The following is a 54,518-nucleotide window of genomic DNA, read 5'->3' as shown; positions in this document are numbered from 1 at the left end:
GTCGAGGATGGCCATCGAAAAGTTGTACGAGCGGTCACCGTCCTCATCGTCGACATAGATGACGCCCAGGAATTCGTCGCCGATATAGACCTCTGCGGAATCATTCTTGCGCGGACGCGCCTTTACGACGATCTGCGGATTGAGCACGCGCTTGAAATAGGCATCGAGCTTCTTGATTTCGTCCGGTTTCACACTTCTCTCCGTCAGCGGTTCCAAGTTGGGGCGCTTTTGGCACGGGACAAAGGCGAAAGTAAAGCCGCCAGAATGCGACCCTGCCGCTCTTTCCTATGATGAAAGTGCGGCAGGAAAGCTCAGATGTCCGAACCCAGGAGCTGATCCATCAGCCGGGCCGGCTCGGAACACCCTGCTTCTCCGACCACTTTGGCCGGCACGCCAGCGACGGTCGATTTCGGCGGAACAGGCTTCAGGACGACTGAGCCGGCGGCAACGCGCGAGCAGGAGCCGACCTCGATATTGCCGAGGATCTTCGCCCCGGCGCCGATCAGCACGCCATGGCCGATCTTCGGATGCCGGTCGGCGCCTTCCTTGCCGGTGCCGCCGAGCGTCACGCCGTGGAGGATCGAGACATTGTCGCCGATCACCGCCGTCTCCCCGACGACAAGGCCGGTGGCGTGGTCGAGGAAAATGCCCTTGCCGATCCGGGCAGCCGGATTGATATCCGTCTGAAAGACACTGGAAGACCTGCTCTGCAGATAAAGCGCGAAGTCGCGGCGGCCGCGATTGAGCAGCCAATGCGCCAGCCGGTGCGTCTGGATCGCATGGAAACCCTTGAAATAAAGCACAGGCTCCAGGAAACGCAGGCAGGCGGGATCGCGGTCGTAGACAGCCTGGATGTCGACGCGCAGGATCGCGCCCCATTCCGGCCAATCATCCAGCATTTCCATGAAGGTCTGGCGCAGGAGCACAGCCTGGAGGTCGGGATGGTCGAGACGTTCGCAGATGCGATGCACGACGCATTCTTCAAGCGACCGATGGTTCAGCACCGTGGAATAGAGAAAAGCGGCAAGCAGCGGATCCTGCTGGATTGCCGCATGGGCTTCCTCACGCAACGTATCCCAGATGGGATCCACCGACGTGACCGGCTCCTTCTGGCGGACTTCATTTCTTGCGCCCATGGCCGTCTCCTCGTTTGCCGTGAGAGAGCTTATATAAAACAAGTTTACGGGAAGACCAACGGCTCGCAAATCGCATTCCGTTGATCGTTATGATCAGAGAACCTGTTCTCTTGCCGAAAGCTCTGCATAAAAATCCAGAACCGCCTTCCTGAATACCCGGTCGCCGACGGCCAGCATATGATCGCGGCCCGGGATATCGAGCGCGATCGCATGCGGCATCAACGCCGCGAGTTCCTGCGGTGAGCCGGCGATATCGTCCTTCGTCCCCACCCCGATCAGCGTCGGCGCCTCGATGCGGCCCATATCGGCGCGGGAAACAAGATCGCGCGAGCCGCGAATACAGGCCGCAAGCGCCTCTCTGTCGCTCTTCGTCTGGTCGGCAAAGGCGCGGAACGTCTTTCCGCGCGCATGAGTGACATCCTCGACGGACGGCGCAAGCAGCGCGTCGGCGATCGGATCCCAATCCCCTACCCCGTCCGTCATGCCGATCCCGAGGCCGCCGAGCACCAGCGAGCGCACGCGGTGAGGATGAGCAAGAGCCGCAAAAACCGAGATGCGGGCGCCCATGGAATAACCGAAGAGATGCGCTTCCGGAATGCGCAAATGATCGAGGAGAGCGATCGAATCCTCAGCCATTACCCAGGGCCGGTAGGCCTCCGGATCAAGCGGCTTGTCGCTTGCGCCATGGCCGCGATTGTCGATCGCGATCACCCGGTAGCCCGCATCGCCCAGCGTTTTCAGCCAGCCCGGATGGACCCAGTTGACGAGCGCACTCGAGGCAAAGCCGTGGATCAGCAACACCGGATCGCCGGAAGGATCGCCTTCGTCAAAATAAGCAAGCTTCAGACCATCGTGGGAAAATGAAGAGAAGGCGGGAGCATTGAGATTCATCAGTCGACCTTTGGCGGCATCTTTTTTATCGGACCATAGGTGATCCGCCGTCCGGTTTGAACCCATGCACGATACGAAATCGGGAGGCCCGCGGCGGTTTTCCCACTACACATTTTGAACGCACGGCGATAATGTCCGCCGCAAATCAGAAGCATGGAGACCATCATGGCCGGGCACAGCATTCCTCATTTCCAGAACGACGGCGGATATCGGATGATCCAGATCGGCGTGAAGGAATTCATGTGCACCGGCGCGTCCGTGCCGTTCGATCATCCGCATATATTCATCGACATGGGAGACGACGTCGAAAAGGTCTGCTCCTATTGTTCGACCCTTTATCGTTACAATCCGTCCCTGAAGTCCGAGCAGACCGATCCGCCGGGCTGTGTCTTCCACGTGCAGGCCGCGTGAATTCCCGCTGACCGGCCGATACCATGTCCATTGAGAGAGTAGCGATCATCGGCGCCGGCATGGCCGGGCTGACGGCTGCGCTTTCCTTCGCGCACCGCGGAATCGCCGCCGACATCTTCGAAGAAGCGGCAGCCCTTGTCGAGGTCGGCGCCGGCCTGCAGATATCACCGAACGCTTCCCGCGTGCTGTCCGAACTCGGCGTGCTTCCTGCGTTGGAAGCGGTCTGGACCGAGCCCGAGCGGATCGCTCTCGTCTCCGGCCTTTCACTCCGGCCGATCGCCCATGTCCCAGCCGGCCGCTTTGCCCGCGAACGATGGGGGGCTCCCTATGGTGTTCTTCACCGCGCCACGCTGCAGAATGCGCTGCTTTCGGCCGTCAAACAGAACCCGCTCTGCACGGTTCATCTCGGCACGCCCGTGCGCGAGAACGCACATGAGACGCTGACAAGGATCACCGGCAAGACCTATCCGCTGATCGTCGGCGCCGACGGCGTCTGGTCGAACCTGCGCACCGAGATTCCGCACGCTCCGAAGCCTGACTTTTCGCATAATGTCGCGTGGCGCTTCACGATCTCGAACGGCGCTATGCCTTCATGGCTGGTTCCCGATCAGGTCACCGCATTCCTCGGTCCTTCGACCCATCTTGTCGCCTATCCGCTGAAAGAGGTCGACGGCTTCAACATCGTCGCCATCGCCTCGGGCATCAGTCCCGGCGAGACCTGGGATGCGGAAGCAAGCGAAGCGCAGCGGCACATGCTGCTTTCGCAATTCCATCGCTGGGACCGGCGCATCGTCGATCTCCTCGAGAGGACCGAAAGACCGACATTCTGGCCGCTCTACCAGGTCAGCCCTGGACGCTGGCAGAACGGCCGGAACATGGCCCTGATCGGCGATGCAGCCCATGCGATGATGCCGTTCGCGGCCCAGGGCGCCGCGATGGCGATCGAAGATGCCTTCGTACTTGCCAATAGGGTGGCAGGTCCCCTGCCGCTTGCCCAAGCCTTGTCCTCGTTCGAGAGCGACCGCACCGCCCGAGCCGCCAAAGTTCGCGCTCGCGGCCTCTTCAACCGCTTTGCCTATCATGCCCGTGGACCAATCAGGCTCGGCCGCAACGTCGTGCTGTCGCTTCGCTCGCCGCAATCGCTCGCAGCGGACCTCGACTGGCTTTACGGCTTCAGGGCCGAGTAATCAGACCTCTGCCGCTGCCGCGAAACCCGCTTCCAGATCCTTCCTGAGATCGGCGACATCTTCGAGGCCGATCTGCAGGCGAATGACGGGGCCTTCCGGCGGCGCCTTGCGAATGGTGCGATCCGACAGGTTGACGTGCACGGCAAGGCTCTCGTAACCGCCCCAGGAATAACCGAGGCCGAAGAAGGAAAGCGCATCCAGGAAGGCGTGTGCCTTTGCCTTGGCGTTTTCGGCATCCGCCTTCAGAACGAAGGAGAAGACGCCGCTCGCGCCCTTGAAATCGCGCTTCCAGATTTCATGGCCCGGAAAACTCGGCAGCGCCGGATGCAGGACACGGGCCACGTCGTTACGGGTTTCCAGCCACCTGGCGATATCGAGCGCGCTCTTCTGGTGATGTTCGAGACGGATACCCATCGTGCGCAGGCCGCGCAGGATCTGATAGGAATCGTCCGGCGCACCGCAGATGCCGAGCGCGATACGGGATTCCTCGAGCCGCGGCCAGTGTCTGGCATTGGCGGAAACCGACCCCATGATGATGTCCGAGTGCCCGGACGGATATTTCGTCGTCGCATGGATCGATACGTCGACGCCGAAATCGAGCGGCCGAAAATAAAGCGGCGTCGCCCAGGTATTGTCCATGGTGACGACACAATCGTGCCTGTGCGCCACTTCCGCGATCGTCCGGATATCCTGCATTTCGAAGGTGTTGGAGCCCGGCGCTTCGGTATGGACGAGCTTCGTGTTCGGCTTGATCAGCGCCTCGATCCCGGCTCCGATTTCCGGATCGTAATAGTCGATCTCGACGCCGAGCCGCTTCAGCATCGTGTCGCAGAAATGGCGGCAGGGTGTGTAGACCGAATCCACGATCAGCGCGTGGTCGCCGGCCGAAAGATAGGCGAGAAACGGAACCGTGATCGCAGCAAGCCCCGACGGGACGAGAATGGTGCCGGCAGACCCTTCCAGTTCATCGAAAGCGGCGCAGAGCGCATCCGTGGTCGGCGTGGCGCGCGTGCCGTAGGTATATTTCTGAGCCCGCTTCTCCATCGTCGCGGTGTCTGGGAAAAGCACCGTCGAGGCGTGGACGACCGGAGGATTGACGAAGCCATTATAGCCGGACGGATCATGCCCCATATGAGCAAGGCGCGTGTTCGGACCAGCATCGGCGAGCAGGGACTCATTCTTAATCTTCATATCGGGGAAAACTTTCGTTAGCAGGGCATGAACTGGAGTTTTGCCGCTGGAACAAGATACGGTCAACCCCGATTGAAGCAGCCGATTAAAAACATCAGGGAACCTGCTATCTAGTGAGAATCGCTTCAGTTTTGATCACTGTCCGCCTAAACTTTAAGTAACTGATGATTTCCTGTGCCGTGACGAGGAATTTACCTTATTTCCGACGCAATTCGAAACGGCGACACTTGACCCTGCGTTGTTTTGCGAATGAGATAGCACGCACCCGCACCGGGAGGGTTGCCGGGCGACCGGCCGTATTCAAAGAGAATCAGGGGAGCGGCGCGGTGTCACAAAATCACACAAGACCAAGAGATAAGGTTGGGAAAAAATGAAAAAGACGCTTCTGTCGGCCGCTATTGGCGCAGCGGTCCTGGGCTTTGCCTCGGCCGCATCGGCTGCCACGCTGGATAACGTGAAGTCCAAGGGTTTCGTTCAATGCGGCGTCAATACCGGCCTTGCCGGCTTTGCCGCACCGGATTCGGCCGGCAACTGGACCGGTTTCGACGTCGATTATTGCAAGGCCGTCGCCGCGGCGATCTTCGGCGATGCGACCAAGGTCAAATATACGCCGACCACGGCGCAAAGCCGCTTCACGGCCCTGCAGTCCGGCGAAGTCGATCTCCTCGCCCGTAACACGACCTGGACGATCAGCCGCGATACCGCTCTCGGCCTGAACTTCCGCTACGTCAACTATTATGACGGCCAGGGTTTCATGGTTCCGAAGAGCCTCAACGTGAAGTCGGCCCTCGAGCTTTCCGGCGCCGCCGTCTGCGTCCAGTCCGGCACCACGACGGAACTTAACCTTGCCGACTATTTCAAGGCGAACAACCTGCAATACAACCCGGTCGTCTTCGAAAAGCTCGAGGAAGTGAATGCCGCCTACCAGGCCGGCCGCTGCGACGTCTACACGACCGACCAGTCGGGCCTCTATTCAATCCGTCTCGGACTCTCCAACCCGAACGACCATGTCGTCCTGCCAGAGATCATCTCCAAGGAGCCGCTCGGCCCGGCCGTCCGCCAGGGCGACGACCAGTGGTTCGACATCGTCATGTGGGCCGGCTACGCCTTGGTGCAGGCCGAGGAATTCGGCATCACACAGGCCAATGTCGACGAGATGAAGAATTCGACCAACCCGGACATCCGCCGCTTCCTGGGCGTGGAGCAGGACACCAAGATCGGCACCGACCTCGGCCTGACCAATGAATGGGCCTACAATATTGTCAAAGGCGTCGGCAATTACGGTGATGTCTTCGAGCGCAATATCGGCCAGAACACGCCGCTGAAAATCGAGCGCGGCCTGAACGCGCTCTGGACCAAGGGCGGTCTGCAATACGCTCCGCCGATCCGCTGATCGGCAAACGCTAAGGGACAAGACGGCTTTGCCGTCTTGTCCTTCACATAAGAAAAGACGCATAAAAAGAAAAAGACCTCCAAAGCGAGGTCGCCAGGGGAAAAGGCCAGCATGACAGATCACGCTGCAATTGCGCCTTCCGAGGCGCGGACCTTAAGGTCCTACGCGTATGACCCAAGATTTCGGGGTATTTTTTTCCAGGCGCTCACCCTCCTCATCATCATCGTTGCCGGCTGGTGGATCTTCGACAATACCGCTGAAAACCTCGCCAGATCCGGCACCGCCTCGGGCTATGGCTTCCTGAGGGGCCGCGCCGGTTTCGACATCGGCCAGGCTCTCATTCCTTATACCAGTGACTCCACCTATGGCCGCGCCATCTTCGTCGGTTTCCTCAACACGGTGCTGGTCGCCGTTTTTGGTATCATCACCGCCACGATCGTCGGCTTCATCATCGGTCTCGGCCGTCTTTCAAAGAACTGGCTGATCGCAAGGCTCTGCACCGTCTATGTGGAAGTCTTCCGCAACATCCCGGTGCTGCTCATCATCTTCTTCTGGTACAAGGGCGTGCTGGACTCCCTGCCCCAGGTCCGGGATTCGATCGCCCTTCCCTTCAGCATCTTCCTGAACAATCGTGGTCTTGCCTTTCCGCGGCCGATCTGGGGAGACGGGGCCTGGTTGATTCCGCTCGCCATCATCATCGGCATCGTCGCCACCATGGTGGTTGCCCGATGGGCAAGGCAGCGCCAGATCGCGACGGGCAAGCAATTCCATACGGTCTGGGCCGGCATCGGGCTGATCGCCGGCCTGCCGGTCCTCGCCTTCCTGGCTGCGGGTGCGCCGCTGACCTTCGATTATCCGATTGCCGGTCGCTTCAATCTGACAGGCGGCACGCGCATTCTGCCGGAATTCGTAGCGCTTTATCTCGCGCTATCGCTTTATACGGCATCCTTCATCGCCGAAGTCATCCGCGCCGGCATCCGCGGCGTTCCGAAGGGTCAAAGCGAGGCCTCTTTCGCGCTTGGCCTGCAGCCCTCGCATACGACGCGTCTCGTGATCGTACCGCAGGCCATGCGCATCATCATTCCGCCGCTTACAAGCCAATATCTCAACCTGACCAAGAACTCCTCGCTCGGCGTTGCGATCGGCTTTCCCGAACTCTTCTCCACGACCAGCACGACGCTGAACCAGACCGGTCAGGCCGTGGAAGCGATCTCCATCATGCTGACCGTTTACCTGGCGATCAGTATCGCGACCTCGATGTTCATGAACTGGTTCAACGCCAAGATGGCGCTGGTGGAAAGGTAAGGCCATGAATCCGAAAAACCTCGCCTACGTCCGCGCCGAAATGCTGGGGCCGGAACCCGCCCCGCTCAGCACCAAGACCATCTCAGGCTGGATCAGGACCAATCTGCTTGCAACGCCGAAGGATACCGCGCTGACGGTGATCGCCGCCGCCCTCCTGCTGTGGACCGTGCCCGGCATGCTCGAATGGCTGTTCTTCGATGCCGTCTGGTCGGGTTCCGACCGGAGCGTCTGCACGACGATCGTCCAGGGAGGCATCCAGCCGGACGGCTGGAAAGGCGCCTGCTGGGCCTTCGTGGGTGACCGCTTCCAGCAGTTCATGTTCGGCCGCTACCCGATGGACGAACGCTGGCGGCCGATGCTCGTCGCGATCCTGTTCGTGGCGCTGCTCGTGCCGATGCTGATCCCGAAAATGCCGCGCAAGGGTCTCAATGCCCTGCTCTTCTTCGTCGTCTTCCCGATCGTCGCCTTCTTCCTGCTGCATGGCAACATCTTCGGTCTCAGGGAAGTGGAAACACCGCTCTGGGGCGGATTGATGGTGACCCTTATCCTCTCCTTCGTGGGGATCGCGGTATCACTCCCGGTCGGCATCCTGCTTGCGCTTGGACGCCGCTCGAACATGCCGGTGATCCGCATGTTCTGCGTCGGCTTCATCGAGATCATCCGCGGCGTGCCGCTGATCAGCGTTCTCTTCATGGCGAACGTGATGCTGCCGCTCTTCCTGCCGACCGGCTGGACGATCGACAATTTTCTGCGCGCTCTCGTCGGTGTGGCGATCTTCGCGTCCGCCTATATGGCCGAAGTCATCCGCGGCGGTCTGCAGGCGATCCCGAAGGGCCAGTCGGAAGGGGCCGATTCGCTGGGCTTGAGCTATTGGCAGAAGATGCGGCTGGTCATCCTGCCGCAGGCGGTCAAGCTCGTCATTCCGGGCATCGTCAACACCTTCATCGGCCTGTTCAAGGATACTTCGCTCGTATCGATCATCGGCATGTTCGACCTGCTCGGCATCGTGCGGCTCAACTTCACCGACACGACCTGGATCACGCCGGTCACGCCGATCACCGGCCTCATTTTCGCAGGCTTCATCTTCTGGCTATTTTGTTTCGGAATGTCGCGCTATTCCGCCTTCATGGAACGGCATCTCGATACGAGCCACACGCGGTAATCGCCGCGAAGGAAACACAAGGGGATAAAAATGGCTGAAGCCCAACTCAAGAAACTGACTGTCTCCACCACCGACGTCGCCGTCGAAATCATCAAGATGAACAAGTGGTACGGCGACTTCCACGTGCTGCGCGACATCAATCTCAAGGTCATGGGCGGCGAGCGCATCGTCATCGCCGGCCCGTCCGGCTCCGGCAAGTCGACGATGATCCGCTGCATCAACCGGCTGGAGGAGCACCAGTCCGGCTCGATCATCGTCGACGGCATCGAACTTACCAACGATCTGAAGAAAATCGACGAAGTGCGCCGCGAAGTCGGCATGGTATTCCAGCACTTCAACCTCTTCCCGCATCTGACGATTCTTGAGAACTGCACGCTCGCGCCGATCTGGGTCCGCAAGATGCCGAAGAAGGAGGCCGAGGAGATCGCGATGCATTATCTGCGGCGCGTCAAGATCCCGGAACAGGCCAACAAATATCCGGGCCAGCTCTCCGGCGGCCAGCAGCAGCGCGTGGCGATTGCCCGCTCGCTCTGCATGAAGCCGAAGATCATGCTGTTCGACGAACCGACGTCGGCGCTCGATCCGGAAATGGTCAAGGAAGTTCTCGATACGATGGTGGGCCTCGCCGAAGAGGGCATGACCATGCTCTGCGTCACCCATGAAATGGGCTTCGCGCGCCAGGTGGCGAACCGCGTCATCTTCATGGACCAGGGGCAGATCGTCGAACAGAACTCTCCGGCGGAGTTCTTTGACAATCCGCAGCACGAGCGCACAAAGCTTTTCCTCAGCCAGATCCTGCACTGAGCATTCCATCCGGCCTTGGCGATACGGGGCGTGTCAGCGCCCCGTTTTTTTCACCATTTGAATGAATAGCGGGCGTTGACGCTGGCAACGGGATCGGGCGCATCCGACGTCCGATCGAGCGCGCCGCTGATCGTCATATGCCTGCCGAAATTCTTTTCAACGCCGATGCCGGCGCCGACGACCTTGAAACCATTGGTGCCGGACGCTCGACCAATGACCGCCATACCACTTGGCCCGTGCGACAGCCGCACGGACTGGCTGGCATCGACGCCACACCATTCGCCGGACGCGCCGTCATAACGCATGCCGTAACTGCTCCGCCTCTCGATATCGATCGTCGGCGTTACAATCTCCTTCTCATAATAATTCATGGTGATCGCCGCGCTGCCACTGCTGCCATCGAGATTGACGCCGACGCCGCGGTTCATCTGATAGGCAGGCATCTCAATCTTCTCGGCCGTGAAATTACTCCAGAACTTGATGGGCGTATCGACAGGTGCGCCGCTTTTCGTGGTGTTCACTCCCATCGAGACGCCAGCCTCCGGCTCAAGCCGCGACGGCAACTTCAGGCCCAGCTTGACGGAATAGCTGGTATCGGACGTCTTGGAAGGTTTCCAAATCAGTGGCTTGTCGTCCGCAGATGCGGAACCGGCGCCCCAAAAGGCCGCACTCATCAGTGCCGCCAAACCGGCAGCAAGAGTCTTAACGTTCATGAATAACAATCCCTACTTCGAAGGCCCATAAAACATCTGGTACGCTGGGATTGCAGCCTTCATCGCTGCCACACGCAATTTCGAATATGAGGGGCAGTTTTCACCCCGATCGGCTGTGCGAATCATCGCTTCGACTTTCGCCTCGAAGCGAACATGAACAGTATATGAATAAATGCGACGCATCGGAAGCCATAATGCGGCAAGAATGCGATTTTGGGCAGTGCAGCAGGCATCTCGGCCTTGCTGTAGGTGCTTGTGTCCGAACCGCAACAGAGTTCCAGAGATGGCGTCTTTCATTCCAGGAACAAATTCTGGCATCCCCTTCCTTGGCCGGCGCATCGTGCTTTTTTGACAATTGATTTCGATTTTCGGGCCGATGCGCCAGTTGACGATCAACTGTCATCGAACTGACGCATGACAATGCTGTCCTCGGTGCCAAAGCCCGCCGAATCGACATCACTACACATTACCTTCGAGTGATTGCACGAAGCCGCATTGGAGTGATCGTGAATGGAATACTACCTTGCCATCGCTGCGATAGCCTTCCTGCTCGTCAATCTCGTCAGCATAATCATCGCAGCACGGCGGCTCTCGCCGAGCGGTTCTGCGGCTCCACCCCTTCCCAAACAACCTCCCGCATCGATCGTCATCCCTGCCTGCGGGATCGAGAATTTTACCTCCTTGACGCTCGCGCATGCCTTCGCGCTCGACTGGCCACATTATGAGCTGATCTTTTGCGTTGCGGACGAACGGGATCCGGTTGTCTCCAAGATTCAGGATGCGATTGCGGCCCATCCCGCGGTTCCTGCACGCATCCTCATCGGCGACGACCGCATAAGCGCCAATCCGAAGCTGAACAACTGTGTCAAAGGATGGCGCGCAGCGACAAACGACTGGGTCATATTGGCCGACTCGAACGTACTCATGCCGCCCGACTACGTGCAGCACCTCATGGCCGGCTGGCGAAAAGACACCGGCGTTGTCTGTTCGACACCTCTCGGTTCGCGGCCGGACGGTTTCTGGGCCAAGGTCGAATGCGTGTTTCTCAATACGCATCAGGCCAGGTGGCAATATGCCGGGGAGGCCGTCGGGTTTGGTTTCGCCCAGGGCAAGAGCATGCTTTGGTACAAGCCGATGCTCAATGCCGAGGGCGGCATTGAAGCACTGGCGGCGGAGATAGCGGAAGATGCTGCCGCCACGAAGCTGGTCCACGGGATCGGACGAAAGGTCCATCTTGTTGCTTCGCCTTTCGAGCAGCCGCTCGGTCGACGCAACCTCGCCGAAATCTGGGGCCGCCAGAGCCGATGGGCGAGGCTCCGCCGTGTCACATTTCCCGCCTATTTTGCACCCGAAATCCTGCTCGGCAGCCTGCCGCCGCTCCTTTTTGGAATTGCCGCCGCTCTGATAGCCGATGTCAGCGCGACCGCCGTCGCAGTCGCAGTTCTCCTCGCCACCTATCTCCCGGAATTTGGCCTCGCTCTGGCGAAGAACTGGCCTGTTTCGCTTGCATCCTTCGCCGCAATGATGGTGCGCGACATCATGATGCCCGCGATCTGGCTTAGGAGCTGGATCGGCGGCTCGTTCGAGTGGCGCGGCAGTACGATGACAATCGGCACTGAAGGGTCAGAACTGAACACGCCTTCGGCGGCGTGACGTTCGGCATGTTCGGCATCTTGGGAATGTCACCGAAGGACACCTATCCTTCAGGAATGGACAAGTGAAAGATGGCGACCCCTGCAGGACTCGAACCTGCGACCTGCTGCTTAGAAGGCAGCTGCTCTATCCAGTTGAGCTAAGGGGCCGATCCCGACAGCGCCCGGCATCACAATGCCTGTGACCGGACCGCGAAATCAGTGTGTCCAGGGTTGGACGCGGTTGAAGCGAAAATTGTCGGTGTACGAAACGACCTGACGGGCCGGATCCTTCGGCTGGATCACCCGGTATTCGATACCTTCACGCTTGGCATAGGCTTCCGCCTGTTCCAGGGTCTCAAAAGTCAACCGCAACTGCTGTTTCATATCGCCGGAAGACGTATAACCGAGAATCGGATCAATGCGGCGCGGCTGTTCCTGATCGAACTCCAGGACCCAGAGATGGGTCTTGGCCTTGCCGGACTGCATAGCGGTTTTTGCGGGACGATAGATCTTCGCGGGCATTCCTGTGACGCTCCATGGACTGGACCGGCGCAAGCCTCGCCTGAAAGCGTGGTCGGAGTGGAGAGATTCGAACTCCCGACCCTCTGGTCCCAAACCAGATGCGCTACCAGACTGCGCTACACTCCGTTCCTACGTTGACTGCGAGATACACGGTTCCTTTTTGTGTCGCAACATCAAAATAAGGCCTTAGCCCATCAAAGGAAAAGTTAAGTGGGGATCACCACTGATTGCCGATGCGCTTGCCGACCGCCTTGTCGCCCACCTTTATGCCAAGCGCCTTCGCCCGGCCGGCATTGATCTCCAGCACGAATTTCACCGGTCCCTGCGAATCGATGATATCCCGCGAGAAGGGCACGGCGTTCTCCTTGATATGGGAAATCGTGCCGTCCCCCTGGATGAACAGCATGTCGAGGGCGAGAACGGTGTTCTCCATCCACATGGAAACCCGCCGAGCCTGGCCAAAGTCGAACAGCATGCCGTGATCCGGCGCCATTTCCTTGCGATACATCAGGCCATGCTGCCGCTGCGCGTCGGTGACCGCCAACTCGATCGAAAGCCTGTGAGTCTCGCCAGCCGCCGTCCTGATCGAAAGCTCGTCGCGCGGGAACGTCATCTCCTGCGCGATCGCTGCCCCCGCCAGGAGCAGAAAAAGCGCCGCAAGGGCGCTTTTGATAACTTTCAACGAAATACGCATCAGTGTGACCGACTCACAGGATTGGGATTGTCGGGATGAATTTCGGCGGCCATCAGGCCTTTGTCGCCAGGCCCGTAGCGGACCAGGACCACCTGGCCGGGGCGCAATTCGGTGAGGCCGAAGCGCCGTAGCGTCTCCATATGCACGAAAATATCTTCTGTCCCCTCGCCGCGCGTCAGGAAGCCGAAACCCTTGGTGCGGTTGAACCATTTAACCAAGGCGCGTTCGAGCCCGCTGGTAGCAGTCACTTGTACGTGCGTGCGAACCGGCGGAAGCTGCGAGGGATGCACGGCAGTCGACTGATCCATGGAGAGGATACGGAAGGCCTGGTAGCCACGATCCCGCTTCTGGATCATCGCCACGATGCGGGTCCCCTCAAGGATCGTCTGGTAACCGTCGCGCCTGAGGCAGGTCACGTGCAGGAGAACATCCTGCATGCCGTTATCGGGAACGATGAAGCCGAATCCCTTGGCCACGTCGAACCACTTTACGACGCCGGTGATCTCGATCAGCTCAACCGGCTCACCCGAGAGCTCCTCGAAACCGGCAACGCCCTTCGATGACATCCTGTCTGCCATATCCTGTCGGCCCCTCGATTACGCGTTACGACGTGACGGTTTAACTGATTCCCGAAGGATAGATTAACATCCCGCTAACCGTCCAGCGCAAGTCCCCGTCTTGGCTTTATCCACCTTCATCTCTATTCAGGGTGGCTTGCTCCAGGCTGACGTCTGCGCCATATCCGTACGGCATTCATCGGAGGGAGACATCATAATGCGTTATCTTCATACCATGGTCCGGGTGAAAGACCTGGATGCTTCGCTTCATTTCTATACAACTGTTTTCGGGTTGAAGGAGATTCGGCGCAGCGAAAACGAAAAAGGCCGTTTCACTCTGGTTTTCCTCGCCGCGTCCGACGACCTCCAGGCTGCCGAGAAAAATCTCGCGCCTTGCATCGAGCTTACCTATAACTGGGACACCGAAGACTATACGGGCGGGCGCAATTTCGGTCACCTCGCCTATGAAGTCGACAACATCTACGACTTCTGCAAGCACCTGCAGGACAACGGCATCACTATCAACCGCCCGCCGCGCGAGGGCCGCATGGCCTTCGTCAAGTCTCCCGACGGCATTTCCATCGAACTCCTCCAGAAGGGCGAGAACCTGCCGGTCGCCGAGCCCTGGGCGTCGATGCCAAATATCGGCACATGGTAATTCCCTCCGGCGCGGCGCTCCTCAAATCGCCGCGCCGGCCCTCATCCAACCTTGCCTCAAGCTGACCCGGCACTCGCGTGCCGGTCTCAGGCGGCTTGTCCATCCGGCACTTCCGGGAGATGCTCCAAATCACGATTCGACGCGAGCTGACGGGGCTTCCCTTGCCAAAAATGCCTTTCTCTTCTTCGAGCATCCGCATGGCGCTGGCTGCTGCATCCGTTTCCGCCTTGTTGCTGAGCGGCTGCACCACGACGAGGGAAACCGCCGAAGCAGGCTTATCGCAGCCTGAGACGACAAAGCCGGCAAGCGCCAAGGGGATTCTCGCCAAAGGTGGCACCACCGCTTCGAGCCGCTATGTCGATCCGATGATCTCCAAGGCCTCAGGAAAGCAACGAGCCCAGACGCAAACTCCTCCTGCATCGACAGTGTTGCCGAACGAGAGCGGTTTTCCGGTCGCTCCCACCGCTCCGCAGCCCTCCTCTATCGCCGGCCTCGCGACCCAGCCGACAGCCATCCGTGCCGGCAGCAGCACGATCTTCTCGTCCAATCCGCCCGCTTCCGCGCCTTCCACCTCCCCGTCCGCCAGCGGTCCGGTTCCGGCCGAACTGCCAAGGCGTAATTTCAACGCCACAACCGCAAGCCTCTTCGGTCTTCAGCAGGCCGTTCCTGCCGCGACATGCGGCACCGATCCGCAGGGCAATCCGTTAACTTGCTGATTCGACGCTATTTTTGCCCCTAAATTCGACCGCACGACACCTGTCATTTTTTTGCAAAAAAGATGGTTTTGGCGCTTGCGGGAAAGAAATCACCTCTCTATAAGATCGCTCACCGCACGCGCCCTTCGTCTATCGGTTAGGACGCCAGATTTTCATTCTGGAAAGAGGGGTTCGACTCCCCTAGGGCGTGCCACTTCCTTCTCCCAAGTTTTTGTTTTTGCTTCTCTATCTGCTGATCGCCGGCGGCATTTGCGCGCGCCATTTTTTTGCGGCCGCCAAGTGGAAAAAGTGCATTTTTGCGCTTGCGGGAAGTCAGCACCCTCACTATAAGGGCGCTCACCGCACGCGCCCTTCGTCTATCGGTTAGGACGCCAGATTTTCATTCTGGAAAGAGGGGTTCGACTCCCCTAGGGCGTGCCATCCGGCATTTTTTTGCATTCCATCTTTTTCATAGTATGGTGCTGATCTTCAGTAGCAGGCGCCCATCGTCTAGCGGTCAGGACGCCGCCCTCTCACGGCGGTAACACGGGTTCGAGTCCCGTTGGGCGTACCACTTCCCTCTTCAAAATGAACTGATCGCGTTTATACCGCTTTTGCCGCGTCGAGCAGGCGGAGTTGGATCCGGCGGTTGCCCTGCCAGTGGTCGGCGCTCAGGCAACCGGCGGCGTGGATCTGGCTTCCTCGCGAATTGAGCAGCATGTTTCCGAGCGGCGTCTCGGCGGCGCGGAAAGCGATTCCTTCAATCCGCGAGCCGTCCACCGCCTCCAGCGTCACCTTGATATGCGCCGTGCCGACCAACCGCGCATCCTTCAGCCGATGGGCGGGGATCGCAAAGACCGGCTGGGCATGGCCGGAGCCGTAGGGGCCAGCCTGTTCGAGCATATCGAAAAGCTCCAGCGTCGCACCGGAAGCCGACAGAGCGCCATCGATCTTCAGCACATGGTTGGCGACGAGGCCCGGCACGCTTTCGCCCGCCATTTCCTCGAAGAAGGCGCGCAGACGCCCGAGATTGGCCCGATCGACCGTCAGGCCCGCCGCCATGGCATGGCCACCGCCCTTGACGAGCAGGCCAGCGTCGACGGCGGCCCGAACCATACGACCCATGTCAAAACCGTTGATCGAGCGGCCGGATCCCATCCCCTTGCCGGACGGATCGAAAGCGATCGCAAAGGCCGGACGCCTGAACTTCTCCTTCAGTCGCGCGGCGATCAGTCCGACGATGCCGGGGTGCCATTTCTCGCTTGCCGTCACCAGCACTGACGCGCCCTCGCCCGTTCCGTATTCGGCAAGCACTTCGGCTTCCGCTTCAGCGAGCATGGCCGCCTCCATCGCCTGCCGCTCGCGGTTGAGCTCATCCAGCCGACCGGCGATCTCTTCGGCCTCGACCGCGTCGTCCAGCGTCAGCAGACGACTGCCCAGCGCCGCATCGCCGATGCGGCCACCGGCATTGATACGCGGACCGACGAGGAAACCCATGTGATAGGGCGTCACCGGCCCGCCAAGCCCAGCCTTGCGAAAAAGTGCTGCGAGGCCTGCATTGCCCATATGGCGCGCGGCAAGCAGCCCCTTGACCACATAGGCGCGATTGAGGCCCTTGAGCGGCACCACGTCGCAGACGGTCGCGAGCGCCACGATGTCCAGCCAGGCGAGCAGGTCGAGCGACTTTGCGCGCGGATCGCCACGCTCACGCAGAAGGCGCGCGGCGGCTACGAGCACCATGAAAACCACACCGGCGGCGCAGAGGTGGCCCTGGCCGGAAAGATCATCCTCGCGGTTGGGATTAACGAGCGCCAGGCATGGGGGCAGTTCGTGGCCGAGCTGGTGGTGGTCGATGACCACGACGTCGCAGCCTTCGTCGCGGGCGGCAGCGAGCGCATCATGGCTGGTGGAGCCGCAATCGACGGTGACGATGAGTCCTGCACCGTTGGCGATCAACTGGCGGATCGCCGTCGGATTGGGGCCGTAGCCCTCGAAGATGCGATCTGGAATGTAGATTTCCGCCTCGACGCCGAAATGCCGGAGGAAGCGATAGAGGAGCGCAGAAGAGGCGGCGCCATCGACGTCGTAATCACCGAAGATCGCTACCTTCTCGCGCCTTGCGATGGCATCGGCCAGACGGTTCACCGCTTTTTCGCAATCCGTCAGGGTGAAGGGCTCCGGCATCAGCGAACGGATGGTCGGATCAAGGAAGGCCAGAGCATCGTCGAGCGTAACACCGCGCCCTGCCAGAACGCGGGCGACAAGATCGGGGATGCCATGGATCTGGGCAATCGCGAGCGCCCTGTTTTGCGCCGCCTGGTCGAGACGCGATACCCAGCGCTGATCGCTTGCAGAGCGTTCAACACCCAGGAATGCGCGCGGGACGGGATCAACCGTTTCCGCCGCCGACGAAAGCGCGGAGATAAGTCTGGTCATCGATCGCTTTTAGCGCATTCAAGGAGAAACAGTAATCCACCCCACCGAACCATCGTGTGGATTGCGTCCTCTCCTGAATTTATTGTGAGCTCTCAGAGCGAAAACCAGATTATCGCACACGCGGCCAAGCCTATCAGGGCCGCAAAGAAGACGAGCATGAAGCTCCAATTCCCGCGCCCTTCGAAATCGTCACTCGCTTGATCGTTTGCATGGACCAGATGCAAGGTCCGCGAACCCATCGACTTGTCGACGGCTCCACCAATTCCCAGCCGGTAGGCCTTTTTCCCAGTGTTCATGGTGATCACGCAAGCGCCTCCTCGCGATGGTGATTACACCTGACAATCTACGCCCGGGAACCTCGCCCGGCTAGTCTTGAAATCTTCATAAGGCCTGCTTTTTTGACGGCTGTTTCAGGAGCATACCGTCCCTTCCGCGAATAAAAAGGCCGGCAAGGAAACCGGCCATTTTCCTGAAATCCTAGAAGGCTTTAGGCCGCTCGATGCGGATCACCTGAGGCTCCCCGACGAGATAGCTTTCCGTCTTGATCGCATCAACCGCCTTGCGGATCGAAGCCTCGGTCGTCGCATGGGTGACGAGGATGATCGTCTTGGGGCTGTCGTCGCCGGCTTCCGGTGTTGCGCGCTGTACGATCGATTCGAGCGAGATCGCATTTTCCGCCATGCGCGTCGCGATCGAGGCAAAGACGCCGGTGCGGTCGGCCACCGTCAGGCGGATGAAATAGCCGCCCTCGTGGCTGCGCATGCGCGCGCGCTTGTAGGGAGCGAGCGATGCAGCCGGCGTGCCCAGCACCGGCACGCGTTGCTCTCCCGGACGGCTCTTGGCGATATCGGCGATATCACCCAATACGGCGGATGCCGTCGCATTGCCGCCGGCACCGGGGCCAACCATCAGCAATTCGCCAAGGATATCGGATTCGATCGCCACCGCATTGGTGACGCCGTCAACCTGCGCAATCACCGTGTCGTGCGGCACCATGGTCGGGTGCACCCGCTGCTCGATACCGCTCTCGGTCTTTTGCGCAACGCCGAGCAGCTTGATGCGATAACCGAGATCGGACGCGGCACGGATGTCCTCGATCGAGATATTGGTGATGCCTTCCAGATAGATCTCGTCGGCGGCGATTTCGGAGCCGAAGGCCAGCGTCGTGAGGATGGCAAGCTTGTGGGCCGTGTCGTTGCCCTCGATGTCGAAGGCCGGATCGGCTTCGGCGTAGCCCAGACGCTGTGCTTCCCTGAGGCAGTCGGCAAAGGACAGGCCCTCCTTCTCCATCCGGGTCAGGATGTAGTTGCAGGTGCCGTTCATGATGCCGTAGACGCGCGAGACGGTATTGCCCGTCAGGGATTCGCGCAGCGCCTTGATGACCGGAATGCCGCCGGCGACCGCCGCCTCGAAATTGAGGAGCGCGCCCTTTTCCTCGGCGATCTTCGCGAGTTCCACGCCGGAGGCGGCGAGCAGCGCCTTGTTGGCGGTCACCACATGGAGACCCCGCTCCAGCGCCGCCCGGACGGAGTTCGCGGCCGGTCCATTGGCGCCGCCCATCAGTTCCACGAAGACGTCGATATCGGCTTCTGCTGCCAGTTTCTCCGGTGTATCGAACCAGGCGATGCCGGAAATATCGATGCCGCGATCGCGATTGCGGTCGCGGGCCGTCACGGCCGTGATCTCGATCGCACGGCCGCACGTGACGGTGAGTTCGTTCGCGCGATTCTGGATGATCCGGACGAGCGAGGCACCAACGGTGCCGAGACCCGCAATCCCGACTTTGAGGGCATCTGACATGCTATTCTTCCTGGTTCCTGGGGAGGAGGAGGCGGACCACGGGGACCCGCCTCATGCTAAAGAAATCCGATCAGCGGCGCGTATTGAGCGAGATGACGTTGTGCATCGTGTCATCCGCCGTCGACAGGAACTTCTTGATGTTGCGCGCAGCCTGGCGGATACGATGCTCGTTCTCGACGAGCGCCAGACGGACGTAGTCGTCGCCCATTTCGCCGAAACCGACGCCCGGCGCGACCGCGACATCCGCTTTCTCGACAAGAAGCTTCGAAAACTCCAGCGAACCGAGGTGGCGGAATTTTTCCGGGATCTTCGCCCATGCGAACATGGTCGCAGCCGGCGGCGGCACTTCGAAACCGGCCTTGCCGAAGCTCTCGACCATCACGTCGCGGCGGCGCTTGTAGATATTGCGGACCTCCGCAATGTCGGAACCGTCGCCGTTCAGCGCGTGGGTAGCGGCCACCTGGATCGGCGTGAAGGCGCCGTAGTCGAGATAGGATTTCACCCGCGTCAATGCGGAGATCAGGCGCTCGTTGCCGACGGCAAACCCCATGCGCCAGCCGGGCATGGAGAAGGTCTTCGACATGGAGGTGAATTCGACGGCGATATCCATCGCGCCCGGCACCTGCAGCACGGACGGCGGCGGCTCGCCTTCGAAGTAGATTTCCGAATAGGCCAGATCCGATAGCACGATGATGTCGTGCTTCTTCGCGAAGCTCACCACTTCCTTGTAGAAATCGAGCGACGCCACATGTGCCGTCGGGTTGGACGGATAGTTGAGAATCAACGCCAGCGGTTTCGGGATCGAATGCTTCACGGCGCGTTCGAGCGGCGGGAAGAAACTGTCGTCCGGCTCAACCGACATGGAGCGGATCACGCCGCCCGCCATCAGGAAGCCAAAGGCATGGATCGGATAGGTCGGGTTCGGGCAGAGGATCACGTCGCCTGGCGCGGTGATCGCCTGCGCCATATTGGCAAAGCCTTCCTTTGAGCCCAGCGTCGCGACGACCTGGGTCTCAGGGTTCAGCTTGACGCCGAACCGGCGGGCATAATAGGCGGCCTGGGCGCGGCGCAGGCCTGGAATACCCTTGGAAGACGAATAGCGGTGCGTGCGCGGGTCCTGCACCACTTCGCATAGCTTGTCGACGATCGCTTTCGGCGTTGGAAGATCGGGATTGCCCATGCCGAGATCGATAATGTCGGCGCCACCCGCTCGCGCGCTCGCCTTCAAACGGTTGACCTGTTCGAAAACGTAGGGCGGCAGACGCCGGACTTTATGAAACTCTTCCATGGCTCCCTCGAAAAAATAGATGCGGAAAGCAGGCCTCATTGCGCTGCTTCGTGGCGCATCCTAGACGATTTGTGATTTGCGGCCAAACGGGCCGAAACGCAAGCGCTATTTGGCGATGTTGGCCAAGGCGTCGTTGCCGTGCTCGGCAGCGAGCTTGCGATATTCGGCGACGCGTCGCTGATACTCGGCTTCCGAGATCGAGCCGGTCCTGCGGGCGCGGGCCAGTGCGGCAAGCCGCGGCTCGCTCTTATGGTAATCGTCATCTTCGATCTGCTCTGCGGCAGCCGTCAGAGTCGGGGCGAAGGTGGGATAGGTGCCGGTGTTTTTCTTGACAAGCGGACCGGGCGCCGGCGAGGTGCTGGACTGGGCGACGACGGCGGGCGGCGGCGTGTTGGGAATGCCGTCGTCGAGCGCGAAGCTCTGGCTGTTGCAGCCGGTCAAAAGAGACAGTGCGCCAAGACCCACCCATAGCGGTATGCCGACGATTCCATGCCTCAGTTTTTCCATTTCCGTAACCCAGTTTCCGTGCCGGCAATATATCTACCTGAACGCGCCGATCGCTGGCACTTGTATTCGCTTTCGGGCACAATGTACAAACGAAAACAAACGAGAATTCGCTGGGAGGCCGTGCGTGACGGAAAAGACCGAGGATAAGGGCGGCACGGGACAGGAATTTCCGGGCTTCGATCCCAAATCGGTCGAGGCCTATATGGTCAAGGACCCGCACGCGCTTGCGATGAACGTCGCTCGGGCGCTGGAGAATCTCGGCAAGGCGGCATCGGAATGGCTCAAGCCCCGTGAGAGTGGCGAGATCGTCGATTCGGCCGCCGACCCGATGACCGATCTCGTGAAGACGCTCTCGAAAGTGACGGAATACTGGATCTCCGATCCGAAGCGGACGCTGGAAGCGCAGACGCTGCTTTTCTCGAGCTACATGGGCATCTGGATGCGCAGCTTGAGCCGGTTCTCCGGCCAGCCGGTCGAACTCGCGCCGGAAATGTTGCCCAACGACAAGCGTTTTGCCGATCCCGACTGGGTGAAGAACCCGTTCTTCGCGTTTTTGAAGCAGGTCTATCTGGTCACCGCCTCCTGGGCAGAAAAGCTGGTGAGTGACGCCGAGGGGTTGGACGAACACACCAGACATAAGGCCGCTTTCTACGTGAAGCAGATCACGGCGGCTCTTTCGCCGGTCAATTTCGCGCTCACCAACCCGGAAATCTATCGCGAGACGATCGCAACCAGCGGCGCCAACCTCGTAGCCGGCATGAAGATGCTCGCCGAAGACATCGCCGCCGGCGGCGGGGAACTGAGGCTGCGCCATACGGACGCGACCAAGTTCGCCATCGGCCACAATCTGGCGCTCACGCCGGGCAAGGTCATCGCCCAAAGCGATATCTGCGAAATCCTGCAATACGAACCTTCGACCGAGACCGTGCTGAAACGGCCGCTGATGATCGTGCCGCCCTGGATCAACAAGTTCTACATTCTCGATCTCAACCCGCAGAAGAGCTTCATCAAGTGGTGCGTCGACCAGGGCCACACTGTCTTCGTCATCTCCTGGGTCAACCCGGACAAGCGGCACGCCAGGAAGGATTGGGAATCCTACATGCGCGAGGGGATCGATTTCGCGCTCACAACGATCGAAAAGGCGACCGGCGAGAAACAGGTGAACGCGGTCGGCTATTGCGTCGGCGGTACGCTGCTCGCCGCCACGCTTGCCTATCACGCAAAGCAGAAGAACCGCCGGATCGCTTCCGCGACCTTCCTCACGACGCAGGTGGATTTCACCCATGCGGGCGATCTGAAGGTTTTCGTCGACGAGGAACAGATCGCTGCGATCGAAAAGCAGATGGATGCGGCCGGCTTTCTCGAAGGTTCGAAGATGGCAACCGCCTTCAACATGCTGCGCGCTTCCGAACTCATCTGGCCCTATGTCGTCAACAACTACCTCAGGGGCCAGGAGCCACCGCCCTTCGATCTGCTCTACTGGAATTCCGATTCGACCAGGATGGCAGCCGCCAACCATGCCTATTACCTGCGCAACTGCTATCTCAGCAACAATCTGAGCAAGGGTGAGATGAAGCTCGGCGGCAAGTTGGTTTCCCTCAAGGACATCAAGATCCCGGTCTACAATCTCGCAACCCGCGAGGATCATATCGCGCCGCCGAAATCCGTCTTTCTCGGCTCTTCGCTGTTCGGCGGACCTGTCGACTTCGTGCTGACCGGCTCCGGCCATATCGCCGGCGTCGTCAATCCGCCCGACAAACAGAAGTACCAATACTGGACGGGCGGCAAGGTGAAGGGAGATTTCGAGGATTGGTTTGCCAAGGCTGAGGAGAGCAAGGGTTCCTGGTGGCCGCACTGGCATCAGTGGATCGAGGCGAAGGACGACGCCCAAGTCCCGGCCCGCAAGCCCGGCGGCTCGGCGCTCAACGCGATTGCCGACGCGCCCGGCACCTATGTGCTTGCCCGCATCTGACCGCCCTTCCCCATGCGTTTCGATCCGCCGCTCGTCCCCGCGACCCTTTTGCAGCGCTACAAGCGCTTCCTCTTCGATGCGGTCGCAGAGGACGGCACGCCGTTTACCGGTTCCTGCCCCAATACCGGCTCGATGCGTGGGCTGACGGCTCCGGGTTCACGTATCTGGGTGTCGCTGCATGACAGCCCGACCCGCAAATACCGGCACATGTTCGAGATGGTCGAGGTGGATGGCGAAACGGTCGGCATCAATACCGGCCTGCCGAACCGGCTTGCAGAGGAGGCAATCCGCGCCGGTCTTATCCCGAGCCTCGCCAGCTACGGGGCGATTTTGCGCGAACAGCGCTATGGCCGCAATTCGCGCATCGATTTCCTGCTCTCCGGGGATGGCCTGCCGGATGCCTATGTCGAAGTGAAGAACGTCCATTTCATGCGGGAAACCGGATTGGCCGAATTCCCCGATACCGTGACCAAGCGCGGCGCCAAGCATCTGGAGGAACTGGGCGACATGGCGGAAGCCGGTCACCGGGCGGTGATGATCTACCTGATCCAGCGGCACGATTGCACGCGCTTTTCGATCTGCGCCGACCTCGACCCGCTCTATGCCCTGGCCTTCGAGCGGGCAAAATCCCGCGGCGTCGAAGCCTATGCCGTCCGCTGCCGCGTTTCGCCCGAAGAGATCGTCCCTTCGGGACTGATTCCAGTCGACGGTCTCGGTTAACGCTTCTCGGCCGCCTTGTAGACGGCATTCCGGTCACGCCGGCCAACTGCGATCACTAGCACGATCAGTTGCGCATCGCGGACCTCGTAGACGAGACGATAACCGGCGCTTCTGAGCTTGACCTTGTAGCGGTCCTCGTCGCCGTAAAGCTGGGCGGAGGGCACGCGCGGATTTTCAAGCCGCTCGGCAAGCTTCTTCCTGAATTGATCGCGGATATTGGCGTCGAGCTTTCGCCACTCCTTCAAAGCAACGTCGAGAAAGGCGAGCTCATAGCTCATCCAGCGTCACCTTGACGACGGCTTCCCCTGCCCGGCTGTCCGCCAGCGCATTGAGTTCAAGGTCTTCGAGCCTATCCATCATGACTTCGTAAGCCTTGGCGGGAATGCAATAAAAGGCCGGCTCGTTGCGGTTCAGGATGGCGACCGGGGCTCCCTCGCCTGCGGCGACGGTTCCCATTGGATTGCGCTTCAGTTCCGAAATGCTGGCTGTCACTTCGGCAAGGACAACGCTAACCATGGCTCTCTCTTTCGTATATCAATCCGCTCCTTATATAGAGCGCTAAACAGCACTTTAAAAGGCTCTTTCAGTGCGATCAATCCACATCGCCGCCAACAAACCGCTCACGATTCGCTGAACCCGATGGACGAACCCTGCCCTGCTGCTTTATGAACGGAGGAATTGCGAGAGAAGAACCATGGTCAACTACATCGAGGCGGTTTCCGCCCCTCTTAAGAACACGGGCGCGATCCGTCTCTATACTCCGGAAGACTTTGCCGGCATGCGCAAGGCCTGCCTGCTCACGGCACGCTGCCTTGACGAACTCGCGTCGATCGTCAAGCCCGGCGTCACCACCAGTGCAATCGACCGCTTCGTCTTTGAGTTCGGCATGGATCATGGTGCCCTGCCCGCCACGCTGAATTATCGCGGCTACAAATATTCGGTCTGCACCTCGATCAACCACGTCGTCTGCCACGGCATGCCGGATGACAAGCCGCTGCGCGAAGGCGACATCGTCAATATCGACGTCACCTATATCCTGGATGGCTGGCACGGGGATTCGAGCCGCATGTATCCTGTCGGACAGATCAAGCGCGCCGCCGAGCGCCTGCTCGAAGTCACCTATGAATGCCTGATGCTGGGCATCGCGGCCGTCCGCCCAGGCGCGCGCACCGGCGCGATCGGTGAAGCGATCCAGACCTATGCGGAAGGCGAACGCTGCTCGGTGGTGCGCGATTTCTGCGGCCATGGCGTCGGACGGCTTTTCCATGACTCGCCAAACATCCTGCATTACGGCCGCGCCGATGAAGGCCCGGAAATGAAGGAAGGCATGATCTTCACGATCGAGCCGATGATCAATCTCGGCAAACCGCATGTGAAAGTGCTTTCCGACGGCTGGACGGCGGTTACCCGCGACCGCTCGCTTTCGGCGCAATACGAGCATGCCGTCGGCGTGACGGCCACAGGCTGCGAGGTCTTCACGCTGTCGCCCGCGGGTCTCGACCGGCCGGGCCTGCCGCCGCTTTCGAGGTAGCCATGGCGAACCGCTCGGCCTCTCCGCCGGACGATCAGGCGTCCTTCATCGAGGACGAGCGCGGCTTTTTCGCCGAACAGCTTTCCAAGCCGAAAGCCATCAGGAAATCGACGGCTCTGGACAAGGAAGAGCCGAGCGCCCATTACTATGGCCATCGCGAGCGGCTGCGCACCAAATACCGCGACCATGGCGACACAGCACTCGCCGATTACGAAGTCCTCGAACTGCTGCTCTTCCGGCTGATCCCGCGGCGCGACACCAAGCCGATCGCCAAGGCCCTGATCGATCGTTTCGGGACGCTGGCCGGGGTCTTCGGTGCGCCGCCGGCGCTGCTGCAGGAGGTCAAGGGCGTCGGTGAGGCCGTAGCACTGGACCTCAAGCTCGTCGCGACTGTCGGCCAGCGGATGCTGAAAAGCGAGTTGCGCGGCAAGCAGGTGCTCTCCTCCTGGTCATCGGTCATCGATTATTGCCATGCCGCCATGGCCTACGAATCCCGCGAGCAGTTCCGCATCCTCTTTCTCGACAAGCGCAATGCGCTGATCGCCGACGAGGTGCAGGGTCACGGCACGGTCGACCACACGCCGGTCTATCCGCGCGAAGTGGTGCGCCGCGCGCTGGAGCTTTCCGCCACCGCCATTATTCTGGTCCATAACCATCCAAGCGGCGACCCGACGCCCTCGCGCGCCGATATCGACATGACGAAGACGATCATCGATACCGCCAAACCGCTCGGGATCACGGTGCACGACCACATCATCATCGGCAAGGACGGGCATGTCAGCCTGAAGGGGCTGAGGCTGATCTGATTTCCCCGGACGTTAGGCCACCTGCACCAGGTGGCCTTCGGAAACCTCACGATATTCCCGTTTCGGCGGCCGGTAATCCATCGGGCGCACGGGGCTCTTCAGTTCGTCGTTGGAAATGCCGCGGCGGATGCCGCGCCGCGCCGGGTCCGGCACCGGAACGGCAGCCATCAGCTTCTTCGTATAGGGATGCTGCGGGTTCTCGAAGACCGCTGCCCGCGGGCCGATCTCGACGATCTCGCCGAGATACATCCCCGCCACCCGGTGGCTCACCCGCTCCACCACCGCCATGTCGTGGGAGATGAACAGGAAGGCGAGGTTCAGGCTCTGTTGCAGGTCGAGCAAAAGGTTGCAGACCTGCGCCTTGATCGACACGTCGAGCGCCGAGACGCTTTCGTCCGCCACGATCACCTTCGGGTCGAGCGACAGCACCCGGGCGATCGCGATGCGCTGCCGCTGGCCGCCGGAGAATTCGTGCGGATAGCGGCTCGCCATGTCGGGTGAAAGCCCCACCTTGCGCAAGAGGTCGGCGGTCTTCTCCCTCGCCTGCTTCGCCGTCCCGAGCCTGTGCTTGATGAACGGCTCGGCAATCGCCTGGCCTACCGTCATGCGCGGGTTGAGCGATGAAAACGGATCCTGGAAGATCATCTGGATCGTCTTGCGCATGTTGCGCAGACCAACCTGGTCGAGATGCAGCACGTCGTAACCGTCGAGCGCCACCTCGCCGCCGGTCGGCTCGATCAGCCGCATGATGGAGCGACCGGTCGTCGACTTGCCGCAGCCGGATTCACCAACCAGTGACAACGTCTCACCCTGAAAGAGATCGAAGGAAATGTTCTCGACCGCATGCACCGCACCGGTCTGGCGCGCAAAGAGGCCGGAGCGGATCGGAAAGCGGGTGACAAGGTTCCTGACGGCGAGGACCGGCGTCTTGCGCGTATCGACGGTGCCCGCGACCTCGGCGGGTTCGGCCGCTTCGCCGGTCGAAACATCGACAACCGGGAAACGGGTCGGCCATTTGCGGTTCCGCATCGAGCCGAGCCGCGGCACGGCGGAGAGAAGTGCGCGCGTATAGGGATGCTTGCCGCGGTGGAAGATTTCCTCCGTCGGGCCGCTCTCCACCGCCTCGCCCCGGTACATGACGATGGTGCGGTCGGCGATCTCGGCGACGACGCCCATATCGTGCGTGATGAAGAGGACGGACATGCCCTCTTCTTCCTGCAGCACCTTGATCAGATCAAGGATCTGTCCCTGGATGGTGACATCAAGCGCCGTTGTCGGTTCGTCGGCGATGAGCAGTTTCGGCCTGGAGGCGAGCGCCATGGCGATCATCACCCGCTGGCGCATGCCACCCGAGAACTGGTGCGGGTAATCATCGAAGCGCGCGGAGGCGTTCGGAATGCGCACCTTTTCCAGAAGCCGCACCGTCTCGGCGCGCGCCTCATGTTTCGACAGGCCCTTGTGGCGGGTCAGCACTTCCGAGATCTGCCGACCGATGGTGAAGATCGGGTTGAGCGAGGTCATCGGCTCCTGGAAGATCATCGAGGCGTCGTTGCCGCGCACGCCGCGCATCTCCTTCTCGGAGAGCGCCAGCAGGTTCTTGCCGGCCAGCAGGATCTTTCCCTCGATGCGGCTCGAACCCGGCGAAAGCAGCCGCATGATCGAGAGCGATGTGACGCTCTTGCCGGAGCCGGATTCCCCGACAATCGCCACCGTTTCGCCGGGGCCGACGTCGAAGGAGACGTCGCGCACGACGCTCTTCCATTCGCCGTCGACCAGGAAGGAGGTCGTGAGGTTCTTGACGGAAAGGACGGGTGTTTCGCTCATTGGGGCTTCCAGGGCGTGGCAAAGGAGGCGGAGGGGCGGCCTTCCGCCTCGCGGGCGGCTTCAAGCGCTGCGATCTTCTCGTCGATCACCCGGCGGTCGATCATGCCGTGCGGGTTCTCGCGAGTCGGCATGGTCTCGGCGACATGCAGGTAACGCTCCTGCGCCACCGCGTAGAGCCGCCGCAGTTCACGAAGCGGATCGGTATGATCGTCGGCGTGGATTCGCAGCCACGGATAATCCTGGTCGCGATAGATAACCATGGCGGCGGATTGCTTGCCCCGCTTGTCACCGCCGGCCGCCTCGCCCGCATCCATGGCATCGAGCAGCCGTTCGGCAAGCGGCGCGTCGGCCGCCGCCCTCTCCTTATAGACGCGCAGCGTCTCGGCGATCACCTCAGGCCCGGCCAGCATGTTGCCGGCGACGGACACATTGTCGTCCACCAGATGGCCGGCCCAGTCGACGCAGTTCTCGCCGGTATAGGCGGCGTTGCGGCCGCTCGCGTCGATCAGGTGGAACTGGCGCTGCCGCCGCCCGTCGTCGCGGGCCGTCAGCGTCCCGATGATCTCTTCCGGCAACTTTCCCTCTTCGAGCAGCTTCAGCCCGTCCGTACCGTAGAGCGGACTGACGAAGGCCTGGGTGGCGACCGCGCCCACCCTGCCCCTGATATGCGGCACGGCGGCGCCGACGGCGAAGAAGCGGCTCGCGACGGCAATCCCCAGATGACCCGTTTGCGGGTCGCGCGCGACGATCGACCAGGTCATGGACTACCTCCCCACCGCATAGGCCTGCATCAGGCGCGGCGTCGCCGCCGCCCGCATCAGGCCGTCCGCATCGCGGCGGGCGGCGGTCAGGCGGCCGACGCTCCAGGGATCGGCCACCGTCACCTGGTGGCCGCGGCGGCGCAGTTCGTCCAGGACCTCGGCGCCGATATTGCTTTCCACCATGATGTTCCCGGGCTCACTGGTGCGCGGATAGAAGGAGCCCGGGAAATGCGTCGTATGGAAGAGCGGCATGTCGATCGCCGCCTGGAGGTTCTTCTTGTAGTGGACGTACCGCAGGAAGAAAGGCAGTTGCCACTGGTCCTGCTGGTCTCCGCCGGGCGTGCCGAAAACCAGCGTCGGCCGGCCCTGGTGCAGCGCAAGCGATGGCGTCAGCGTGGTGCGCGGCCGTTTTCCCGGTGCGAGCGAGGTCGGCAGGCCGGGCTTCAACCAGAACATCTGGGCACGCGAATTCAGTGCGAAACCAAGGCTGGGCACGATCGGCGAAGACTGCAGCCAGCCACCGGACGGCGTGGTCGAGACCATGTTGCCCCATCGATCGATGACGTCGATATGCACCGTGTCGCCGCGCTTCTCGGTGAGGTGCGACATGGTCGGCTCGTAGACCGCCCCCTTGCCGCTTACTTGCGCCAGCATCGCCATCGTCAGGTCGAACTGGTTGTCGTAACCCGGCACGCGGCCGGGGCGGAGTTCAAGCGAGGCTTCCTTGGTGATCAGCTTGCGGCGCTCAGCGTTGTAGCCTTCCGACAGCAGGTATTCGGTCGGGATCTGCGCGAATTCCGGATCGCCGTAATAGACCTCGCGGTCGGCATAGGCGAGCTTCATGGCTTCGACGACGACATGCACGAAGTCCGGGCCGGCCGGGTCCATCGTCGACAGGTCGAACCCCTTCAGCAGCGCCAGGGACTGAAGCAGCACTGGCCCCTGACCCCACGCCGGCGTCTTGGCGACCGTCCAGTCGTGGTAATCGTAGGTCTGCGGTGCCTCGATGGTCGCCTCCCAGTTCGCCATGTCGTCGGCAGTCAGAACGCCCTTATGCCTGGCGCCGCTCGCATCCATCACTGCGGTGGTGCTGACATATTTGTCGATCGCCTCTGCCACGAAGCCACGGTAGAAAGCGTCGCGGGCAGCCTCGATCTGGTTTTCGCGGCCGGTCTTCGCCTCGGCCTCGGCAATGATCCGCTTCCAGGTTTCGGCGAGAACCGGGTTCCTGAAATTCGCCTGCGGCTCGGGTGCGGCGCCGCCCGGCAACCAGGTCGCGTAGGAGGTCGGCCATTCCTTCTCGAAGAAGCCGGCAAGCCCCTTGATGGTGGCGGAAACACGGGCAAGCACCGGATGGCCGTTTTCGGCGTAGTAGATCGCCGGCTCCAGCACTTCGCGAATGCTCATCGTGCCGTAGTCGCGCAGCATCAGCATCCAGCCGTCGAAGGCGCCCGGAATGACGGTCGCGAGCAGCCCGTCGCCGGGGATCAGCGTCAGGCCTTCCGACGTGTAATGCTCGATCGTCGCGCCGGCCGGCGCCGGCCCTTGCGCGCAGATGACCTCGACCTTGTCCTTCTTTTTCGAGTAGAAGACGGCCGGCATGTCACCGCCCGGACCGCAGAGATGCGGCTCGACGATCTGCAGCACGAAGCCGGTCGCAACCGCCGCATCGAAGGCATTGCCGCCCTTTTCCAGGATCGCCATGCCGACGGCGGATGCGATCCAGTGGGTGGAGGTGACGACGCCGAACGTGCCGAGAATCTCGGGCCTTGTGGTGAATTCAGTCATAATATCGATATTCCTTTCAAATCAGGATTCGCGCGGGTCGAGCGCGTCGCGCAGGCCGTCGCCGAGCAGATTGAAGCCGATCACCACGAGGAAGATCGCCGCGCCCGGCCACATCGCCATCCACGGCGCCTGGGTGAGAAAATTCTTGGCGACGTTCAGCATCGAACCCCAGGAGGGCGCCGGCGGCTGCTGGCCGAGGCCGAGGAAGGACAGGCTCGCCTCGGCGATGATGGCGGTCGCCACCGTCAGCGTCGCCTGCACGATGATCGGTGCGAAGACGTTCGGCAGGATGTAACGAACCATGATCTCCACATGGTTCAGGCCGACGGCACGCGCGCCTTCGACATAGTCTTCCGTCTTTACCGCGAGAACCTGGCCGCGCGTCAGCCGCACGAAGATCGGCATCGCCGAAAGCCCGATGGCGATCATCGCATTCATCAGGCTCGGCCCCAGGAAGGCGGCGAGCGCGATCGCCATGATCAGGAACGGCATGGCGAGCAGCGCCTCGGTGATGCGCGAGATCACCATATCCACCCAGCCGCCGAAATAACCGGAAACGAGGCCGAAGGGCACGCCGATCACGACGGCGATCGCCACCGAGACGACGCCGGCCATCAGCGATGCCTGCGCACCCCAGATCATCCGGGAGAGAATATCGCGGCCAAGATCGTCGGTGCCGAGCCAGTACGCCGCGGACGGCGCCTTGCGGATCGCCGACCAGCTTGTGGCAATCGGATCGATGATTGGCAGGATCGGTGCGGCGACCGCCAGAATGGCGAAGAAAAGAACGATTGCCGCGCCGACGAGCGCACTTCTGTTTCGCTTCATCTTGCGCCAGGCGCGGCTTTCCCCGCGCTTTGCCACCGTTATGGACGGCACTTGATCGATCGTGGTCATAGGGTTGCCCTCAGACGCGGATTGAGCAGAACGTAGAGAACGTCCGCGATGAGATTCATGAGGATGAAGCCGACGGCCGTGCACAGCACGACGCCCTGCACCACCGCATAGTCGCGGTTGAAGACGGCATCGACGATCAGCTTGCCGAAACCCGGAATGGTGAAGATCTGTTCTGTCAGGACCGCGCCGGCAAGCAACTCGCCGAAAAGCAGCGCCGAGAGCGTGACGACGGGAAGCAGCGCATTGCGGAAACTGTGGCTCAGGACGACCTCGCGGGGCGAAAGCCCCTTGGCGCGGGCGGTGCGGATATAATCCGCGCTCATGACGCCCACCATGGCTGAGCGCGTGTGGCGCATGAGCTGGGCTGCGAGCGCGGTGCCGAGCACAAAGGCCGGCATGATCATGGTCTGCAGGGAGCGCACGGGGTCGACAAAAATCGACTCGTAGCCGGAGGCCGGCAACCAGCCGAGATTGACCGAAATCAGCAGGATCAGCATGATTCCGAGCCAGAAATTCGGGATCGACAGCCCGGAAAGCGCGAAGATGTTCGCGATATAGTCGAGGGCCGTATTCTTCTTGACGGCGGCCAGGATGCCGGTCGGTATGCCGATCAAGAAGGCGATGATCATCGACATGACAGCAAGCTGAATGGTCACCGGCAACTTCTGCAGGATGAGTTCGAGCACCGGTTGATTGGTCCTCAGTGAAATGCCGAAATCGCCCTGCACGATGCCGCCGAGCCAGCGGACATATTGCACCGGCACGGGATCGTTCAGATGGTATTTCTCGCGCAGGAATTCGATCACCGCCGGATCACGCTCCTCCCCGGCCATGGCGAGAATCGGATCGCCGGGCAAGAGCTTCTGCAGCGAAAAGACGAAGACGGAGATGATCAGCAGGGTCGGGATGGCGACCAGCAGACGCTTTCCAATATAGACAGGCATGATGCCGTCCCTTGTTGAAGTATGCGGTTCAAAGGTGCGAGGGAAAGATGCCGCACGGGGATCCCCGCGCGGCACCGGCAGATCAGCCTTCCTTCTTGACGCCTTGCAGGCGGATCATCCCGTCGGGGCTCGGCACAAAGCCGCTGACGCTGTTCTTGTAAGCCCAGATCCACGACTGGTGGCCGAGATAGATGACCGGCAGTTCGTCGTTCAGGATGGCGGTCGCCGCGTCGTACTTCTCCTTGCGGATCGCATCGTCGGTCGAAGCACGCGCCTCGTTGAGCAGTTTGTCGACTTCCGGGTTGCAGTATTTGGTATCGTTGATGCCGCCCTTGCAGGTGACGAACTGATGGACGTTGCCGTCGGGATCGACGCGGCCGGACCAGTCGGAGCGGCTGAGCTGGTAGTTGCCACGGGTCTGCTCGTCGAGCAGGGTCGCAAATTCCGTCGACTTCAGGCTGACGTCGAAACCGGCTTCCGCCACCATCGACTGGACGATCTGCATCATCTGCTGGGCGACCGGGTTGTTCGGAATCTGCATCTCGATCGGCACACGGTCGAAGCCGGCTTCCTTGATCAAGGCCTTGGCCTTTTCGACATCGCGCGCCGGGACCGGAATCGCTTTGTTGAACCACGGGCTGTTCGGCGGGAAAGGCTGGTTGCCGCCGACGGCCGTGCCTTCATAGACGATCTGGGTCAGGGCATCGCGATCAATCGCCAGCGAGAAGGCCTGGCGCAGGCGCTTGTCCTTGCCGAACGGATTGTCGGCGCGCGGGCCGTTGCCGATGTTCGCATAAAGCGCCATGTAGCCGATGTTGACGACGGCATCATATTTCAGGCCGGAATCCCCCTTGACTGACGCAACATCCGTCGGCGCCAGACGCTCGATGAAATCGAGGTCGCCGGAACGCAGGTTGGCGAGGCGGACGGTCGTATCCGGAATCGGAAGGTAGGTGACCTTGTCGATGAAGACCTTGTCCTTGTCCCAGTAATCGGCGAACTTTTCGAGTACGATGCGGTCCTGCTGGACGCGCTCGACGAATTTGAACGGGCCGGCGCAGGCAGGCTTGGAACCGAAGTTGGCGCCGAGTTCCTTGGCCGCCGTCGGCGAAACGATCATGCCGGCGCGGTCGGAAAGCTGGGCGAGCAGCGTCACGTCCGGAGCCTTCAGCGTAAACTTGACTTCCAGCGGGCCGGTCGCCTCGACCTTTTCCACCGAGGAGAGCTCGCTCTTGCGTCGGGATTCGGGCAGCGTCATGTTGCGTTCGATCGTGGCGACCACGGCGGCCGCATCGAGCGGCGTTTCGTCATGGAACTTGACGCCCTCGCGGATCTTCATCGTCAGTTCCTTGCCGTCGGCGGACCAATTCCATTCGGTCGCAAGCTGCGGAACGATTTTCAGATCCGGGGAGACATCGACCAGCTTGTCGCACATGGCGGTGTAGACGATGCGGCCCACGAAGGTGCGGGACTGGGCCGGGTCGAGAACATCCGCATCGTCCTGCAGACCGATACGGAGTTCGGCGGACATGGCCGGAAGGGCAAACAGCGCGCCAGCAAGCAACGCTGTCGTCAGCTTGGCAAGTCGTTTCATATGGTCATTCCTCTCTTTTGGTTCTCTGGTTCCTGTTTTTCTGCTGTCCGGCTTGGCTGCCGGCTTCTCATGCAATCGCGTTCCTTGTCTTCAAATCCTCCGGGGCAGTCTCCGCGCCCCCGTGATCGACGGAGGTCGCACGGATCAGCACCTCCTGGAGCCCGAGAAGATGTTCGCGCATCGCCTCCCCGGCTCGCGCCGGGTCCCGTGCCTCGATCGCATCGATGATGCCGGCATGCTGGATATGGATGGCGCCCTGTCGGCGGTTGCTGGCACGCGCCCGCTCCCGGATCGCCTGCCAGGCCTCGTCCTGGCGAACACGGTTGATGAGGTCGAAAATCGACAGGAAGAGCTGGTTGCCGGCGGCCTGCGCGATCTGGCGGTGAAACGCGCCGTCCCAAAGTTCCTTCGAATCCGCGTCAGTGCTCTCGGCGATCTTGCGGGCAAGATCGCGCATCTTCTCCACATCGCGAGGCTTGGCGCGCATAGCCGCAAGCTGGGAAAGCTGCGGCTCGATCCTCAACCGGACTTCCATGATTTCCATGAAATCGGTGCCGGCGACGAGATCGCCGAGATGTTCGCTCCAGCGGGCGGGCCGCTCGCCGATGAACGTTCCCGAGCCCTGGCGGCGCCAGATCAACCCCTCGGCCTCCAGCACTTCGAGCGCCCGGCGCACCGCGCGGCGGCTGATCCCGAGCATCTCGGCCAATGCCCGCTCGGTCGGCAGACGTCCCTCAGCGCCGAATTCCCCGGCAGCCATAAGCTTCCTCAGGCGATCAAGCGCATAGTTCGAATTGTCGTGAGCCTCGCTCGTTTTCCCCTGAACCATTTTTGTACCAATTCTTGATTGGTTCAAGTGGATGGCATTTCGCGTGCCCAGTCAAGACACTTTTTCATCAATTTTTGCAGTGCACAAAATTTGTGCAGAAAGGTCGAAATCGAGGCTTGGACGCGCCGCAATCAAAACTTTAGAATAGGTGGTTACAAACGGAATCGTGAGCGCTGCCGCAGTGCGGCAGCCGGAGTTTCGAAGCGGAGTAATCCATGAACCAATACGACCTCATCGTCGTCGGCAGCGGTCCGGCAGGCCGCCGGGCGGCCATCCAGGCAGCCAAACTCGACAGGAAGGTGCTTGTCATCGAGCAAGGCCGCCGGGTTGGCGGCGTCTCCGTCCATACCGGCACCATTCCGTCGAAGACGCTTCGCGAAACAGCTCTCAACCTGTCCGGCTGGCGCGAGCGCGGCTTCTACGGACGCGCCTATCGCGTCAAGGAGGAAATCAGCGCGGAGGACCTGCGCCGCCGCCTCCTGATCACGCTCGATCACGAGGTCGAGGTCCTGGAGCATCAGTTCGCGCGCAACCGGGTCCAGCACATTCGCGGCAAGGCCAGTTTCGCGACGAACGAGACATTGGCCATCGTCAAGGACGACGGCGATATCATGCACGTCACCGGCAAGTCGATACTGCTGGCCGTCGGCACGCGGCCCTTCCGGCCCGACTACATACCCTTCGACGGCAAGACGGTTCTCGACAGCGACGAGCTTCTGGAAATCGAAGAGCTCCCGCGGTCCATGGTGGTGATTGGCGCGGGCGTCATCGGCATTGAATATGCGACGATCTTCAGCGCGCTCGATACCGCCGTCACGGTCATCGATCCCAAATCGACCATGCTCGACTTCATCGACAAGGAGATCGTCGAGGACTTCACCTATCAGCTCCGCGACCGCAACATGAAGCTCCTGCTCGGCCAGAAAGCCGAGAAGGTGGAGCGCCTGCCCGACGGCAAGGTCTCGGTGACGGTCGACAGCGGCCGCCGCATCGTCACCGACATGGTGCTTTTCGCCGCGGGCCGCATGGGCGCCACCGACACTCTGAATCTCGCTGCCGCCGGCCTGGAAGCCGACAGCCGCGGACGTTTGAGGGTGAACCCCGAGACTTTTGAAACCAACGTTTCCGGCATCTATGCGGCCGGCGACGTCGTCGGCTTCCCGAGCCTTGCCTCGACCTCGATGGAACAGGGGCGTATCGCCGCCCGTGTCGCCGTTGGCGCGATCGCCAAGGAGCCGCAGAAATATTTCCCCTACGGCATCTATGCGGTGCCGGAAATCTCCACCTGCGGCTTGACCGAAGAGGAGATGAAGGAGCGCGGCATCCCTTACGAATGCGGCATCGCCCGTTTCCGCGAAACCTCGCGCGGCCATATCATGGGCCTCGACACCGGACTTCTGAAGCTCATCTTCTCGCTGAAGACTCGCCGCCTGCTGGGCGTCCACATCGTCGGCGAAGGCGCCACCGAGCTCGTCCATATCGGCCAGGCCGTACTAAACCTCAAAGGCACGGTGGAATATTTCGTCGAGAACACGTTCAACTATCCCACGCTCGCCGAAGCCTACAAGATCGCCGGCCTCGACGCCTGGAACCGCATGGGCGAACTGCCGAAGGAAGCACCGATCGCAACCGCCCAGCCACTCGACACGGCAACGACCGTGACGGGGGCCGAAACCGCAACGACCGAAAAGAAAAAAGCCGCCTCGAAATGAAGCGGCTTTCCCGGAGCCTCGATATGAAAATGGCCCCTTCCGAGGCCATTTTCGTCAGGATCAACGCGAATAGAATTCGACGACCAGATGCGGTTCCATGATGACCGGATACGGCACGTCGGAAAGGCTCGGAACGCGGACGAAGGTTGCCGTCATCTTGTTGTGGTCGGCTTCGATATAGTCCGGAACGTCGCGCTCAGCGAGGCTTACCGCTTCCAGAACCGAAACGAGCTGCTTCGACTTCTGGCGGACTTCGATCACGTCACCGGCCTTGCAACGGTAGGAGCCGATGTTGACGCGAACGCCGTTGACGGTCACATGGCCGTGGTTGACGAACTGGCGGGCCGCGAAAACCGTCGGCACGAACTTGGCGCGGTAGACGATGGCGTCGAGGCGCGATTCCAGGAGGCCGATCAGGTTCTCGGACGTGTCGCCCTTGCGGCGGTTGGCTTCATCATAGGTCGCGCGGAACTGCTTCTCGCGGGTGTCGCCGTAATAGCCCTTCAGCTTCTGCTTGGCGCGCAGCTGCACGCCGAAGTCGGAAAGCTTGCCCTTGCGGCGCTGGCCGTGCTGGCCCGGGCCGTATTCGCGGCGGTTGACTGGGGACTTCGGACGGCCCCAGATATTTTCGCCCATACGGCGGTCAATTTTGTACTTGGACGATTCGCGCTTGCTCATCGCATTTCCTTCTCAACAGGTTACACCGGTTTGTTACCAAACCGGATCAAGGAAACACGCCCTCCTCTGAGCCTCGATCGAGAAGCTCTGACAGGTTTCTCACGAAAGCGATCGGAGACAACCACGGGACATGTCAAATGAAACACCGGGCGTTGCCACCCGGTGCTGGCGGGGTCTTTAGGCGGATGTCATGGAAATGTCAACAGCAACGGTTCCTTAACCTCTCAGCAAGCTGTTTCCAAGATCGGTTTGACTCTTCGAATATTCAACCCATCTCATATTTGAGGGAGGTAATGTGTCATAAGACGCACAAACTGGACCAGCCCGCTGAGAGTCGAGGATCCCGAAACCGGCATCATCCGCACTGTCAAGACTGTGCGACAGGCAAAGACCGTGCTCGACCGCTTCTGGCCGGCCTATCACGGCAGCCAGCATCATCGGGCCGAACAGGCCTGCGACGATGCCCTGAAGGGGAAATCCGATCCCACGGAAGCGCGCCGAGCCTTCATCGCCGCTGCCGTGGAAGCGCATTTCCACATTCAGTAAGATCTATTCGGCTGCGGCTCTCGCTTCGCCCTCGTCCGCCGCATCGGCGTTGCCGGGTGCAGTTTCCGCCTGCAGATCCGGGAAGGCGACGACGCGTTTTCCCGAAAAATCCGTGTGGACGACGATCAGACCCTGCTCCTCGAAGTAACCGAGCAGACGCCGCGCACGGCGGGCCGAATGGGTGCCGTAGGCCCGTGCGATCCGGGCATCCGACGGGCATGGCTCGCCCGTAATCGCCGCCTTCGCCATCATCAGGAATACGCCCTGCAGGTCGTCGGAAACACCGGCAGACAGGGACACCGCCGTGGCCCAGGCCTCGCCCGCGGCGGTCTCGGCATCGACGCCCGAGCGGGCGATCGCCGCACGGCGGCGGAATTCCGAAAGCGACAGCGGTGGCCCTGGCAGACGCCGCATGCGGGCGCGCACCAGGAAATCCTGGTAGAGCACCGAATCGGTCCGGTAACCCGATTGCGGATCGTCGAGGATTTCCGAGAGCACGGCGGAAAGCCGTTCCTCGCGCTCCTCCGGCGATATCTCCTGCTGGGGGGCGCGCGGCTCCTGCGGCGCGGACGAAGCGGCCGGCATGGAGCGGGAAAGTTCGGCAAGGATATCCGTCGTCGGGCGCGGCGCAGGCGTTGCCCGGCGCACCACGATCGGCCGGACAAATTCTTCCGGGTCGGGCGTGAAGATCAGATCCTCGACGTCCTGCGGCGCGTCCGGCAGCGGCATCAGCTTCGGGCTCGACGAGCGGGCCGACGTTTCGACCGCGCCGATCACGATCGGCAGCGGCCGCCGCGAGAGCGCCGGGCCGAGGGCGACGAAATTGCCGCGCTTCAAATCCCGGAACATTTCAGCCTGGCGGCGGTCCATGCCCAGAAGGTCGGCGGCGCGCGCCATGTCGATATCGAGGAAGGTGCGGCCCATCAGGAAGTTCGAAGCTTCCGCTGCAACATTCTTGGCAAGCTTCGCAAGGCGCTGGGTGGCGATGACACCGGCGAGCCCCCGCTTGCGGCCGCGGCACATGAGGTTGGTCATCGCACCGAGGGAGAGTTTTCGCGCATCTTCGGAGACATCGCCGCCGACGGAAGGCGCAAACATCTGCGCCTCGTCCACAACGACGAGCACCGGATACCAGAATTCCCGGTCGGCATCGAACATGCCGTTCAGGAAAGCGGCGGCCGCCCGCATCTGCTCCTCGAGGTCGAGGCCTTCGAGCGTCAGCACGCAGGAAACCCGGTGCTGGCGGATGCGGTTGGCAATACCGGCAAGTTCGGCTTCGGTGCGTTCTCCATCGACCACGACGTGGCCGAACCTGTCGGAAAGAGTGACGAAGTCGCCTTCCGGATCGATCACTACCTGCTGCACCCATTGGGCGGATTGTTCGAGCAGGCGCCGCAGGAGATGCGACTTACCTGAGCCGGAATTGCCCTGCACGAGCAGGCGGGTGGCCAGAAGCTCCTCGATATCGAGCTTGGCCGGATCGCCCCCGGACACAATTCCCATATCGATGCCGACTTGCAATGCACTTTCCTCTTATGCCGTCTCTTCGCGGCTCCTCACTGGACCGCGACTCTTGAGCCTTAACAGAGATCGGGATTCGTTTCGCCGGGCAATAGCGAAAATGCACAGGGCTTTGCAGCTACTCGACATTGATCTGCCAGGAAACGCCGAAGCGGTCATTCAGCCAGCAGAACTTTTTGCTGAAGCCGTAATTGTCGATCGGCATCAGAAAGGACCCGCCTTCCCCCAGAGCTCCAGCCAGCCGCTCAAGTTCCTCCGCCGTCCCGCATTCCACGAAGAACGAAAAGGACGGCGTGAAATCGAAGGCGTGCCTGACCGGACTGTCGATGCAGTCGACTTTCTGGCCGGCAAGCTCGAAGGTGGCGCGAAACACGCTGCCTTCCGCTCCCATCTCGCCTGGTCCGTAATGCTTGATGTCGACTACCCGGCTTTCCGGCAGAACCGAGGTGTAGAAAGTGATTGCTTCCTCGCATTTATTGCCCTGGAACATCAGGAAAGGCCGGACGGATTTGGTCGTGCTTACCATCATATTCTCCCTCAGGATGCGGCTCGACGGTAGAACGCAAGCGAACCGGCAAGCGCCAGAAGTGCGCCGCCGCAGGCACGGTCCAGCCAGAGCGCACCTTTCCGCTTCAGCAGATGCACGGCCCGTGACCCGAGCAGCGCATAGGCGAACATGACCATAAAGTCGATCAGAGCAAAAACGATGGCGAGAATGGCATATTGCGGAACCTGCGGTGCATCCGATGTAATGAACTGCGGCAGGAAGGCCGAGAAAAAGAGATACCCCTTGGGATTGGTGACAGCGACGAGAAAGCTTTTCAGGAAAATCGACCTTGCAGACCCCGAGCCTGACGCTGCAGTACCTTCCGTAACGTCAAGCGACCCCTTCGACCGCAAAAGCATGATACCAAGGAAGGTGAGATAGGCCGCTCCCAGCCATTTGACGATCGTGAACCAGAATTCCGAGGCGGCAAGCAGCGCGCCGAGACCGAGCGCTACCGCACCGATCAGCACGAAATCCGAGAGCATGGCACCCGCCATGCCGGAAAGCGCGCGGCCGAGGCCGTAGCGCGAGCCGTTTGTGAGCGCCAGCAGCACGGTCGGTCCGGGCGTTGCGATACCAATGAAGGCGACGATCGCGAATGCGAGCAAGGTCACTTCACTCATCTCTCCCTCCTACCAGAGATTCTTGCCGTCGATGACCGTATGCGGCCACTCCTCGGCGTCGAAATCGTCGAACAGACGCGCGTTCACCCCGAAGCGGCGCGTCTTGCCGTCCCAGGTGCCGTCCATCTGGAAATCCGGGCTATCGCTATAGGTCGTGCAACCACAGATGCCGCAGAAATGGTGCGCCACCAGCTTCGTATTCCAGCGGTAGACGCTGTCGCTTGCGGGATCCGCTTTCACGCGAACCTGCTTCGGCTCGTAATAGGCGTAAAGCGTGCCGCGCCTGGAGCAAAGGGAACAGGTGCAGCGGGTGAGCGCCTGCGGCAGCTCGCCGTCGATTTCGAAAACGGTCCCGCCGCAATGGCAACGTCCGGTCAGCATCGGATACTCCTCCCAGATTTCCTCAGGCGGCGGCGCGCTTGAAGCCGATCGACAGGAGGCCTGCGCCGATCATCAGCGATCCGCCTGTGCGGTTGACGATCCTCTGGATCTTCGGCTTGCGGATCTGATTGCGCGCCAGGGCGGCCAGCAGGCCGTAAAGGGTGGCGTTGAGCGTCGCGAGCGTCAGGAACGTGACCTCGAAAATCGCCATCTGCATAAAGAGCGGCTGGGTCAGATCCAGGAACTGCGGCAGGAAAGCCACGAAGAAGACGATGCTCTTCGGGTTCAGCGCCGTCACCGCATAGGCATGCAGGAAGATGCGGAAAGGTTTTGCCGATGGCGCCTCAGCCTCTTCCATATCGGCCGCACGTTCGGAGACCGGAGCACGCCAGAGCTTGATGCCGAGATAGATGAGATAAGCGGCCCCCGCCCATTTCAGCACCGTGAAGAGCGCCGCGGACGTCGCAAGCAGCGCGCCGAGGCCGAGCATCGAAGCCGTCATCGCGGTGAAATCGCCGAGCGCGACCCCTGCCACCGTCGCCGAGGCGACATTGCGGCCGTGGCTGAGCGCATAGGAAATGACAAGCAGGATCGTCGGGCCAGGGATGGCGAGCAGGACAGACGAAGCGGCGACGAAGGCGAGCCAGTGTTCAAGCGACATGCAAAAAATCCTCTCGATGAGAAAGCGAGCAAGCCATCGAATTTTGCGCTTTGCAAGCAGTGTTTTGTTGGGATCAGGCGGCCTCGTCGCCGATCGGCCTGACCGGCGGCTGCTCTCGCATCAGTGCCTGCGCCAGATCATAATTGGCCTGCATGGACAACCACGCCCGAGCGGTGCTGACACCAGCCCGCTCCAGACGCACGGCGAGATCGGGACTGACAGCAGCCCGACCGTGGAGCACTCGCGACAGAGCGACCCGGGACATGCCGAGGCGCTTGGCCGCTTCCGTCACCGACAGATCAAGCGGCAAAAGGACATCCTCACGGAGCAGTTCGCCAGGGTGCGGCGGAAATTTCATCATCACAAGCTCCTTCAGTGATAATCCTGATAGTCGACCAGTTCGATGTCGACGCCAACAAATCGAAACGTCACTCGCCAATTTCCATTGACCCAAATGGACCATTGTCCTTTCAGGTCTCCCTTAAGCGGGTGAAGCTTGAAGCCGGGCAGATTCAGGTCTGCCGGACCAGCAGCGGCATCGAGCAAGCCCAGGATACGTCCTAACTTGGCGGCATGGGCCGCCTGAATGCCCTTCGTCGTACCCGAATGGTAGAAGGCTTCGAGTCCTTTATGCCGAAAGCTGACTATCATGATTCAATGTATCGTGTATCTTAACGCGATACAAGTCTTCTAGCGTACCCACCGATAGAGCACGTCCGGCTCCTTCTCCTCGTTCGCCGCACCGTCGGTTTCCTTCACGGCCACAAAGCCGTGCCGCTCATAGAAGCGGCGGGCAAGCGTGTTGCGCTGAAAAGTCCAGAGAAAAAGCTCGGGACAGGCTCCCTTGGCGATCTCCAGAAGCGCCGAGCCGATCCCCTGCCCCTGCGCTTCCGGCAGAATATAAAGCTGGTCGATCCAATCCTCGCGAAAAGCGTTGACGCCGAGCAAGGTCCCGTCCCGCTCGGCGCCCCATATTTCGCAGGCCGGAAGAAGATGGCCAGTCCAATAGTCGCGATCTTCCTCGGGCGTATGCAGGCCGGCGAGCCAGGGCAGCCGCTCGTCGAAGGCGGCACGATGCACACGCGCGGCGGCCGGCATGTCGGCAAGGGTGAGCTTGCGAATGATTAGCGTCATTGTACCTCCAGCCGAAAGCAGCTTCGGCGGGCACACCGCCGAAGCTGAACGACAGTTTCTCTCAAAGCCGGACATCCCAGAAGGAACGCCTGGCTTCCCCGGGCGCGTCTTCGCTTTCAGGCACGCCGATATCGCGGCGCATGCGGTTCGACAGATCGGAGATATGATTCTTCATCCGGCGACGCCTCCAGGCGGCCATCACCAGCGCATGCGCCGTCTTCCAGACGCCATGTTCCCGGTACAGTTCATCGACCGTCGCCGACAGCGCATCAGCAACTAAAGATTGTGATTTATACATAGGTTTTCCGTCCCGGCGCAGTCACGCAGCCAGGTCCTCTCGAAGGGAAAGACGCAGTCGGGCAGACGCGGAAACCCCGTCGGCCGGTCACGTCAGTTCATTTGGGAAACGCCGAAAGGCGGATTACAGGCGTATTATCAGGCCCGGAAGCAGATTCCGGCCGGCATGGACACGCCAAGGCTCGACCCCGCGAGGGTCGCTCCGCCGAACAGGCGTACAAACACGGTAATCGATTTCATTGCACGCCTCCTAGTTCGAATTGCGGATGGCGTCCATGATACACGAGCGCCGGCGCTCGGCAAGCATACAATCGCGAATTGCAAAAATCTCGCAAATTTGTTGCGAGAAAGCAACACCAACCGGGCACGTTTACGCCCGCAAGCCGAACCCCTGCATCAGCCGCCGGGTCGCGAAATCCGGATTGCCGGAAGTGAAGACGGCGAAGTCGGAATTGTCCGGATGCTCGGCGCCATCGATGAGCAGTACTTTCCGTCGCGCCTGTCTTGCGATCGCCTCTGCCGGATCGAGCCAGTCGACCGGCCAGGGAGCCAGCCGCCGGAAGACATTGGCCATGAAGGGATAGTGGGTGCAGGCGAGCACGACGATATCGGTCTTCCTGCCGTCCTTTTCGATGAAGCAGGGAGCGATTTCCGCCATCACCGCTTCGTCGGAGATCGTCTCGCCGCGGATATAGGCTTCCGCCATGCGGGCCAGGTTTTCAGAACCCACGAGCCGGACGTGGCATTGCGTCGCGAAGGACTGGATGAGGTCGCGCGTATAGGCGCGCTTGACCGTACCCGGCGTGGCGAGCACCGAGACAAGCCCGGAACGGGTACGTTCCGCCGCCGGCTTGATCGCCGGCACCGTGCCGACGAACGTCATGTCCGGGAATTTTTCGCGAAGGTCCGCGCCGGCCAGCGTAAACGCCGTGTTGCAGGCGATGACGCAGACTTCGGGATCATAGTCCTTCAGGAGCTTTTCGAAGAGGGTGAGAATGCGCTCCTTCAGCGCCGGCTCCTCCCAGCCCCCATAGGGAAAGCCCGCATCGTCGGCCACGTAGATGAAGCCGCGCTCCGGCATCAGCACACGCGCCTCACGCAGCACGGTCAGCCCGCCGATGCCCGAATCGAACATCAGCACCGGCTTCAATTCATTCCGCGTCCCCGTCATTCCCCGTCTGCTCCCCCGGCTCGCCGGCCTTCGCCTGCTGTTTCGGCCATCTGCGCGGAAAGCGGTCGAGCGAATTGATGACGCCCCGGAACACGCTGATCTCCTGTTCCGTGAAATCCCGCCGCGAGATGACGGCGCGGAGATTGTCGATCATTTTGGGCTTTTTCGCGGGCGGATGAAAATAGTTGCGGGCGTCGAGCGCCTCTTCCAGATGTTCGAACAGGCCGAAGATCTGTTCCTTTGTGGAAGGCCGCTGTTCGACCGGCTGGAAGAGAGTTTCGGACAGGTCCTCCATGCCCGACTTCATCCACTCATAGGACATCAGCAGCACGGCCTGCGCGATGTTGAGCGACGCAAAGGCTGGATTGACCGGAAAGGTGACGATCTCGTCGGCCAGCGCCACCTCCTCGTTGGTAAGGCCCCAGCGCTCGCGGCCGAAAAGGATGCCGGTCTTTTCGCCGGCCCGGAATTTCGCCCGCAATGTCTCGGCCGCGACCACCGGCGAGCGTACCGGCTTGAAGCCGTAGCGCTCCCGCGCGGTCGTGGCATAGACGAAATTCAGGTCGCCGATCGCCTCCTCAAGCGTCTCATAGACCTTGGTCCCGTCGATGACATGGTCTGCCTTCGATGCGGCGGAGCGCGCCTTCTCGTTCGGCCAGCCGTCGCGCGGGTTGACAAGGCGCAGTTCGGCGAGCCCGAAATTGGCCATGGCGCGCGCCACCATGCCGATATTTTCGCCAAGCTGTGGCTCCACCAGGACAACCGCCGGCCCCTCGGCAATCAGTTCGCGCTCGCTGTTCGTGCCTGACATGGTCCCTTTCCGATGATTGTCCGCGCGGAAATAACCAGCGCAGCCCGGATCGGCAAGGGGGGTGAAAGCTGTTAGCCGCTGTCGAAGCCTCATTCGCCCTTGGCGATCGACTGCATTTCCTCGATGAGAGAATCCCGCTCGCCGTCAGCAACGCGATGGATATCGTCGATGACCGGCTTGCCATCCTCCTCGACCACGTCGAAATGCACTTCGCTGACGCTGTCCTTCACCTCCGGTTCGTCGACACAGGTCCACATCTTGAAGGTGACCGTCACGTCCGTTGATCCGTTGGCGCCCGGCGCGGAGTTCATGGTGATATCCTTGAGCGGACAGCCGTCCTGCGAACTGGTGATGACGTCGTAGCCGAAGGGATCGCCCGGCTGGTTGTTCTCGGTCTCATAGGCCGGATGCTTGGCGGCTTCCGCATAGGCGCCCTGAAATTTCCTGCTGAACAGCCGCGCCAGCGGGTCCGGATCGAAGATGTATTTCCATTCGCTGTCGACGGTGTTCCAGTTGTCCTCGGTGACCTTCATCACCTCCTTGATCGGATCGGCGGCGTCAGTCGCCATGGCGAAGGTGGAGGTCAGCGAAAAGACGATGGCGAGCGGCAAGGTCCGCATGGCGATGATCCGATTTGTTCGAGAGGGATTCCGGCGGACATTAAACCGGGTTTGTGGTTTGGCAAGGGCAATCCTTCGCGAACGCGAAGACACGGTGATTTCTCGCGCGAAAACCCGCGCGCGGCGAGCCGAATGCCTTTGCGTTCCGGCCCGGCGATGCTATAGCGCACCCCACTGGTGTCCACCCGTCGGGATCAACGGTCCCCCTTAGTCTCAAGAGGAATTCCATGCAAAAGATCAAGGTAGCAAACCCTGTCGTCGATCTCGACGGCGACGAGATGACCCGCATCATCTGGCAGCTCATCAAGGACAAGCTGATCCTGCCCTATCTCGATCTCGACATCGAATATTACGACCTCTCGGTTGAGAACCGCGACGCCACCAACGACCAGGTCACGATCGACGCCGCCAACGCCATCAAGAAGCACGGCGTCGGCATCAAGTGCGCCACGATCACGCCGGACGAAGCCCGCGTGAAGGAATTCAACCTCAAGGAAATGTGGAAGAGCCCGAACGGCACGATCCGCAACATCCTCGGCGGCGTCATCTTCCGCGAGCCGATCATCTGCAAGAACGTGCCGCGCCTCGTTCCGGGCTGGACCAAGCCGATCGTCGTCGGCCGCCACGCCTTCGGCGACCAGTATCGCGCCACCGACTTCAAGTTCCCCGGCAAGGGCAAGCTGACCATCAAGTTTGTCGGTGAGGACGGCCAGGTCATCGAGAAGGAAGTCTTCAACGCGCCGGGTGCCGGCGTGGCCATGGCCATGTACAACCTCGACGAATCGATCCGCGAATTCGCCCGCGCCTCTATGATGTACGGCCTGATGCGCAAGTGGCCGGTCTATCTCTCCACCAAAAACACCATCCTGAAAGCCTATGACGGCCGCTTCAAGGATATTTTCGAAGAAGTCTACCAGACCGAGTTCAAGGCTGAGTTCGACAAGGTCGGCATCACCTACGAGCACCGCCTGATCGATGACATGGTCGCCTCGGCGCTCAAGTGGTCCGGCGGCTATGTCTGGGCCTGCAAGAACTATGACGGCGACGTCCAGTCCGACACGGTCGCGCAGGGCTTCGGCTCGCTCGGCCTGATGACCTCGGTGCTGCTCACCCCGGACGGCAAGACGGTCGAAGCCGAAGCAGCCCACGGCACGGTCACCCGCCACTACCGCCAGCACCAGAAGGGCCAGGAAACCTCGACGAACTCGATCGCCTCGATCTTCGCCTGGACCCGCGGCCTCGCACACCGCGCCAAGCTGGACGCCAATGCCGAACTCGCCAGGTTCGCCCAGACGCTCGAAGAAGTCTGCGTCGCAACCGTCGAGTCGGGCTTCATGACCAAGGATCTCGCGCTCCTCATCGGGCCGGACCAGCCGTGGCTCTCCACCACCGCCTTCCTCGACAAGATCGACGAGAACCTCCAGAAAGCCATGGCTGCGTAAGCCCAAAAAATCGGCTAGACATCGAACGGCAGGACGCAAGTTCTGCCGTTTTCTTTTGGGGAATCAGCCATGACAACCACCGTCCGCCCGCTTGAACCCTCCGACCGCTCCCAATGGGAGCCGCTCTGGGAGGCTTACCTGCGCTTCTACGAAACCGTGCTGCCGAAGGAGCAGTACGATCTCACCTGGAGCCGGCTGCTTGATCCCGCCGAGCCGATGCATGGTTTCGGCGCCTTCGACGAGAGCGGAAAAATGGTCGGCATCGCGCACGTGATCTTCCACCGCTCCTGCTGGCTGCCGGACTGGACGTGTTATCTGCAGGACCTCTATGTTGCGATGAGCGAGCGCGGCAAAGGCACCGGCGAAGCGCTGATCGACGCTGCTGCCGAGCTGGCGCGGCAGAACAAGGCCGGCCGGCTTTACTGGCTGACCCATGAGAGCAACGCCACCGCCCGCAGGCTTTACGACCGCGTCGCGCAGAATTCCGGTTTCATCCAGTATCGCAAGCCGCTGTGAGCGCATCTGTCTTGATTCCGCAACATCCGGATTTTAGCACTGAGGGAAAGAGCAAGAGGAGGACGTCATGACGGATGAGCTGATACTTTACACCAACCCGATGTCGCGCGGCCGCATCGCCCGCTGGATGCTGGAGGAAGTCGGCGCTCCCTACCGCACCGAGATCCTTCAATTCGGCACGACGATGAAGGGCGACGCCTACAAGACCGTCAACCCGATGGGCAAGGTGCCGACGATCGTTCACAACGGCAAGGTCGTGACAGAATGTGCGGCAATCTGCGCCTATCTCGCCGATGCCTTTCCCGAAGCGGGCCTTGCGCCCCCGACCGACCGGCGCGCCGATTATTACCGCTGGCTCTTCTTCGGGGCAGGCCCGCTGGAAGCAGCCGTCAGCAACCGGGCGCTCGGCTTCGAGGTGCCGCCCGAGCGCGAGCGCATGATCGGTTATGGCAGCTATGCCGACGTGATGGACGCGCTCGAAAAGGCAGTGCAGGCGAACCCCTATATCGCTGGAGATGTGTTCAGCGCCGCCGACGTCTATGTCGGTGCCCAGATCGGATGGGGCCTGCAGTTCGGTACGATCGAAAAACGTCCGGCCTTCGAGGAGTATTTCGGGCGGCTCGCTTCGAGAGAAGCTTGCCGGCGCGCCAATGAAAAAGACAATGCCGCGGCGGCCGAACTGCAAAATGCAGGGTGATACTGCCGGAATACCCGATTTCAATCGGATCTCCGACAAGCAAGGGCTGCCTTGGTGCCTTTCTAAGGCCTGGAGCGCTCGCAATCAGGGGCCGTAGAGATTCGGACGCCGTCAGGACGGCCACGATTACCGCCCCTCTTGCCGTACCCGTCGATTTCATAATATCGGCGGTGCACCGACCTGATACGCGGATCGTCCAGATATCTCGAAGCCGCGGCCAGAGCCTGACGGGGGCTGCAGCCTGGCCGACCATATTCGCCATATCTGCGCTCGTACCGCCGGTTGTCGCGCCACTCATCACGGCGGTAATATCGCCTGTCGTCGTCCGGTCTGACGATGCGAACGTCGCCATCGCCGAAGTCGAATTGCACGACCTGGGCGACTGCCGGTCCGGGCAGGACGCCCAAACCTACAAGCAGGACGGACATGCCCGCCAGCAAAGTCAATTGTTTCGCTTTCATGTGTTCCTCCCAAGCTGGGCTCAAAACCGAGTTCCAATTTAGTGTCGGCAAAATGAACGGGAGCATAACAAAGTTCCATCCCACCCTCCCGGCCGCCAGATTGCTGCACAAGCGGTATAGAAGGCTCCATTCCGGGAAGCGCGCCGGATCTCCTGCCAATATATCGAATGCTTTTCGGGAAGCGGACCTCGCGTGGCCGACAAAACAACACGCCGATTACTACCGCTGGCGCTGCTTCGCGGCCGGTCAGCCTGTAAACGACGGCTAATCCGCGAATACACATTTAAGATTCATGATGAATGCGGCCACGCATTGCCGCCTGAATAGATTATGTTAGGAAGACCTCGCCCGATTCCGGGCTGAGGGGATTTATCCGTGACAAAGTTTATCTATGCCACTGCGGGCGCTCTCGCAGCTATCTTCATATCGGCCAGTGCTTCGCAGGCCGAAGACCTCGTCTTCACGCTGACGAACAAGACGAAAGGGACGCTCGAGCGCTTCTATACATCGCCAGTCGGCATCGACGAGTGGGAAGAGGATGTTTTTGGCGATGATGTACTCGGCCCGGGCGAGAGCATCGAGATCACTATCGCCGATGGCCGCGCGGTCTGCAAATACGACATGCGTTTCGAATTCACCGAGGACTCCGATTTCGAAGACCTCGAAGACGCGCAGGACCTTTGCGAGATGGGCTCCTATACCATCACTGCCAGGTGACAAGCGTCCGCGTCGACCTGCTCACAACCCCGCCTCGTGCGGGGTTTTTGTTGTCGGAAAAGCTTTCATCAGCCGGCACTATTCTTCGGCATCGAACGCCAGAGATGTCGCAAGATAGCCGAGCCCGAAAACCGAGCCGAAGCCGTAGATCGTCAGCCATATCTCCAGGAGCCCGATGGAAAGGATCGAACCGGATAGCGACTGCGTCAGTACGGCGACTGCGGTGGCAGCGCCCAGCGCGAAGCCGATCGACACTCGAATGAGGATGTAACTGATCAGAGCGGGCATGTTTCTGCTCCGGCATGTCTTGGAGCAGATAACCGGAAATGCCGACAAAAGTTCCGCCACCGGATTTCGCCGGGACGCCAGACAGCCGCCTGCCCCGGCGGTCGAAGGGGTTCGCGCCTGAGCGCGTCACCCAAGCCGGATGCAGGCGCCGGCATGCTGCAAGCAACCGCAGGAACCGGTGCTCTTGCTCAAAAGCGCCGGCTGGAACCCCGGCGCGGCAAGCATGGCCCGGGCTGTATTATCCGATTTCCAGGAAGCCGCTCAGTTTGAGGGAGCAGGCGTCGTCGGCGCAGGCGTGGTTGGGGCTGTCTCCGTCCCCGTCCCGGTCCCCGCCGGCGGCGTGGTGGAACTCGGCCACAGGAAAAGGGCCAGCAGGATGACGACGATGACCACGATGATGCCGATGATGGCGTTTCTGCTCATGGGTTCCTCCCCTCACGAAACGATCGGTGGAACAATCATGGCCGACTGTGGCGAGAGTGTGGACTGATGAGCGGCTTTTTGGAGGTAACGGCAGCTCCTCTTCGAATTCGCCGCCGGTATTCCGCTGTTTCGACGCTCATCTCCTCCCTCGCTTGGCTGATGTCAGCGGCAGCATGGACCGGCTATCGGTCGTGAGCAACGTCCGAAGCCGGCGCAGAATCCGAAATGGTCGCGACACAAGCGCTGCAATGGCGACCGTCAGATCGAGATATGCGCCTGAATGTAGTCGATATTCTCCTTGATCGGGATATCGCCTGCTGCTGTCACCAGTTTGGTAAACTGACCATCCTCGTGCGGTAGGATTGCAACCACCTGATCAAAGTTGACCAGAAGGTTCACGCCGTCGGACCGCGTGACTTTTAGCCATAGGCCCTGATTGTTCATCTTATCCTCCCAAGGGGCGGGGTTTTCCGTAATGCCCCGTTCGTGGTGCGAACCGTTCAATCGCTCTGCACCGGCAAGGATCCATCTTTATCTCTATTTCTGTCTTCTGAGGAATGGCAATCGACTGCATCGCGGACAAAAGCGCCTTGAGCGCGCAAGGTCGATTGCAACTCCGCAATCTCGACATCCCGCGGCGTCACACCGCGGTTTGCCGCAATGCCGGCCGCCGCTCCCGCCGCCTGCCCCGTCAGCCAGCATTGGGGAATTTCCCGCATGAAACCATGACTGTTCGCATCGCAGGAGATGTGACGCCCGGCGGCCAGCAATCCGTTCAGCCTCAGAGGCACAAGAGCTCCGTAAGGCACGGAAAGGACCGGAAACTTCGGCGAAACCGAGGGGCTGACGCCCACCTCGTCGGGTTGGATCGCGCCGCTCCCCCACTGGCTGCGCTCGATCCGCCCGACACCCGCCAGACGCCTCGTGTGCCGGACGCCGAGTTGCGGCGCGCTCAAGAGCATGTAGGCGTCCTTGAAACCCGGCGCATGCTTCCGGAAGAATTCGCAATGCGACTGCATGAACCGATGCGAGCGGATTTCGACCTCGGTCATGTCGTCCACGTTGAGCGCCGAGAGGCCCGATTGCCGGGGGCCCAGGAAAAGCGCGATGTCGTTGCGCCAGGAAACGTAGGGCGTCTGAAAGAACCCGAGCTGCTCGCGTCCCAACGTGTTGAAATCCGCGAATGCCTGCTCTTCCGTTCCGCGGAAAGTCAGCCATGTCTCCATGTCCACGCCGCCCAGCATGAAGCCCGTATTCATCGAGTGATGGACGTCGCCTTCCTCGATGTCGGCCTCGAAGCTTGCTCCCGCGCGGGCAAAGATGTCGCCGTCACCGGTACAGTCCACCACGACCTTGGCCATGATCGCCTGGCGACCCTCCTTGCTTTCGAAGATCACGCCCTCAACGGCGCCATCCTGCACGACCGGCATCGCTGCCCAGGAATGGAAGACAATCCGCACCCCCGCCTCGATCAGCATTTCCTGTGAGGTCAGCTTCAGTCTCTCGGGATCAATGGTCGGGGCCCAGGTGACGATGCCGTGAAAGGCGGATGTGCGGAGCCGCCAGTATTTCGCAAGATCAGGGTCCCGCACGCCCCAAAGCGTCCTGTCCGGGCCGGCCACGGCCTCAGGAGGAAGCCGGCCGATCACCTCCTCGGCAAATCCGCGAATGACCTGCCGCCCTTCCCAATCGGTCATCCGGTCGATCCAGATCACGACGCCGCCCGTGGAAAGCCCTCCGAGATGATTGTAGCGCTCCAGGACCACGACCTCCGCCCCGGTTCTGGCCGCGGCAAGTGCGGCCGCGGTTCCGGATGGTCCGCCGCCTACGACCAGCACATCACAGCGATGATAGAGGGGGATGTCGCGCGCTTCTTCCCTCAGAACTCCCTCGCCGTTGCGACGGGGGAAAACATACTGTCCCGATTCAAAGATGTCAGAGCTCAGGAAGCGGTTTTCGCTCTGGCGTATCTCCTTCACCGATACGTTCCGCTCATCCATGGCATCCTCCCTCATCTCCGCCGGCCGCCGCTCCCGAGCGAGCCGAAGCGAAATTTAGCCAGGGAAAGGCAGCCTCGAAAAGACACCAATATGCCGATAGAGCTTTCTCGATTCACGATAGATGAAGAAGTGCCGCCCATCGTTCTAGACCCAAGCTAACTTGTGCACCAACCTCACCCCCCTCTGGCCTGCCGGCCATCTCCCCCTCAAAGGGGGAGATCGGCTTGGCGCATCAGCTTCCCCAAAACAAGCAACCATGCTGGCTGGCGGGAGGTAATGGGACGGGAAGGTCATGCCGCTTGTGATCTCCCCCCTTGAGGGGGAGATAGCCGGCAGGCCAGAGGGAGGTGAGGCAAATCAAAGCCTTGGCGGAAATCGGCAGAAAAAATAGCCTCCGATTTTCCCCGCCCTCCGAACCTATGCCTACAATCTCTCCGCTTCCGTTGCCGGAGTGTTTCGCGAGACGTTCGCGGGCAGGCGGGAGCCGGCGCTTCCATCGGACCCGTAACGTGCGGGAAAGGTGGAAGAGGTGAAAGCCATGGAGCGCGTGCCGAAAGGCATGCTCTCCTATCAAGCCTCCCCCGGGCAGCCATGTCCGGTTCGGTATAGCCGTGCAAGTGGCAAGGTTTCCCGAAAGGAGACCGCGAATGAAGCCACGCAGCGAGGCGAGATGATCACCTGTAGGGGCCGGAAGCCCCGAGAGAACGCCGAAGGCCACGCGAATGCGGAGCCAATTTATACAATTCCAATGAGGTTCCGCATTCGCGTGCGCTTCTCCGGATTGCTCTTTGAAAACCACGGCAGGAAGCTGCGCGTGGGCGAAAATGTTGGAAAAGCCTCGGCGAGGCACCCTATCTCCCCCTGTGTTTGGCAGGCCCGAAGGGGGGTGGACGCGGCACGCCCTCACCTCAGCAAACCGCCGATCAACTCCGCAACCCCGGAGCCTCATAACCCGTCCGCTCGACATACTCGGTATAGCCGCCGTCATAACGGTGAATGCCGTCGGGCGTCAGTTCAAGCACGCGATTGGAAAGTTCGGCGAGAAAATGCCGGTCGTGGCTGACGAACAGCATCGTCCCTTCGTATTCCGACAGCGCCCTGATCAGCATTTCCTTGGTATCGAGGTCGAGGTGGTTGGTCGGCTCGTCGAGGACCAGGAAATTGGGCGGATCGAAGAGCATGGCGGCCATCACCAGGCGCGCCTTCTCGCCGCCGGAGAGAACCCGGCATTTCTTCTCCACGTCGTCGCCGGAAAAGCCGAAGCAGCCAGCGAGCGTGCGCAAGGCTCCCTGCCCGGCGCGCGGAAACTCGGCTTCCAGCCATTCGAAAACGGTGAGGTCACCGTCGAGCAGATCCATGGCATGCTGGGCGAAATAGCCCATCTTGACGCTGGCGCCGACCGTCACGCTGCCCTGGTCGGGCTGGGCGGTGCCGGCGACCAGCTTCAGCAGCGTCGACTTGCCCGCGCCGTTGATGCCCATGATGCACCAGCGCTCCTTGCGCCGCACCATGAAGTCCAGCCCCTCATAGATCGAACGACTGCCGTAAGCCTTGTGAACGTTCTTGAGGTTCACCACGTCCTCGCCGGAGCGCGGCGCCGGCTGGAATTCGAAGGCGACCGACTGTCGGCGCCTGGGCGGTTCAACGCGCTCGATCTTGTCGAGCTTCTTCACCCGGCTCTGCACCTGCGCGGCGTGACTGGCGCGCGCCTTGAAGCGCTCGATGAACTTGATCTCCTTGGCGAGCATCGCCTGCTGGCGCTCGAACTGCGCCTGCTGCTGCTTTTCGTTCTGGGCCCGCTGCTGCTCGTAAAAGCCGTAGTCGCCGGAATAGCTGGTGAGCGACCCCGCATCGATCTCGATGATCTTGTTGACGATACGGTTCATGAACTCGCGGTCGTGCGAGGTCATCAGCAGCGCGCCGTCATAACCCTTCAGGAAATCTTCGAGCCAGATCAGGCTTTCGAGATCGAGATGGTTCGACGGTTCGTCGAGCAGCATGACATCGGGGCGCATGAGCAGAATGCGGGCGAGCGCCACGCGCATCTTCCATCCGCCCGAAAGCTTGCCGACATCGCCATCCATCATCTCCTCGGTGAAGCTCAACCCGGCCAGCACCTCGCGGGCGCGGCCTTCCAGCCCGTAACCATCGAGTTCCTCGTAACGGGCCTGCACCTCACCGTAACGCTCGATGACGGCCTCCATCTCGTCCATGCGATCCGGATCGACCATGGCTGACTCGAGTTCGCGCAACTCGGCGGCGACGACACTCACGGGACCGGCCCCTTCCATCACCTCGGTTACCGCGCTCACGCCCGCCATCTCGCCGACGTCCTGACTGAAATAGCCGATGGTGATGTTCTTCTCCGTCGCGATCTGCCCTTCATCCGGCAGCTCCTGCCCGGTGATCATCCGGAAAAGCGTCGTCTTGCCGGCGCCGTTCGGACCGACGAGGCCGATCTTTTCGCCACGGTTCAGCGCCGCGGAGGCTTCGATATAGAGAATGCGGTGGCTGTTCGACTTGCTGATGTTTTCGATGCGGATCATGGGAGGACTTCAATCGTTCATGGATCGGGTAGGAGGGGCCTTACGGCATCCCTCCTCCCACACCACCGTGCGTACG

60 protein-coding genes and 5 tRNA genes (1 of these 65 running past the window's edge) are annotated in these 54,518 nt (G+C 61.1%); 22 read left to right on the top strand and 43 right to left on the bottom strand.

What is annotated here, in order from left to right:
• From JL39_RS20420 to JL39_RS20410, 3 genes are all read right to left on the bottom strand, one after another.
• Window positions 1-192 carry the 5' portion of a DUF3126 family protein gene (locus JL39_RS20420; RefSeq protein WP_037154925.1) on the bottom strand. Its footprint begins 12 nt before the window's first position, so the window shows 192 of its 204 coding nt (coding positions 1-192); it begins with the start codon at window positions 190-192; its stop codon lies beyond the left edge, outside the window.
• 119 nt (window positions 193-311) lie between these two features.
• Window positions 312-1,136, bottom strand: coding sequence for a serine O-acetyltransferase (cysE, locus tag JL39_RS20415; RefSeq protein ID WP_037154922.1), 825 nt, complete (start codon window positions 1,134-1,136; stop codon window positions 312-314).
• 93 nt (window positions 1,137-1,229) lie between these two features.
• Window positions 1,230-2,027, bottom strand: coding sequence for an alpha/beta hydrolase (locus JL39_RS20410; RefSeq protein WP_037155349.1), 798 nt, complete (start codon window positions 2,025-2,027; stop codon window positions 1,230-1,232).
• Between the two features lie 165 nt (window positions 2,028-2,192).
• Here JL39_RS20410 and JL39_RS20405 point away from each other — a divergent pair, with 165 nt between their 5' ends.
• Together JL39_RS20405 and JL39_RS20400 are read left to right on the top strand one after the other, a co-directional pair.
• The gene (locus JL39_RS20405) at window positions 2,193-2,438 is read left to right on the top strand and encodes a zinc-finger domain-containing protein (protein WP_037155346.1); all 246 of its coding nucleotides are present in this window, start codon (window positions 2,193-2,195) and stop codon (window positions 2,436-2,438) included.
• A 23-nt stretch (window positions 2,439-2,461) separates the two neighbouring features.
• The gene (locus tag JL39_RS20400; protein WP_037154919.1) at window positions 2,462-3,625 is read left to right on the top strand and encodes an FAD-dependent monooxygenase; all 1,164 of its coding nucleotides are present in this window, start codon (window positions 2,462-2,464) and stop codon (window positions 3,623-3,625) included.
• On the opposite strand, the gene JL39_RS20395 is transcribed toward JL39_RS20400, so the two are convergent.
• Window positions 3,626-4,816: a cystathionine beta-lyase gene (locus tag JL39_RS20395; protein ID WP_037154917.1), complete on the bottom strand. Its 1,191-nt coding sequence runs from the start codon at window positions 4,814-4,816 to the stop codon at window positions 3,626-3,628.
• A 370-nt stretch (window positions 4,817-5,186) separates the two neighbouring features.
• Here JL39_RS20395 and JL39_RS20390 point away from each other — a divergent pair, with 370 nt between their 5' ends.
• From JL39_RS20390 to JL39_RS20375, 4 genes are all read left to right on the top strand, one after another.
• Entirely contained in the window at window positions 5,187-6,209 is a 1,023-nt protein-coding gene (locus tag JL39_RS20390; protein ID WP_037154914.1) for an amino acid ABC transporter substrate-binding protein, read from the top strand.
• A gap of 111 nt (window positions 6,210-6,320) precedes the next feature.
• Window positions 6,321-7,514, top strand: coding sequence for an amino acid ABC transporter permease (locus JL39_RS20385; protein ID WP_037154911.1), 1,194 nt, complete (start codon window positions 6,321-6,323; stop codon window positions 7,512-7,514).
• Window positions 7,515-7,518: 4 nt separating this feature from the next.
• Window positions 7,519-8,676 carry an amino acid ABC transporter permease gene (locus JL39_RS20380; RefSeq protein WP_037154908.1) on the top strand — a complete coding sequence of 386 codons (1,158 nt, stop codon included), beginning with the start codon at window positions 7,519-7,521 and terminating at the stop codon, window positions 8,674-8,676.
• A gap of 30 nt (window positions 8,677-8,706) precedes the next feature.
• Window positions 8,707-9,480 carry an amino acid ABC transporter ATP-binding protein gene (locus JL39_RS20375; protein ID WP_037154906.1) on the top strand — a complete coding sequence of 258 codons (774 nt, stop codon included), beginning with the start codon at window positions 8,707-8,709 and terminating at the stop codon, window positions 9,478-9,480.
• Window positions 9,481-9,530: 50 nt separating this feature from the next.
• On the opposite strand, the gene JL39_RS20370 is transcribed toward JL39_RS20375, so the two are convergent.
• Entirely contained in the window at window positions 9,531-10,193 is a 663-nt protein-coding gene (locus JL39_RS20370; RefSeq protein WP_037154903.1) for a hypothetical protein, read from the bottom strand.
• 510 nt (window positions 10,194-10,703) lie between these two features.
• Here JL39_RS20370 and JL39_RS20365 point away from each other — a divergent pair.
• Window positions 10,704-11,846, top strand: a complete 1,143-nt coding sequence (locus tag JL39_RS20365; RefSeq protein ID WP_037154901.1) for a glycosyltransferase — start codon at window positions 10,704-10,706, stop codon at window positions 11,844-11,846.
• A 72-nt stretch (window positions 11,847-11,918) separates the two neighbouring features.
• On the opposite strand, the gene JL39_RS20360 is transcribed toward JL39_RS20365, so the two are convergent.
• The 5 genes from JL39_RS20360 to JL39_RS20340 form a co-directional block, all read right to left on the bottom strand.
• A tRNA-Arg gene (locus JL39_RS20360) sits at window positions 11,919-11,995 on the bottom strand.
• A gap of 48 nt (window positions 11,996-12,043) precedes the next feature.
• The gene (locus tag JL39_RS20355; protein WP_037154899.1) at window positions 12,044-12,349 is read right to left on the bottom strand and encodes an ETC complex I subunit; all 306 of its coding nucleotides are present in this window, start codon (window positions 12,347-12,349) and stop codon (window positions 12,044-12,046) included.
• 49 nt (window positions 12,350-12,398) lie between these two features.
• Window positions 12,399-12,475: transfer RNA gene (locus JL39_RS20350), tRNA-Pro, on the bottom strand.
• A 91-nt stretch (window positions 12,476-12,566) separates the two neighbouring features.
• Window positions 12,567-13,043 carry a DUF192 domain-containing protein gene (locus JL39_RS20345; protein ID WP_037154897.1) on the bottom strand — a complete coding sequence of 159 codons (477 nt, stop codon included), beginning with the start codon at window positions 13,041-13,043 and terminating at the stop codon, window positions 12,567-12,569.
• Window positions 13,043-13,621: a cold-shock protein gene (locus JL39_RS20340; RefSeq protein WP_037154893.1), complete on the bottom strand. Its 579-nt coding sequence runs from the start codon at window positions 13,619-13,621 to the stop codon at window positions 13,043-13,045. The genes JL39_RS20345 and JL39_RS20340 overlap by 1 nt, the downstream gene beginning before the upstream one ends.
• A gap of 196 nt (window positions 13,622-13,817) precedes the next feature.
• Between JL39_RS20340 and gloA the strand changes: the two genes are divergently transcribed.
• The 5 genes from gloA (at window position 13,818) to JL39_RS20315 (ending at window position 15,527) form a co-directional block, all read left to right on the top strand.
• A complete protein-coding gene (gene gloA / locus JL39_RS20335; protein ID WP_037154890.1) occupies window positions 13,818-14,258 on the top strand; it encodes a lactoylglutathione lyase in 441 nt (146 codons plus the stop codon).
• A 197-nt stretch (window positions 14,259-14,455) separates the two neighbouring features.
• Entirely contained in the window at window positions 14,456-14,974 is a 519-nt protein-coding gene (locus JL39_RS20330) for a hypothetical protein (protein WP_037154887.1), read from the top strand.
• 118 nt (window positions 14,975-15,092) lie between these two features.
• Window positions 15,093-15,167 (top strand) — tRNA-Glu (locus tag JL39_RS20325).
• A gap of 152 nt (window positions 15,168-15,319) precedes the next feature.
• Window positions 15,320-15,394, top strand: a tRNA-Glu gene (locus tag JL39_RS20320).
• Window positions 15,395-15,452: 58 nt separating this feature from the next.
• Window positions 15,453-15,527 (top strand) — tRNA-Glu (locus tag JL39_RS20315).
• Between the two features lie 29 nt (window positions 15,528-15,556).
• On the opposite strand, the gene recJ is transcribed toward JL39_RS20315, so the two are convergent.
• From recJ to JL39_RS20290, 5 genes are all read right to left on the bottom strand, one after another.
• Window positions 15,557-17,389, bottom strand: a complete 1,833-nt coding sequence (recJ, locus tag JL39_RS20310) for a single-stranded-DNA-specific exonuclease RecJ (protein ID WP_037154884.1) — start codon at window positions 17,387-17,389, stop codon at window positions 15,557-15,559.
• Window positions 17,390-17,481: 92 nt separating this feature from the next.
• Window positions 17,482-17,694: a hypothetical protein gene (locus JL39_RS20305; RefSeq protein ID WP_037154881.1), complete on the bottom strand. Its 213-nt coding sequence runs from the start codon at window positions 17,692-17,694 to the stop codon at window positions 17,482-17,484.
• Between the two features lie 172 nt (window positions 17,695-17,866).
• Window positions 17,867-19,189, bottom strand: a complete 1,323-nt coding sequence (locus tag JL39_RS20300; RefSeq protein ID WP_037154877.1) for a homoserine dehydrogenase — start codon at window positions 19,187-19,189, stop codon at window positions 17,867-17,869.
• A gap of 70 nt (window positions 19,190-19,259) precedes the next feature.
• Window positions 19,260-20,477 carry an LL-diaminopimelate aminotransferase gene (locus tag JL39_RS20295; protein WP_037155344.1) on the bottom strand — a complete coding sequence of 406 codons (1,218 nt, stop codon included), beginning with the start codon at window positions 20,475-20,477 and terminating at the stop codon, window positions 19,260-19,262.
• A gap of 105 nt (window positions 20,478-20,582) precedes the next feature.
• On the bottom strand, window positions 20,583-20,984 hold the full coding sequence (locus JL39_RS20290; protein ID WP_052183015.1) for a hypothetical protein: 402 nt from the start codon (window positions 20,982-20,984) through the stop codon (window positions 20,583-20,585).
• Between the two features lie 124 nt (window positions 20,985-21,108).
• Here JL39_RS20290 and phaC point away from each other — a divergent pair, with 124 nt between their 5' ends.
• The gene (phaC, locus tag JL39_RS20285; protein ID WP_037154874.1) at window positions 21,109-22,956 is read left to right on the top strand and encodes a class I poly(R)-hydroxyalkanoic acid synthase; all 1,848 of its coding nucleotides are present in this window, start codon (window positions 21,109-21,111) and stop codon (window positions 22,954-22,956) included.
• 12 nt (window positions 22,957-22,968) lie between these two features.
• Complete coding sequence (gene sfsA / locus JL39_RS20280; protein ID WP_037154871.1) at window positions 22,969-23,676, top strand: DNA/RNA nuclease SfsA; 708 nt, start codon at window positions 22,969-22,971, stop codon at window positions 23,674-23,676.
• On the opposite strand, the gene JL39_RS20275 is transcribed toward sfsA, so the two are convergent.
• Both JL39_RS20275 and JL39_RS20270 read right to left on the bottom strand, forming a co-directional pair.
• Window positions 23,673-23,954, bottom strand: a complete 282-nt coding sequence (locus JL39_RS20275) for a type II toxin-antitoxin system RelE/ParE family toxin (protein ID WP_037154868.1) — start codon at window positions 23,952-23,954, stop codon at window positions 23,673-23,675. The genes sfsA and JL39_RS20275 overlap by 4 nt on opposite strands.
• Window positions 23,944-24,192 carry a type II toxin-antitoxin system Phd/YefM family antitoxin gene (locus JL39_RS20270; protein WP_037154866.1) on the bottom strand — a complete coding sequence of 83 codons (249 nt, stop codon included), beginning with the start codon at window positions 24,190-24,192 and terminating at the stop codon, window positions 23,944-23,946. Before JL39_RS20270 ends, JL39_RS20275 begins: the two co-directional genes overlap by 11 nt.
• A 178-nt stretch (window positions 24,193-24,370) precedes the next feature.
• Here JL39_RS20270 and map point away from each other — a divergent pair, with 178 nt between their 5' ends.
• Window positions 24,371-25,207, top strand: coding sequence for a type I methionyl aminopeptidase (gene map / locus JL39_RS20265; RefSeq protein WP_037154863.1), 837 nt, complete (start codon window positions 24,371-24,373; stop codon window positions 25,205-25,207).
• Window positions 25,208-25,209: 2 nt separating this feature from the next.
• The gene (gene radC, locus JL39_RS20260) at window positions 25,210-26,013 is read left to right on the top strand and encodes a DNA repair protein RadC (protein WP_037154861.1); all 804 of its coding nucleotides are present in this window, start codon (window positions 25,210-25,212) and stop codon (window positions 26,011-26,013) included.
• 12 nt (window positions 26,014-26,025) lie between these two features.
• On the opposite strand, the gene JL39_RS20255 is transcribed toward radC, so the two are convergent.
• From JL39_RS20255 to JL39_RS20225, 7 genes are all read right to left on the bottom strand, one after another.
• A complete protein-coding gene (locus JL39_RS20255) occupies window positions 26,026-27,837 on the bottom strand; it encodes an ABC transporter ATP-binding protein (protein ID WP_037154859.1) in 1,812 nt (603 codons plus the stop codon).
• Window positions 27,834-28,598, bottom strand: a complete 765-nt coding sequence (locus JL39_RS20250) for a DUF1028 domain-containing protein (protein WP_037154856.1) — start codon at window positions 28,596-28,598, stop codon at window positions 27,834-27,836. Before JL39_RS20250 ends, JL39_RS20255 begins: the two co-directional genes overlap by 4 nt.
• Before the next feature lie 3 nt (window positions 28,599-28,601).
• Window positions 28,602-30,386 (bottom strand): gamma-glutamyltransferase family protein, encoded by a 1,785-nt coding sequence (locus tag JL39_RS20245; protein WP_037154854.1) that lies wholly within the window; start codon window positions 30,384-30,386, stop codon window positions 28,602-28,604.
• Window positions 30,387-30,407: 21 nt separating this feature from the next.
• The gene (locus tag JL39_RS20240) at window positions 30,408-31,283 is read right to left on the bottom strand and encodes an ABC transporter permease (protein WP_037154851.1); all 876 of its coding nucleotides are present in this window, start codon (window positions 31,281-31,283) and stop codon (window positions 30,408-30,410) included.
• Window positions 31,280-32,227 (bottom strand): ABC transporter permease, encoded by a 948-nt coding sequence (locus JL39_RS20235; protein WP_037154849.1) that lies wholly within the window; start codon window positions 32,225-32,227, stop codon window positions 31,280-31,282. The genes JL39_RS20240 and JL39_RS20235 overlap by 4 nt, the downstream gene beginning before the upstream one ends.
• A gap of 82 nt (window positions 32,228-32,309) precedes the next feature.
• Window positions 32,310-33,821, bottom strand: a complete 1,512-nt coding sequence (locus JL39_RS20230) for an ABC transporter substrate-binding protein (RefSeq protein WP_037154846.1) — start codon at window positions 33,819-33,821, stop codon at window positions 32,310-32,312.
• 67 nt (window positions 33,822-33,888) lie between these two features.
• Window positions 33,889-34,650 carry a FadR/GntR family transcriptional regulator gene (locus JL39_RS20225; RefSeq protein WP_037154843.1) on the bottom strand — a complete coding sequence of 254 codons (762 nt, stop codon included), beginning with the start codon at window positions 34,648-34,650 and terminating at the stop codon, window positions 33,889-33,891.
• A gap of 215 nt (window positions 34,651-34,865) precedes the next feature.
• On the opposite strand from JL39_RS20225, the gene sthA reads away from it, so the two are divergent.
• Window positions 34,866-36,362: a Si-specific NAD(P)(+) transhydrogenase gene (sthA, locus tag JL39_RS20220; protein WP_037154840.1), complete on the top strand. Its 1,497-nt coding sequence runs from the start codon at window positions 34,866-34,868 to the stop codon at window positions 36,360-36,362.
• Window positions 36,363-36,422: 60 nt separating this feature from the next.
• On the opposite strand, the gene rpsD is transcribed toward sthA, so the two are convergent.
• Complete coding sequence (gene rpsD / locus JL39_RS20215) at window positions 36,423-37,040, bottom strand: 30S ribosomal protein S4 (protein ID WP_037154837.1); 618 nt, start codon at window positions 37,038-37,040, stop codon at window positions 36,423-36,425.
• A 300-nt stretch (window positions 37,041-37,340) separates the two neighbouring features.
• On the opposite strand from rpsD, the gene JL39_RS31125 reads away from it, so the two are divergent.
• Window positions 37,341-37,586, top strand: coding sequence for a DUF982 domain-containing protein (locus JL39_RS31125; protein ID WP_081952913.1), 246 nt, complete (start codon window positions 37,341-37,343; stop codon window positions 37,584-37,586).
• Between the two features lie 3 nt (window positions 37,587-37,589).
• On the opposite strand, the gene JL39_RS20205 is transcribed toward JL39_RS31125, so the two are convergent.
• The 12 genes from JL39_RS20205 to JL39_RS20150 form a co-directional block, all read right to left on the bottom strand.
• Window positions 37,590-39,107, bottom strand: a complete 1,518-nt coding sequence (locus JL39_RS20205) for an ATP-binding protein (protein ID WP_037154832.1) — start codon at window positions 39,105-39,107, stop codon at window positions 37,590-37,592.
• A gap of 118 nt (window positions 39,108-39,225) precedes the next feature.
• Window positions 39,226-39,633 (bottom strand): VOC family protein, encoded by a 408-nt coding sequence (locus JL39_RS20200; protein ID WP_037154829.1) that lies wholly within the window; start codon window positions 39,631-39,633, stop codon window positions 39,226-39,228.
• An 11-nt stretch (window positions 39,634-39,644) separates the two neighbouring features.
• Complete coding sequence (locus JL39_RS20195) at window positions 39,645-40,277, bottom strand: LysE family translocator (protein WP_037154824.1); 633 nt, start codon at window positions 40,275-40,277, stop codon at window positions 39,645-39,647.
• 9 nt (window positions 40,278-40,286) lie between these two features.
• Entirely contained in the window at window positions 40,287-40,658 is a 372-nt protein-coding gene (locus JL39_RS20190; protein ID WP_037154822.1) for a GFA family protein, read from the bottom strand.
• 22 nt (window positions 40,659-40,680) lie between these two features.
• Window positions 40,681-41,319: a LysE family translocator gene (locus JL39_RS20185; RefSeq protein ID WP_037154819.1), complete on the bottom strand. Its 639-nt coding sequence runs from the start codon at window positions 41,317-41,319 to the stop codon at window positions 40,681-40,683.
• A gap of 73 nt (window positions 41,320-41,392) precedes the next feature.
• Entirely contained in the window at window positions 41,393-41,680 is a 288-nt protein-coding gene (locus tag JL39_RS20180; RefSeq protein ID WP_037154815.1) for a HigA family addiction module antitoxin, read from the bottom strand.
• 11 nt (window positions 41,681-41,691) lie between these two features.
• Complete coding sequence (locus JL39_RS20175) at window positions 41,692-41,970, bottom strand: type II toxin-antitoxin system RelE/ParE family toxin (RefSeq protein ID WP_037154812.1); 279 nt, start codon at window positions 41,968-41,970, stop codon at window positions 41,692-41,694.
• A gap of 39 nt (window positions 41,971-42,009) precedes the next feature.
• Window positions 42,010-42,453: a GNAT family N-acetyltransferase gene (locus tag JL39_RS20170; protein ID WP_037154809.1), complete on the bottom strand. Its 444-nt coding sequence runs from the start codon at window positions 42,451-42,453 to the stop codon at window positions 42,010-42,012.
• Between the two features lie 61 nt (window positions 42,454-42,514).
• Complete coding sequence (locus JL39_RS20165) at window positions 42,515-42,751, bottom strand: DUF1127 domain-containing protein (RefSeq protein WP_037154807.1); 237 nt, start codon at window positions 42,749-42,751, stop codon at window positions 42,515-42,517.
• Between the two features lie 369 nt (window positions 42,752-43,120).
• Window positions 43,121-43,921, bottom strand: a complete 801-nt coding sequence (gene murI, locus JL39_RS20160) for a glutamate racemase (protein ID WP_037154804.1) — start codon at window positions 43,919-43,921, stop codon at window positions 43,121-43,123.
• Window positions 43,902-44,732 carry an RNA methyltransferase gene (locus JL39_RS20155; protein ID WP_037154801.1) on the bottom strand — a complete coding sequence of 277 codons (831 nt, stop codon included), beginning with the start codon at window positions 44,730-44,732 and terminating at the stop codon, window positions 43,902-43,904. Before JL39_RS20155 ends, murI begins: the two co-directional genes overlap by 20 nt.
• Before the next feature lie 89 nt (window positions 44,733-44,821).
• Window positions 44,822-45,352 (bottom strand): hypothetical protein, encoded by a 531-nt coding sequence (locus JL39_RS20150; RefSeq protein WP_037154797.1) that lies wholly within the window; start codon window positions 45,350-45,352, stop codon window positions 44,822-44,824.
• 227 nt (window positions 45,353-45,579) lie between these two features.
• Here JL39_RS20150 and JL39_RS20145 point away from each other — a divergent pair, with 227 nt between their 5' ends.
• From JL39_RS20145 to JL39_RS20135, 3 genes are all read left to right on the top strand, one after another.
• Window positions 45,580-46,794, top strand: a complete 1,215-nt coding sequence (locus tag JL39_RS20145) for an NADP-dependent isocitrate dehydrogenase (RefSeq protein ID WP_037154794.1) — start codon at window positions 45,580-45,582, stop codon at window positions 46,792-46,794.
• Between the two features lie 69 nt (window positions 46,795-46,863).
• Window positions 46,864-47,310 carry a GNAT family N-acetyltransferase gene (locus JL39_RS20140; RefSeq protein WP_037154791.1) on the top strand — a complete coding sequence of 149 codons (447 nt, stop codon included), beginning with the start codon at window positions 46,864-46,866 and terminating at the stop codon, window positions 47,308-47,310.
• A gap of 67 nt (window positions 47,311-47,377) precedes the next feature.
• Complete coding sequence (locus tag JL39_RS20135) at window positions 47,378-48,007, top strand: glutathione S-transferase family protein (RefSeq protein ID WP_037154789.1); 630 nt, start codon at window positions 47,378-47,380, stop codon at window positions 48,005-48,007.
• Window positions 48,008-48,069: 62 nt separating this feature from the next.
• Here JL39_RS20135 and JL39_RS20130 read toward each other — a convergent pair whose 3' ends face one another.
• Complete coding sequence (locus JL39_RS20130; RefSeq protein ID WP_037154786.1) at window positions 48,070-48,468, bottom strand: hypothetical protein; 399 nt, start codon at window positions 48,466-48,468, stop codon at window positions 48,070-48,072.
• 375 nt (window positions 48,469-48,843) lie between these two features.
• Between JL39_RS20130 and JL39_RS20125 the strand changes: the two genes are divergently transcribed.
• A complete protein-coding gene (locus JL39_RS20125; RefSeq protein WP_037154783.1) occupies window positions 48,844-49,185 on the top strand; it encodes a hypothetical protein in 342 nt (113 codons plus the stop codon).
• Window positions 49,186-49,263: 78 nt separating this feature from the next.
• Here JL39_RS20125 and JL39_RS20120 read toward each other — a convergent pair whose 3' ends face one another.
• The 5 genes from JL39_RS20120 to JL39_RS20100 form a co-directional block, all read right to left on the bottom strand.
• Window positions 49,264-49,473: a hypothetical protein gene (locus tag JL39_RS20120; RefSeq protein ID WP_037154781.1), complete on the bottom strand. Its 210-nt coding sequence runs from the start codon at window positions 49,471-49,473 to the stop codon at window positions 49,264-49,266.
• A gap of 261 nt (window positions 49,474-49,734) precedes the next feature.
• Window positions 49,735-49,896 (bottom strand): hypothetical protein, encoded by a 162-nt coding sequence (locus tag JL39_RS32200; protein WP_200883984.1) that lies wholly within the window; start codon window positions 49,894-49,896, stop codon window positions 49,735-49,737.
• Window positions 49,897-50,154: 258 nt separating this feature from the next.
• A complete protein-coding gene (locus JL39_RS20110; protein ID WP_037154776.1) occupies window positions 50,155-50,340 on the bottom strand; it encodes a hypothetical protein in 186 nt (61 codons plus the stop codon).
• Window positions 50,341-50,396: 56 nt separating this feature from the next.
• Entirely contained in the window at window positions 50,397-51,896 is a 1,500-nt protein-coding gene (locus JL39_RS20105) for an FAD-dependent oxidoreductase (RefSeq protein ID WP_244446930.1), read from the bottom strand.
• Between the two features lie 923 nt (window positions 51,897-52,819).
• A complete protein-coding gene (locus JL39_RS20100) occupies window positions 52,820-54,442 on the bottom strand; it encodes an ABC-F family ATP-binding cassette domain-containing protein (protein ID WP_037154774.1) in 1,623 nt (540 codons plus the stop codon).
• Window positions 54,443-54,518 lie beyond the last annotated feature (76 nt).

It is taken from the genome of Rhizobium sp. YS-1r (assembly GCF_000757525.1).
GTDB classification, from domain to species: Bacteria; Pseudomonadota; Alphaproteobacteria; order Rhizobiales; family Rhizobiaceae; genus Neorhizobium; species Neorhizobium petrolearium.
The sequence above is the reverse complement of the archived record's forward strand: the minus strand, read 5'-3'. Positions and strand labels throughout refer to the sequence as shown.

Excerpts from the sequence above, each read along its gene's own strand:
- JL39_RS20400 (WP_037154919.1), top strand. The coding sequence starts at position 2,462 with ATGTCCATTGAGAGAGTAGCGATCATCGGCGCCGGCATGGCCGGGCTG.
- JL39_RS20100 (WP_037154774.1), bottom strand. The coding sequence starts at position 54,442 with ATGATCCGCATCGAAAACATCAGCAAGTCGAACAGCCACCGCATTCTC.
- JL39_RS20225 (WP_037154843.1), bottom strand. The coding sequence starts at position 34,650 with ATGGTTCAGGGGAAAACGAGCGAGGCTCACGACAATTCGAACTATGCG.
- JL39_RS20370 (WP_037154903.1), bottom strand. The coding sequence starts at position 10,193 with ATGAACGTTAAGACTCTTGCTGCCGGTTTGGCGGCACTGATGAGTGCG.
- JL39_RS20200 (WP_037154829.1), bottom strand. The coding sequence starts at position 39,633 with ATGGTAAGCACGACCAAATCCGTCCGGCCTTTCCTGATGTTCCAGGGC.
- JL39_RS20355 (WP_037154899.1), bottom strand. The coding sequence starts at position 12,349 with ATGCCCGCGAAGATCTATCGTCCCGCAAAAACCGCTATGCAGTCCGGC.
- JL39_RS32200 (WP_200883984.1), bottom strand. The coding sequence starts at position 49,896 with ATGAGCAGAAACGCCATCATCGGCATCATCGTGGTCATCGTCGTCATC.
- JL39_RS20185 (WP_037154819.1), bottom strand. The coding sequence starts at position 41,319 with ATGTCGCTTGAACACTGGCTCGCCTTCGTCGCCGCTTCGTCTGTCCTG.
- JL39_RS20300 (WP_037154877.1), bottom strand. The coding sequence starts at position 19,189 with ATGTCAGATGCCCTCAAAGTCGGGATTGCGGGTCTCGGCACCGTTGGT.
- JL39_RS20170 (WP_037154809.1), bottom strand. The coding sequence starts at position 42,453 with ATGACGCTAATCATTCGCAAGCTCACCCTTGCCGACATGCCGGCCGCC.
- radC (WP_037154861.1), top strand. The coding sequence starts at position 25,210 with ATGGCGAACCGCTCGGCCTCTCCGCCGGACGATCAGGCGTCCTTCATC.
- JL39_RS20195 (WP_037154824.1), bottom strand. The coding sequence starts at position 40,277 with ATGAGTGAAGTGACCTTGCTCGCATTCGCGATCGTCGCCTTCATTGGT.
- JL39_RS20295 (WP_037155344.1), bottom strand. The coding sequence starts at position 20,477 with ATGGAAGAGTTTCATAAAGTCCGGCGTCTGCCGCCCTACGTTTTCGAA.
- JL39_RS20180 (WP_037154815.1), bottom strand. The coding sequence starts at position 41,680 with ATGATGAAATTTCCGCCGCACCCTGGCGAACTGCTCCGTGAGGATGTC.
- JL39_RS20155 (WP_037154801.1), bottom strand. The coding sequence starts at position 44,732 with ATGTCAGGCACGAACAGCGAGCGCGAACTGATTGCCGAGGGGCCGGCG.
- JL39_RS20165 (WP_037154807.1), bottom strand. The coding sequence starts at position 42,751 with ATGTATAAATCACAATCTTTAGTTGCTGATGCGCTGTCGGCGACGGTC.
- JL39_RS20410 (WP_037155349.1), bottom strand. The coding sequence starts at position 2,027 with ATGAATCTCAATGCTCCCGCCTTCTCTTCATTTTCCCACGATGGTCTG.
- JL39_RS20275 (WP_037154868.1), bottom strand. The coding sequence starts at position 23,954 with ATGAGCTATGAGCTCGCCTTTCTCGACGTTGCTTTGAAGGAGTGGCGA.
- JL39_RS20150 (WP_037154797.1), bottom strand. The coding sequence starts at position 45,352 with ATGCGGACCTTGCCGCTCGCCATCGTCTTTTCGCTGACCTCCACCTTC.
- JL39_RS20340 (WP_037154893.1), bottom strand. The coding sequence starts at position 13,621 with ATGGCAGACAGGATGTCATCGAAGGGCGTTGCCGGTTTCGAGGAGCTC.
- JL39_RS20395 (WP_037154917.1), bottom strand. The coding sequence starts at position 4,816 with ATGAAGATTAAGAATGAGTCCCTGCTCGCCGATGCTGGTCCGAACACG.
- JL39_RS20235 (WP_037154849.1), bottom strand. The coding sequence starts at position 32,227 with ATGCCTGTCTATATTGGAAAGCGTCTGCTGGTCGCCATCCCGACCCTG.
- sfsA (WP_037154871.1), top strand. The coding sequence starts at position 22,969 with ATGCGTTTCGATCCGCCGCTCGTCCCCGCGACCCTTTTGCAGCGCTAC.
- JL39_RS20190 (WP_037154822.1), bottom strand. The coding sequence starts at position 40,658 with ATGCTGACCGGACGTTGCCATTGCGGCGGGACCGTTTTCGAAATCGAC.
- JL39_RS20130 (WP_037154786.1), bottom strand. The coding sequence starts at position 48,468 with ATGAAAGCGAAACAATTGACTTTGCTGGCGGGCATGTCCGTCCTGCTT.
- JL39_RS20110 (WP_037154776.1), bottom strand. The coding sequence starts at position 50,340 with ATGAACAATCAGGGCCTATGGCTAAAAGTCACGCGGTCCGACGGCGTG.
- JL39_RS20380 (WP_037154908.1), top strand. The coding sequence starts at position 7,519 with ATGAATCCGAAAAACCTCGCCTACGTCCGCGCCGAAATGCTGGGGCCG.
- JL39_RS20290 (WP_052183015.1), bottom strand. The coding sequence starts at position 20,984 with ATGGAAAAACTGAGGCATGGAATCGTCGGCATACCGCTATGGGTGGGT.
- JL39_RS20390 (WP_037154914.1), top strand. The coding sequence starts at position 5,187 with ATGAAAAAGACGCTTCTGTCGGCCGCTATTGGCGCAGCGGTCCTGGGC.
- JL39_RS20405 (WP_037155346.1), top strand. The coding sequence starts at position 2,193 with ATGGCCGGGCACAGCATTCCTCATTTCCAGAACGACGGCGGATATCGG.
- murI (WP_037154804.1), bottom strand. The coding sequence starts at position 43,921 with ATGACGGGGACGCGGAATGAATTGAAGCCGGTGCTGATGTTCGATTCG.
- rpsD (WP_037154837.1), bottom strand. The coding sequence starts at position 37,040 with ATGAGCAAGCGCGAATCGTCCAAGTACAAAATTGACCGCCGTATGGGC.
- JL39_RS20270 (WP_037154866.1), bottom strand. The coding sequence starts at position 24,192 with ATGGTTAGCGTTGTCCTTGCCGAAGTGACAGCCAGCATTTCGGAACTG.
- cysE (WP_037154922.1), bottom strand. The coding sequence starts at position 1,136 with ATGGGCGCAAGAAATGAAGTCCGCCAGAAGGAGCCGGTCACGTCGGTG.
- JL39_RS20105 (WP_244446930.1), bottom strand. The coding sequence starts at position 51,896 with ATGGATGAGCGGAACGTATCGGTGAAGGAGATACGCCAGAGCGAAAAC.
- sthA (WP_037154840.1), top strand. The coding sequence starts at position 34,866 with ATGAACCAATACGACCTCATCGTCGTCGGCAGCGGTCCGGCAGGCCGC.
- JL39_RS20120 (WP_037154781.1), bottom strand. The coding sequence starts at position 49,473 with ATGCCCGCTCTGATCAGTTACATCCTCATTCGAGTGTCGATCGGCTTC.
- JL39_RS20175 (WP_037154812.1), bottom strand. The coding sequence starts at position 41,970 with ATGATAGTCAGCTTTCGGCATAAAGGACTCGAAGCCTTCTACCATTCG.
- JL39_RS20255 (WP_037154859.1), bottom strand. The coding sequence starts at position 27,837 with ATGAGCGAAACACCCGTCCTTTCCGTCAAGAACCTCACGACCTCCTTC.
- JL39_RS20140 (WP_037154791.1), top strand. The coding sequence starts at position 46,864 with ATGACAACCACCGTCCGCCCGCTTGAACCCTCCGACCGCTCCCAATGG.
- JL39_RS20245 (WP_037154854.1), bottom strand. The coding sequence starts at position 30,386 with ATGACTGAATTCACCACAAGGCCCGAGATTCTCGGCACGTTCGGCGTC.
- JL39_RS20330 (WP_037154887.1), top strand. The coding sequence starts at position 14,456 with ATGGCGCTGGCTGCTGCATCCGTTTCCGCCTTGTTGCTGAGCGGCTGC.
- JL39_RS20135 (WP_037154789.1), top strand. The coding sequence starts at position 47,378 with ATGACGGATGAGCTGATACTTTACACCAACCCGATGTCGCGCGGCCGC.
- JL39_RS20375 (WP_037154906.1), top strand. The coding sequence starts at position 8,707 with ATGGCTGAAGCCCAACTCAAGAAACTGACTGTCTCCACCACCGACGTC.
- JL39_RS20230 (WP_037154846.1), bottom strand. The coding sequence starts at position 33,821 with ATGAAACGACTTGCCAAGCTGACGACAGCGTTGCTTGCTGGCGCGCTG.
- JL39_RS20145 (WP_037154794.1), top strand. The coding sequence starts at position 45,580 with ATGCAAAAGATCAAGGTAGCAAACCCTGTCGTCGATCTCGACGGCGAC.
- JL39_RS20365 (WP_037154901.1), top strand. The coding sequence starts at position 10,704 with ATGGAATACTACCTTGCCATCGCTGCGATAGCCTTCCTGCTCGTCAAT.
- JL39_RS20250 (WP_037154856.1), bottom strand. The coding sequence starts at position 28,598 with ATGACCTGGTCGATCGTCGCGCGCGACCCGCAAACGGGTCATCTGGGG.
- gloA (WP_037154890.1), top strand. The coding sequence starts at position 13,818 with ATGCGTTATCTTCATACCATGGTCCGGGTGAAAGACCTGGATGCTTCG.
- map (WP_037154863.1), top strand. The coding sequence starts at position 24,371 with ATGGTCAACTACATCGAGGCGGTTTCCGCCCCTCTTAAGAACACGGGC.
- recJ (WP_037154884.1), bottom strand. The coding sequence starts at position 17,389 with ATGACCAGACTTATCTCCGCGCTTTCGTCGGCGGCGGAAACGGTTGAT.
- JL39_RS20345 (WP_037154897.1), bottom strand. The coding sequence starts at position 13,043 with ATGCGTATTTCGTTGAAAGTTATCAAAAGCGCCCTTGCGGCGCTTTTT.
- JL39_RS20385 (WP_037154911.1), top strand. The coding sequence starts at position 6,321 with ATGACAGATCACGCTGCAATTGCGCCTTCCGAGGCGCGGACCTTAAGG.
- JL39_RS20240 (WP_037154851.1), bottom strand. The coding sequence starts at position 31,283 with ATGACCACGATCGATCAAGTGCCGTCCATAACGGTGGCAAAGCGCGGG.